44 protein-coding genes and 1 tRNA gene (1 of these 45 running past the window's edge) are annotated in these 57671 nt (G+C 65.5%); 27 read left to right on the top strand and 18 right to left on the bottom strand.

Features of this window, described 5'->3' with window-relative positions; translation table 11 throughout:
• Window positions 1–1147, top strand: the final stretch of a protein-coding gene (locus KF724_06345) for a hypothetical protein (GenBank protein MBX3355300.1). The gene continues 1319 nt to the left of window position 1, outside the view; only the last 1147 of its 2466 coding nucleotides appear in the window; its start codon lies beyond the left edge, outside the window; it ends in the stop codon at window positions 1145–1147.
• Between the two features lie 30 nt (window positions 1148–1177).
• Here the strand turns inward: KF724_06345 and KF724_06340 are convergent, their stop codons facing one another.
• The 4 genes from KF724_06340 to KF724_06325 form a co-directional block, all read right to left on the bottom strand.
• Window positions 1178–5275, bottom strand: coding sequence for a hypothetical protein (locus KF724_06340; GenBank protein MBX3355299.1), 4098 nt, complete (start codon window positions 5273–5275; stop codon window positions 1178–1180).
• A gap of 412 nt (window positions 5276–5687) precedes the next feature.
• The gene (mqnB, locus tag KF724_06335; protein MBX3355298.1) at window positions 5688–6296 is read right to left on the bottom strand and encodes a futalosine hydrolase; all 609 of its coding nucleotides are present in this window, start codon (window positions 6294–6296) and stop codon (window positions 5688–5690) included.
• Window positions 6293–7666: a histidine--tRNA ligase gene (hisS, locus tag KF724_06330; protein ID MBX3355297.1), complete on the bottom strand. Its 1374-nt coding sequence runs from the start codon at window positions 7664–7666 to the stop codon at window positions 6293–6295. Before hisS ends, mqnB begins: the two co-directional genes overlap by 4 nt.
• Before the next feature lie 38 nt (window positions 7667–7704).
• The gene (locus KF724_06325) at window positions 7705–9372 is read right to left on the bottom strand and encodes a methylmalonyl-CoA mutase (protein MBX3355296.1); all 1668 of its coding nucleotides are present in this window, start codon (window positions 9370–9372) and stop codon (window positions 7705–7707) included.
• 247 nt (window positions 9373–9619) lie between these two features.
• On the opposite strand from KF724_06325, the gene KF724_06320 reads away from it, so the two are divergent.
• A complete protein-coding gene (locus tag KF724_06320; GenBank protein MBX3355295.1) occupies window positions 9620–10348 on the top strand; it encodes a hypothetical protein in 729 nt (242 codons plus the stop codon).
• Window positions 10349–10558: 210 nt separating this feature from the next.
• Entirely contained in the window at window positions 10559–11620 is a 1062-nt protein-coding gene (locus tag KF724_06315) for an EamA family transporter (GenBank protein ID MBX3355294.1), read from the top strand.
• On the opposite strand, the gene KF724_06310 is transcribed toward KF724_06315, so the two are convergent.
• On the bottom strand, window positions 11580–15272 hold the full coding sequence (locus tag KF724_06310) for a homocysteine S-methyltransferase family protein (GenBank protein ID MBX3355293.1): 3693 nt from the start codon (window positions 15270–15272) through the stop codon (window positions 11580–11582). The two genes, KF724_06315 and KF724_06310, sit on opposite strands and share 41 nt — an antisense overlap.
• 200 nt (window positions 15273–15472) lie before the next feature.
• Here KF724_06310 and KF724_06305 point away from each other — a divergent pair, with 200 nt between their 5' ends.
• The 16 genes from KF724_06305 (at window position 15473) to KF724_06230 (ending at window position 34941) form a co-directional block, all read left to right on the top strand.
• On the top strand, window positions 15473–16291 hold the full coding sequence (locus tag KF724_06305) for a hypothetical protein (protein MBX3355292.1): 819 nt from the start codon (window positions 15473–15475) through the stop codon (window positions 16289–16291).
• Between the two features lie 80 nt (window positions 16292–16371).
• Window positions 16372–17265, top strand: coding sequence for a hypothetical protein (locus tag KF724_06300; protein MBX3355291.1), 894 nt, complete (start codon window positions 16372–16374; stop codon window positions 17263–17265).
• 71 nt (window positions 17266–17336) lie between these two features.
• Window positions 17337–18869, top strand: a complete 1533-nt coding sequence (locus KF724_06295) for a hypothetical protein (GenBank protein ID MBX3355290.1) — start codon at window positions 17337–17339, stop codon at window positions 18867–18869.
• A 95-nt stretch (window positions 18870–18964) separates the two neighbouring features.
• On the top strand, window positions 18965–19981 hold the full coding sequence (locus KF724_06290; protein MBX3355289.1) for a hypothetical protein: 1017 nt from the start codon (window positions 18965–18967) through the stop codon (window positions 19979–19981).
• Window positions 19981–20949, top strand: coding sequence for an ATP-binding cassette domain-containing protein (locus KF724_06285; GenBank protein MBX3355288.1), 969 nt, complete (start codon window positions 19981–19983; stop codon window positions 20947–20949). Before KF724_06290 ends, KF724_06285 begins: the two co-directional genes overlap by 1 nt.
• Window positions 20939–22261, top strand: a complete 1323-nt coding sequence (locus tag KF724_06280; protein MBX3355287.1) for an ABC transporter permease — start codon at window positions 20939–20941, stop codon at window positions 22259–22261. The genes KF724_06285 and KF724_06280 overlap by 11 nt, the downstream gene beginning before the upstream one ends.
• 27 nt (window positions 22262–22288) lie before the next feature.
• Entirely contained in the window at window positions 22289–23809 is a 1521-nt protein-coding gene (locus KF724_06275) for a hypothetical protein (protein ID MBX3355286.1), read from the top strand.
• Between the two features lie 15 nt (window positions 23810–23824).
• Window positions 23825–24358 (top strand): HIT domain-containing protein, encoded by a 534-nt coding sequence (locus KF724_06270; GenBank protein ID MBX3355285.1) that lies wholly within the window; start codon window positions 23825–23827, stop codon window positions 24356–24358.
• A gap of 101 nt (window positions 24359–24459) precedes the next feature.
• Window positions 24460–24615: a hypothetical protein gene (locus tag KF724_06265; GenBank protein ID MBX3355284.1), complete on the top strand. Its 156-nt coding sequence runs from the start codon at window positions 24460–24462 to the stop codon at window positions 24613–24615.
• Between the two features lie 52 nt (window positions 24616–24667).
• Window positions 24668–24973, top strand: coding sequence for a hypothetical protein (locus tag KF724_06260; protein ID MBX3355283.1), 306 nt, complete (start codon window positions 24668–24670; stop codon window positions 24971–24973).
• A gap of 92 nt (window positions 24974–25065) precedes the next feature.
• A complete protein-coding gene (locus KF724_06255) occupies window positions 25066–26412 on the top strand; it encodes an MFS transporter (GenBank protein MBX3355282.1) in 1347 nt (448 codons plus the stop codon).
• Between the two features lie 123 nt (window positions 26413–26535).
• Window positions 26536–28311 (top strand): 30S ribosomal protein S1, encoded by a 1776-nt coding sequence (locus KF724_06250; protein ID MBX3355281.1) that lies wholly within the window; start codon window positions 26536–26538, stop codon window positions 28309–28311.
• Between the two features lie 234 nt (window positions 28312–28545).
• The gene (locus KF724_06245; protein MBX3355280.1) at window positions 28546–30450 is read left to right on the top strand and encodes a hypothetical protein; all 1905 of its coding nucleotides are present in this window, start codon (window positions 28546–28548) and stop codon (window positions 30448–30450) included.
• 118 nt (window positions 30451–30568) lie between these two features.
• A complete protein-coding gene (locus KF724_06240; GenBank protein ID MBX3355279.1) occupies window positions 30569–31588 on the top strand; it encodes a hypothetical protein in 1020 nt (339 codons plus the stop codon).
• 81 nt (window positions 31589–31669) lie between these two features.
• Entirely contained in the window at window positions 31670–33274 is a 1605-nt protein-coding gene (locus KF724_06235) for an MFS transporter (protein ID MBX3355278.1), read from the top strand.
• Window positions 33271–34941, top strand: coding sequence for a glycosyltransferase family 39 protein (locus KF724_06230; protein MBX3355277.1), 1671 nt, complete (start codon window positions 33271–33273; stop codon window positions 34939–34941). The genes KF724_06235 and KF724_06230 overlap by 4 nt, the downstream gene beginning before the upstream one ends.
• A gap of 204 nt (window positions 34942–35145) precedes the next feature.
• Here the strand turns inward: KF724_06230 and KF724_06225 are convergent, their stop codons facing one another.
• A complete protein-coding gene (locus tag KF724_06225; GenBank protein ID MBX3355276.1) occupies window positions 35146–36687 on the bottom strand; it encodes a HAMP domain-containing protein in 1542 nt (513 codons plus the stop codon).
• 155 nt (window positions 36688–36842) lie between these two features.
• Here KF724_06225 and KF724_06220 point away from each other — a divergent pair, with 155 nt between their 5' ends.
• Window positions 36843–37256 (top strand): hypothetical protein, encoded by a 414-nt coding sequence (locus KF724_06220; protein MBX3355275.1) that lies wholly within the window; start codon window positions 36843–36845, stop codon window positions 37254–37256.
• Between the two features lie 43 nt (window positions 37257–37299).
• Here KF724_06220 and KF724_06215 read toward each other — a convergent pair whose 3' ends face one another.
• Window positions 37300–40173 (bottom strand): DNRLRE domain-containing protein, encoded by a 2874-nt coding sequence (locus KF724_06215; protein ID MBX3355274.1) that lies wholly within the window; start codon window positions 40171–40173, stop codon window positions 37300–37302.
• A 252-nt stretch (window positions 40174–40425) separates the two neighbouring features.
• Here KF724_06215 and KF724_06210 point away from each other — a divergent pair, with 252 nt between their 5' ends.
• Window positions 40426–40668, top strand: a complete 243-nt coding sequence (locus tag KF724_06210) for a hypothetical protein (protein MBX3355273.1) — start codon at window positions 40426–40428, stop codon at window positions 40666–40668.
• A gap of 193 nt (window positions 40669–40861) precedes the next feature.
• Window positions 40862–42796 carry a hypothetical protein gene (locus tag KF724_06205; GenBank protein ID MBX3355272.1) on the top strand — a complete coding sequence of 645 codons (1935 nt, stop codon included), beginning with the start codon at window positions 40862–40864 and terminating at the stop codon, window positions 42794–42796.
• A 17-nt stretch (window positions 42797–42813) separates the two neighbouring features.
• Here the strand turns inward: KF724_06205 and KF724_06200 are convergent, their stop codons facing one another.
• From KF724_06200 to guaA, 5 genes are all read right to left on the bottom strand, one after another.
• Complete coding sequence (locus KF724_06200) at window positions 42814–44277, bottom strand: aldehyde dehydrogenase family protein (GenBank protein MBX3355271.1); 1464 nt, start codon at window positions 44275–44277, stop codon at window positions 42814–42816.
• Window positions 44278–44300: 23 nt separating this feature from the next.
• Window positions 44301–45431 carry an arginine N-succinyltransferase gene (locus KF724_06195; protein MBX3355270.1) on the bottom strand — a complete coding sequence of 377 codons (1131 nt, stop codon included), beginning with the start codon at window positions 45429–45431 and terminating at the stop codon, window positions 44301–44303.
• A gap of 39 nt (window positions 45432–45470) precedes the next feature.
• Window positions 45471–46931: an aminotransferase class III-fold pyridoxal phosphate-dependent enzyme gene (locus KF724_06190; protein ID MBX3355269.1), complete on the bottom strand. Its 1461-nt coding sequence runs from the start codon at window positions 46929–46931 to the stop codon at window positions 45471–45473.
• Entirely contained in the window at window positions 46928–47881 is a 954-nt protein-coding gene (locus tag KF724_06185) for a metallophosphoesterase (GenBank protein MBX3355268.1), read from the bottom strand. Before KF724_06185 ends, KF724_06190 begins: the two co-directional genes overlap by 4 nt.
• 93 nt (window positions 47882–47974) lie before the next feature.
• Entirely contained in the window at window positions 47975–49558 is a 1584-nt protein-coding gene (gene guaA / locus KF724_06180; protein MBX3355267.1) for a glutamine-hydrolyzing GMP synthase, read from the bottom strand.
• A gap of 95 nt (window positions 49559–49653) precedes the next feature.
• On the opposite strand from guaA, the gene KF724_06175 reads away from it, so the two are divergent.
• From KF724_06175 to KF724_06160, 4 genes are all read left to right on the top strand, one after another.
• Complete coding sequence (locus KF724_06175; protein MBX3355266.1) at window positions 49654–50109, top strand: hypothetical protein; 456 nt, start codon at window positions 49654–49656, stop codon at window positions 50107–50109.
• Entirely contained in the window at window positions 50106–50549 is a 444-nt protein-coding gene (locus KF724_06170) for an ATP-binding protein (GenBank protein ID MBX3355265.1), read from the top strand. Before KF724_06175 ends, KF724_06170 begins: the two co-directional genes overlap by 4 nt.
• Before the next feature lie 67 nt (window positions 50550–50616).
• Window positions 50617–50964: an STAS domain-containing protein gene (locus KF724_06165; GenBank protein MBX3355264.1), complete on the top strand. Its 348-nt coding sequence runs from the start codon at window positions 50617–50619 to the stop codon at window positions 50962–50964.
• Between the two features lie 7 nt (window positions 50965–50971).
• Window positions 50972–51805 carry an ABC transporter permease gene (locus KF724_06160; protein MBX3355263.1) on the top strand — a complete coding sequence of 278 codons (834 nt, stop codon included), beginning with the start codon at window positions 50972–50974 and terminating at the stop codon, window positions 51803–51805.
• On the opposite strand, the gene dprA is transcribed toward KF724_06160, so the two are convergent.
• From dprA to mdh, 4 genes are all read right to left on the bottom strand, one after another.
• Entirely contained in the window at window positions 51784–53061 is a 1278-nt protein-coding gene (dprA, locus tag KF724_06155) for a DNA-processing protein DprA (protein ID MBX3355262.1), read from the bottom strand. The genes KF724_06160 and dprA overlap by 22 nt on opposite strands.
• A 106-nt stretch (window positions 53062–53167) precedes the next feature.
• Window positions 53168–53860, bottom strand: a complete 693-nt coding sequence (locus KF724_06150; protein MBX3355261.1) for a hypothetical protein — start codon at window positions 53858–53860, stop codon at window positions 53168–53170.
• 57 nt (window positions 53861–53917) lie between these two features.
• Window positions 53918–54244: a hypothetical protein gene (locus KF724_06145; protein MBX3355260.1), complete on the bottom strand. Its 327-nt coding sequence runs from the start codon at window positions 54242–54244 to the stop codon at window positions 53918–53920.
• Window positions 54245–54295: 51 nt separating this feature from the next.
• Entirely contained in the window at window positions 54296–55264 is a 969-nt protein-coding gene (mdh, locus tag KF724_06140) for a malate dehydrogenase (GenBank protein ID MBX3355259.1), read from the bottom strand.
• Window positions 55265–55330: 66 nt separating this feature from the next.
• On the opposite strand from mdh, the gene KF724_06135 reads away from it, so the two are divergent.
• Entirely contained in the window at window positions 55331–56578 is a 1248-nt protein-coding gene (locus KF724_06135) for a YcaQ family DNA glycosylase (GenBank protein MBX3355258.1), read from the top strand.
• A gap of 63 nt (window positions 56579–56641) precedes the next feature.
• On the opposite strand, the gene KF724_06130 is transcribed toward KF724_06135, so the two are convergent.
• Both KF724_06130 and KF724_06125 read right to left on the bottom strand, forming a co-directional pair.
• A tRNA-Ile gene (locus tag KF724_06130) sits at window positions 56642–56715 on the bottom strand.
• Between the two features lie 58 nt (window positions 56716–56773).
• On the bottom strand, window positions 56774–57671 hold an 898-nt coding region (locus KF724_06125), incomplete at its 5' end, for a hypothetical protein (GenBank protein MBX3355257.1).

Genomic DNA, 57671 nt, shown 5'->3' with positions numbered 1-57671 from the left:
TCTCGACCAGCCCGACTTTGCGGTTGATCATCTGCTTGAGCTGGCCGACAGTTTCCGAAGCGAGTCGCTCGCCGCGTCGGCCGTGGCGCGGGCCGTGATCCTCGCCCGTGCCGCCGACGATGGTCGCCCCGGCTCTGACGCTCGCACGCGCCTCGAGCGCGCCATCGACCTTGCCGTCCGCGCGTTCCCCGATCACCCCGAGCGCGCGTCATACCGCACCGAGGCAGCCATTCTTCGCATCGAAGCCGCAGCCGCTCTCCGGGATGGCCGCCGATCAACACTGGAAGAGGCGGAGCGCGAGCTTTCGTCGATCCGTTCAGCGCTTGCTGCAGAACGCCAAAGTGACGCCGCCAGCGACCACCGCGTGCGGGTCGCGCTGGCACTCTCCCAGTTGGCCATCGCCGCCCTCGATGGTGACGCCGCACTTCGGGCGCTGGCACTCGCGCCGGACCCCGCAGACACGCCCCACGCGAACGCCCGCCTCCTGCTCCAACGCGTTCCTGCGCTGGCGCTTCTCGATCGCCCAATTGCCGACGATCCGCTCATCACCGCCGCCCTCGCTGGCGACATGCGGGCCGCCGTCGAACCGCGGCTCGTTTCGATGGCGACTGCGTCACTCCGCACCTTCGCACCGCCTCTGCCACCGGGTGGTTCTGCCACTGGGGACCCCGTGCGACGCGCGGCCGCGCAGCGTCTTGTTGATTTCATGCGCTCGCAAGGCGAAGTCCCCGACGAGGACCTCTTCGCGGCAGCCGAAGCGCTGCGGGCGACCGGCGCCGCGGGCGCAGCGCTTCCCCTGCTTCAGGAACTGCTCGTGCGAGCGCCCGACCGCGCCGATCTGCTCTTCGCTGAGGCCGAGGTTCTCCTTGCCCTGCCGCGCGAAGCGGCTCAGGAGCAGGCGCGCCTCACCCGAGCGCTTTCGACCTATCAGCGCTTCCTGGCCGGACGCGAGTACTCCACCGATCCGCAAGTTCGTGATGCGCTCTGGTGGCATTGCCAGTGGCGCCAGCTCGAGTGCCTCGATCGCGCGGGCACCGATCGAGCCCGCATCGCAGCGCGGATCGAGCGCCTTCGGGCACTCGATCCGTCGCTGGGCGGTGAACTCTTCTCCGCACGGGTCCGAGCGCTGCTTGAGCGCCCGGAGTGAGCAGGGGCGAGGCCCCGTGCCGTTTCCTCTTTACGGCACGGGCCCCCACGCACCAAGGAGGATCGCGATGTCAATGCCATCGACCACGCCATCGCCATTCAGATCGCCGGGACAACCGGGGCACGGGCCCCATGAGCCGAGCAGAATCGCGAGGTCGGCTCCATCAACGACGCCGTCATCGTTGATGTCGCCAATGGCCCGCACCTTCAGCAGCACACCGCTCGCGCCGATCTGCGGATCGATGAAGAGCGTGAGGGGCAGCGTCGGAACCGATGTTGTTGCAAAGGAGCCCGTCCTGTCGCCCGCGACAAGCACGCCGAAGGTGTCGCTCCACACCGGCACGAATCCGTTGATCAGTTCAACATGGAGCGCGCCACCGAGCGAGGCGAGACCGGAGACGGCCACGCGATCGAACTCGACGCCCGCCTCCAGGCCGCCCAGTTGAATGAGCAGAGCACCGGAGGCGGTTTGCGTGAAGTTGCCGTTGATCGCGAGTTCACCTGCGGATGAGCCCGGGCTCACAAGACCGCCATTCAGGGTCGACGCACTCACGATGCCGTCGCCTGACAGAATGCCGTCGTTGCAGATGATCAACCCGGGAGCGGAGACGAGGCCGTCCACGAGCCGCAGGTTCGCCGACTGCGCCAGGCAGCCGAAGGCGAACGGATCCACCGAGGTGAGGGTGCCGCTCACCTCGATCGTCCCCGCCACCCAGTTGACCAGCGAACCTGAGTGCACTGCCAGGTCCACCACCGAGAGCAGCGCCGAGGCGTCGAAGAGATTGAGAGTGCCACCGGCCTCGATGATCACGGTGTTCACGAAGACCGCGCCATTCAGGCCGATCGTGAGCACGCCTCCGGCCTGGATCGAGAGCGTCTCGATGACCTCGAGCGATGCACCGGTCGCCGAGCTGATCACCAGTTCGCCACCACTCTCGATCGTGACATTCCGAGCGATCGCGCCGAGCGCATCGATGATGACCTGCTTCCGAATGGTCACATCCGACATCTCCGTCGGCACACCCGTACACCAGTTGCCTGCGTTGAACCAGGAGCCGCCGCCGGAGCCGATGAAGCGACCCGTCGCCTCGACGGTGACCGTCGCGGTGCAGGAGCTCTCGTTCCCGGCCGAATCTCGCACCGTGAGCGTCACCGTGTGCGAACCGACATCGGCGCAGGTGAACGCGCTCTTCGAGAGCTCCATGAACGCGATGATGCAGTTGTCGCTGCTGCCATCATCGATGTCATCGGGGGTGATCGTCGCGTTCCCGTTCGCGTCGAGCGTGATCGTGATGTCCTTGCACACGGCGACCGGAGGCTCGGTTTCGAGACCGTAGGCCACCGAAGTCGGCCCGTAGGTGATGTCGATCGTGCAGAGGCGCGGCAGCGGATGCAGCACGCTCGTGAACTCGCCCAGGCGAGCGCCGCCCGATGTGCTGAGGAAGGTGATCGTCTCGCCCAGCGCCGGCGTGAAGCCACCCGCGAAACTCAGCGACGCAAGACCGTTGAGTTCGAGATTGCCCGTGGAGGTCAGACGCACCGGACCGGCAGCGCTGCTGAACACCACCGACAGGGCGCCCGAGGCACCCTGCTCGTAAATGCCTGAGACTGCGAGGTCACTTTGCGCCCCGAGCACCACCGCGCCGTTGTTCGTGAAGGTCCCACCCAGCGGCGATGCGGCAAAGTCGCGGCCACCGGCTAGTTCGAAAGCAGCGCCCGAACCGATCGTGGTCAGTCCACTGACTGCCGGGATGCTCGAGCCCGGTCCATCGAGCACCACTTGCGCACCCGACCCGAGCGTACGGATCGTCGCCGCTGGCCAGACGATCGTGCCTCCACCCGGTCCCGCTGACCATGTTCCGCCCATCAGCGTGTTCGTCCCTCCGTCGTAGTTCGTCACCACTGCCGACTGGATCGACACCGTTCCCGCCACCGCGTGGATCGTGCCTTGGTTCGACAGGTTCGAAAGCGATGAGAGTGTCAGTGTCTGGCCCGCAAGTTCGCCCGAGATCAGACCCTGGTTCACCACCAGCTTCGTGCCGCCGGCCGCGCCGAAGAGTGAACCCACGATCGCAATGCCGCTCCCCCGAACCACGGTGGAAGGCCCCAGCGTCAGGGTCTGCTCTGCGCCAGCCCCCCAGAAGCCGAGCGTTCGATTGTTGAGCCCCGATGTCCCCTGAAGGATCACTTCCGCGTTCAGCGTCGCACTCCCCTCCGCCGCGAGACGGGCGTTGGCCCCAGACACCACCACTTGGCCGTTCACGGTCAGGAAGTCGGCGAAGCGAAGACTCGCGCTCGCCGCCGAAAGCACCATGTCACCGTTCACCGTCACGCCAACCAGCCGATTGCCGCTGTTGGATGACGCCGACAGCATCGCTCCGCGCGTCAACGCGACCGTGCCACCCGTCATCGTTCCGCCATTCAGAGTCCACGATCCAGTCCCCCCATCCAGCGTCAGCGTCGAGGCAGTGTTGTCGAGATTCCCCGTGAAGCTCACCGACCCGCCGTTGTTCACGAAGGTTCCCAGCGATGATGTTGTGAAGTTGCCACCCAGCACCAGCGCAGCTCCGGATTCCACGATTTGAGTACCCGAACTGATCCACGACGCCGACTGGATCGACACCGTTCCCGCCACCGCGTGGATCGTGCCTTCGTTCGACAGGTTCGAAAACGATGAGAGTGTCAGTGTCTGACCCGCAAGTTCGCCCGAGATCAGACCCTGGTTCACCACCAGCTTCGTGCCGCCGGCCGCGCCGAAGAGTGAACCCACGATCGCAATGCCGCTCCCCCGAACCACGGTGGAAGGCCCCAGCGTCAGGGTCTGCGCTGCGCCAGCCCCCCAGAAGCCGAGCGTTCGATTGTTGAGCCCCGATGTCCCCTGAAGGATCACTTCCGCGTTCAGCGTCGCACTCCCCTCCGCCGCGAGACGGGCGTTGGCCCCAGACACCACCACTTGGCCGTTCACGGTCAGGAAGTCGGCGAAGCGAAGACTCGCGCTCGCCGCCGAAAGCACCATGTCACCGTTCACCGTCACGCCAACCAGCCGATTGCCGCTGTTGGATGACGCCGACAGCATCGCTCCGCGCGTCAACGCGACCGTGCCACCCGTCATCGTTCCGCCATTCAGAGTCCACGATCCAGTCCCCCCATCCAGCGTCAGCGTCGAGGCAGTGTTGTCGAGATTCCCCGTGAAGCTCACCGACCCGCCGTTGTTCACGAAGGTTCCCAGCGATGATGTTGTGAAGTTGCCACCCAGCACCAGCGCAGCTCCGGATTCCACGATTTGAGTACCCGAACTGATCCACGACGCCGACTGGATCGACACCGTTCCCGCCACCGCGTGGATCGTGCCTTCGTTCGACAGGTTCGAAAACGATGAGAGTGTCAGTGTCTGACCCGCAAGTTCGCCCGAGATCAGACCCTGGTTCACCACCAGCTTCGTGCCGCCGGCCGCGCCGAAGAGTGAACCCACGATCGCAATGCCGCTCCCCCGAACCACGGTGGAAGGCCCCAGCGTCAGGGTCTGCGCTGCGCCAGCCCCCCAGAAGCCGAGCGTTCGATTGTTGAGCCCCGATGTCCCCTGAAGGATCACTTCCGCGTTCAGCGTCGCACTCCCCTCCGCCGCGAGACGGGCGTTGGCCCCAGACACCACCACTTGGCCGTTCACGGTCAGGAAGTCGGCGAAGCGAAGACTCGCGCTCGCCGCCGAAAGCACCATGTCACCGTTCACCGTCACGCCAACCAGCCGATTGCCGCTGTTGGATGACGCCGTGAGCGGATTCGCGAAAGTCCATGTTCCCCCCTGCATCGTGCCGCCGTTCATCGCGATGGTGCCCGTCACATTGGCCACGGTGCTCAGGATCAGCGTGCCCCCGTTCAAGTTCAGCGTCTCGGCGCACTCGAGGCTGTTGATCGTGGCCGTGCCCGTTGTGAAGTTCACGCTGATCGCCGCGGGGACATCGATCACGACATCATCGGTCGCTCCGGGAACGCCGACGGGGAGCCAGTTGTTCGCGTCGTGCCACGAGCTGTTGCCAGCATTGCCCGTCCAGGTCCTGGTGGCGGCCAGCGCCGAACTCCCGACCGCGAGTGCGATGACGGACGCCAGCATCGCATGCGAAGACCACACGCTCCGAACTGCATCGCCGCCACGATGACTTTGCATTGACTTTGACATGTTCGCTTCCATTTCTGACCGCTCGGTCCCGTCCAGCCACGATCTGCTGTCAACCGGCTCGGAGCCTTCCCATCCCATGCTCCGTTGCGTGGGACCGGCTCCAAGCGACAGCTTGCACCTGGATCAAGCGCAATCCGCTGGACAATTCCCTTGAGATTGATGAGAGGCCCTGTCCCTGAATTCGTCAGGGCCACCCCCAGAGAAACTTGAGCAAGCGCTCAATCATCAGCGCGGGCGGCTGCCGGGGTTTCGCGCTGGATGCTGGCGCCAAGTGAAGGAGCCCCCGCTGCTGATGTCCACGACGAGCGCGGCGCGGAGTGTCGGGCCGAGGTCACAGGCCGAACTGCCCATCGACCGCACTCGCTCAGCCCATCGGTCGGAGCTGGCCGAGCGCGGCGCACCCCGCGCGCAGATCCCATGCTTGCCGCGAGCGCTCGCCGGTGGTGTTCGAGATCGCCCGAATCTCAATGGCGGGTACGCCAAGCCGAAGCGCCGCGTGCACCACGGCGGCACCTTCCATCGCTTCGGCAATCGCGCCGCAGCGCGAGGCGACCAGCGCTGCCGCGTCATCGGTCCCGGAGCATGTGGCGACCGTCGCGATCACGCCGCGCCGCGCCCCGGATGGCGCCATCGCGCCGAGGCGATCATCAACGGGCACTCGATTCCCCTCAAATGGCCCGATGGGGAACCCGATGGAGGACATCGTCGCGAAGCCGTCGGGGGTCACGATGCCCTCTTCAAAGTAGATGCACGCCTCGGCGACGACGAGATCGCCAGGCGTCAATCCCGACCCAGGCAGTGCGCCCGCCACTCCGGCGCTGAGCACTGCGTCAAACGGTCCATGTCGAAGGAGCGCCTCGGTCGTGGCCGCCGCCGCATTCACCCGGCCGATCCCAGCGACGATGACCGAAGGGAAGTGCGCTCGCAGCGCGTCGGCCTCGCGCTCGACCGACACGACCGCGAGCACGCTCACGCTGGCTCATCCTCATCGTTCGTCGCAGCAGCGCTGCGCTCGGCACTGATCACGGAAGCCAGCTCACCAAGCGTTGCCGTGCGCTGCGAGCCCGAATCGAGGTTCTTCACCGTCACCGCGCCCTCGGCGAGTTCGGCGCCGAGGATGACCGCCACCCTGGCGCGCTGCTTCGCGGCCTCGGCGAGAAGCTTCCCGACATTGCGCGTGGACTTGTAACTCCGCCGCACATGGAGCCCCGCGCGGCGAAGCTCTGTGGCGAGCGCCGGCAGGCGCTCCTCGCCTTCAGGTGACGCCGCGATCAGGAAGGCAGCTGGCCGCGGAAGGAGCGCCGCGCCATCAGAAGGCAGGAGCCCGCGATCTCGGAGCATCAGCGAGAGCACCACATCGCCCATGCCGAAGCCGATGGCCGGCATCGACGGACCGCCGAAGAGTTCCACCAGCCCGTCGTAGCGACCGCCCCCCGCCACCGCGCGCTCGGCGCCATGCGTGTCGTGAATCTCAAAGACCGTGCCGGTGTAGTAGGCGAGACCGCGCACGATGCCGAGGTCGAAGTCACACCACTCCGCCACGCCTGATGCACCGAGCGCTGCTGCGAGCGCCCGCAGCGGATCGAGCGCCGCCGGGGCGACCCCCGAGCACTCGCGCATCACGCTCTCGAAGAACGCCGGTGCTTCGGGCACTGGGATCGCACGGCCCGCAATGGCATCGAGCCGCGCCAGTGATTCCATATCGAGCCCGATCGCCGCAGCCTGCGCCGCAAACTCCGAACCCGGCACCTTGCCCCTTCGGTCGAGCAACTCGAACGCCTGTGCCGCCCGCTCGGGAGCGACGCCGAGCGCGGCGAGCACCGCCGCGACCGCGTGACGATCGCTCACCCGGCAGCGCACCTCCTTCGGCGAAAGCCCGAGCAACTCGAGCGCGTGGAGCGCCACCGCCATCACCTCGACATCGGCGCCGGCGCCTTCCAGTCCGACGAGATCGACATTCCACTGAATGAACTCGCGCAGTCGCCCTCGCTGAGGGCGCTCCGCTCGGAAGTGCTGCGGAATGGCGAACCACTTGACCGGCACCGGCAGCGCCCCTGCGCGAGCCGCGATCATGCGCGCGAGCGTCGGCGTGAACTCCGGCCGAAGCGCGTAGTCGCTCTCGCCCCCGCTCCGTCGAAAGGAGAAGAGCTCGCTCACGATGCCCGGGCCGCTCTTGGCGGTGTAGAGCTCCAAGTGTTCGAAGGTGGGGCCCTCGATCTCATCGAAACCATGCAGAACGCTTGCGCGGCGCCACACCCCCTCGAGATGGCGCCGCAGCGCCATCTCGGCAGGATAGAAGTCGCGCGTGCCCTTCGGGGCCTGATACTTCGACGATGCGCTCATGGGGCGGCGAGTCTAGGCGTGGCCGCCGCGCCCCTGCTTCACCACTCCGGACCACCGCTGTAGCGGCCGTAGACATCGGCCATCGCCTGCACCATCTCGCCGAGCGTGCAGCGGGCATGGGCTCCCTTGACGAGCGCCGGCATCACATTGCGACCCTCGCGAGCCGACTCGCGAATGGCATCGAGGGCTCCGGCCGCCTCGTCGGCGCTCCTCTCCCGCCGCAACTTGGCCAGGCGGGCATTCTGCTCGTCTTCGACCGCATGCGGAATCTGAAGGATCTCCATCGCCGCATCTTCGTTCCCCTCGGTGTAGGCGTTCACGCCGACGATGATGCGATCGCCCGCTTCCATCTCCTGGCCGAACCGATAGCTCGCCTCGGCGATCGAGCGCCGGAAGTAGCCGCGATGAATGCCCTCAATGACGCCGCCCATCTCGTCGATCTCGCGGATCATCGCATTCGCGTCCTGCTCCATGCGATCGGTGAGCGACTCGACGAACCAGCTCCCACCAAGCGGATCGACGGTGCGCTGAACGCCCGTTTCATGCGCCAGGATCTGCTGGGTCCGCAGCGCGACACGCACGGCCGTTTCCGTGGGCAGGCCAAGAGTCTCATCCATCGAATCCGTGTGCAGACTCTGGCACCCACCGAGCACGCCGGCCATCGCCTGGAAGGCGACGCGCACGATGTTGTTCAAGGGCTGCTGCTCGGTGAGCGAGCACCCTGCGGTCTGGACATGGGTGCGCATGAGCCATGAGCGCTGATTCTTCGCGCCGAAACGATCCCGCATCGCGAGCGCCCAGATGCGCCGCGCCGCGCGGAGCTTGCAGATCTCCTCGAAGAACTCATTGTGGCTGTTGAAGAAGAAGGAGAGACGCGGCGCGAAAGTATCGACCGGCAGGCCGCGAGCGATGCACGCCTCGACATACTCCATGCCGTCGCGCAGCGTGAAGGCGAGCTCCTGGGTCGCGGTGCTGCCCGCCTCGCGAATGTGGTAGCCGGAGATCGACACGGAGTTCCACTTCGGCAGATGCTGAGAAGCGAACTCGATGGTGTCGACGACCAGCTTGAGGCTCGCCTCGGGTGGATAGATGAACTCGTTCTGGCTGTGGAACTCCTTCAGAATGTCGTTCTGAAGCGTTCCGCCGAGCGAGGACCACGGGATTCCGCGCTCCTCCGCCATGGCCAGGTACATCGCCCAGATGACTGCGGCGGGACCGTTGATGGTCTGGCTCACCGTCACCTCTCCGATCGGAATGTCGGCATAGAGGCGATGCATGTCCTCGATCGACGCCACAGCGACTCCGCAGCGACCCACTTCGCCAACGCTCAGCGGATCGTCGCTGTCGCGCCCCATGAGCGTGGGAAGGTCGAACGCCGTCGAGAGGCCCGTGTTGGCCTTCGTGCCCTTCGCGTTCTCGAGCAGATACTTGAAGCGGCGATTGGTGTCGTCAGCACTCCCGAATCCGGCGAACTGGCGCATCGTCCAGAGGCGGTCGCGGTACATCGTGCGGTGAATGCCGCGCGTGAATGGGAACGCTCCAGGTTCACCGATCCGCTCCGACGGCGCGGCGACATTCTTCGCCGAAGTCGTCGAGACCGTCGACGGCCCGTAGATGGCGTCCAGCTCGTAGCCGGAGATGGTCACCGCTTCCGGATCGAGCGGACGAGAGGAGTGGGCCGTGCGAGGGTCGTGAATGCTGGTCATGGTCGATGATTCGATGGTGCAGATGAGACGACTTCAAGATGCGCGGTTTTTGCGGGCATCGCCGCAGCCGCGTTTGACTTCGGGCAAGAGTCAGATAACCAAACACGAAGGAGCACCGCGCTCCCGATGAAGAAGCGTAGCAAAGAGGGCACTGGACTTGAATCCGCGGTGCCACCAGTTACCATCCCCACCGCAGGCATCATCGGGATAGGGGACCCATTTCGGTTCTCATGCAGAGAGGGAAAAGATGACTTTGAATCACTCGATCGCCCGTTCGCTCGGGCTTGCGGCCGTTCTCGTCGCTTCGTCGGCCGCCATGGCATCGACCGAAACGGCGCCATCGCTTTCCTTCGACCTCAAGGTCGGCTCGACCTCGGCGAGTTGGTCGGACAACTTCGGAGTGGCTGTCGCGGACTCCAAGTTCTTCTCCTACGCCGGTTCGAAGAACACCTCGAAGGGAAGCTTCGAGTACTCGATCATGGCCGACCCTGACCCGGTCCTCGGCTTTGACTTCAGCTTCTGGAACACCTCAGACGAGACGCAGGTGTTCAGCGTTCTGGTCACGCTGCCAGTGGTTCCGTGGGCGAACGCCACCACCATGGGTGCGTCGATCGGCGGTTCGGTGACGGACGCCAATGGTGATGGCATCGGCACCCTTTCGTCGGTCGGAACTGACTCGGTGTTCACCGGCTGGATCGACGGCGCCCTGTGGATGCCGCTGCTCAAGGCCATCTCCGTCGATGTGCCATTCACCGGTGGAACCTCGATCATCAGCGATGTTGATGGTCTCCCCGGCCCGAGCAAGCCCGGCCCCTTCGGTGTCGCGAACACCATGTCGATCGCGCTTGAGTTCCAGTTGACTCCGGGCGATCGCGCTTCGTTCACTGGCGTCTTCATCGTCGAGTACATCCCCGCTCCCAGCGCGCTGGTCGTGCTGGCAGGTGGCACGGTGATCGGTCGCCGTCGTCGCAACTGACGCGAGCGGATCCATGCGGTCGAACCGGGGGTTCAGCCCTCGGCACAAGACCCGGAACAATCTGAACGCGACGCTTCAAACATCGTCACTCTCTGAACGCCGGTCCCCATGGGCCGGCGTTCTTCTTTGCAGACACACGCCCCGCGAAGCTGAAGGACCCGCACAACGGAGTGCATCCCACTCCGCACACAGCGAGAATGCAGAGTGACCGTGCAGAGCAAGGCCCACCGAGTGCAGCTCGTTGCCGCCTTCTCGGCCGTCTATCTCATCTGGGGCTCGACTTACCTGGGCATGAAGATCGCCATCGAGGCGATTCCGCCCCTTCCGATGGGCGCAGTGCGCTTCACCACCGCGGGCGTGCTGCTCATCCTGGTGCTGGTGGTCGCGGGGCGCGTCGATCTCGCATGGCTGCGCTCTCTTCGATACTGGCGCTCCGCCGCGCTGACAGGAACGCTGATGCTGGTCGGCGCGAATGCGCTGTTGGCCTGGAGCCTTCACTGGATTCCGTCGGGGACCGCGGCGCTCGTGGTCGCGTGCACACCCGTCTGGCTGGTGCTTCTTGATTGGCTGCAGACGCGTCGCGGAGCCCCGGGGTGGCGCATCGTGGTCGGATTGATCTTCGGTGCGGCGGGTGTCGCGGCGCTCGCGGGCGTGGGCTCGGGCGCCATGGCAGGTGGTTCCCTCTCTCAAGAGAGCTTCGGCATCCTCGTCGCCACCGGGAGCACGCTCTGCTGGGCGCTGGGTTCGATCCTCGGTCGCCGGACACCGCAGCCGAAGGACCTGCTTGTCGGCGCCGGGATGCAGATGATCGCGGGCGGCCTGGTGATGAGCGCGCTCACCCTGCTGCTCTCGCCGTGGTGGCCCGTCGAGTGGAGCGCGGCGGGCGCAAGGCAATGGAGCGCGATTGCGTACCTCACCATCGCCGGAAGCATGGTGGGGTTCACCGCCTATGTCTGGCTCCTTCAGAACACGAGCGCCGCAAGGGTCTCGACCTATGCCTATGTGAACCCGCTGGTGGCCGTCGCGCTTGGTTGGCTGGTGCTCTCGGAGACTCCCTCCACGCGCGTGCTGATCGCGGCGCCGGTCATCCTTGCCGGGGTCATTCTCCTCCAGTGGCCCGTTCGATCGCGCGGCGCCGCCACGGTCGCGGTCAAGCCGGGACACTCGGCAAACGCTGATCGGCGGGAACGCGACTCGACCACCGGTGAGCAAGAGCGCACAACCGTCGTCGTCACACCGCGAAGTACTTCGCCTGGGGGTGATGCACGATGATCGCGCTCGTCGACTGCTCCGGCACGATCTGCCAGTTCTCCGTCAGCGTGCAGCCGATGCGCTCCGGCCGCAGCAATCGGAAGAGCTTCTCCTGATCGCTCATGTCCGGACACGCGGGGTAGCCGAAGCTGTAGCGACTGCCGCGATAGTGCTGCGTGAAGAGGCGCTCCACACGCGGGTCGTCGTCGCCGCCGATCCCCAGTTCGCTTCGCATGCGCTTGTGCCAGAGTTCGGCCAGCGCCTCGGTGCACTCGACGCCCATGCCGTGCATGTAGAGGTACTCGGTGTATTCGTTGCGCTCGAAGAGCTGCCTGGCGCGGTGACTCACCTCGATGCCCATCGTGACGCAATGGAAGCCGATCACATCGCGCTCGCCACTCTCGACCGAGCGGAAGAAGTCACTGATGCAGAGCCGCTCCCGGCCAGACTGCCGCGGGAAGCGGAAGGTCTCACGCACCTGCGCGGGATTCTCGGGGTCGTAGATGAGCAGCTCGTCGCCGCGCGACTGGCACTCGAAGTAGCCGTAGGCGACTGCGGGGCGGAGAATTCTCTCCTCGCGGCAGAGCACCTGAAGGCGCGCGAAGATCGCGTCGGCCTGATCCTCGATGAGGCGCTCATAGGACGCTTCATCCATCGCCCCCTTCTTGAAGCCCCACTGACCGCGATAGAGCGCGACCTTGTTGACGAAGGGATAGATCTGCCGGAGGTCGATGTCCTCGACGATTCGATCGCCGAGGAATGGCGGCTTCGGAAGGGAGTGCGTCGAGGTCACGCGTGGCGAAGGTGCGTCTTCAGCGCGACGAGGCGCGCCCGATGAAGCGCCGCCCGCGGGAGTGGCACCGCTCGCGCCGCCGCCCTGGGCGCGAGAAGTCGCGCTGGTCGGGGTCACTCCTGCTGGCGTCGCTCCGGTGGCGCCAGAGGCAGTCGCAGTGGCCACTGCGCCACCGACGGCGCCATCAGCGCGGCTCTCGAGGCGCTGACCGACGCGGGCATCGACCTCCGCTCTCTTCTGGAGGCGCGCTTCGACTTCGGCGTCAATCCGGCTCAACTCACCCGACGCAAGCGCATCACAGACGGCAAGCCCCTCGAAGGCGTCCTTGCCGTAGTACACAGGTCCCTTGTAGATCTTCCGAAGGTGACTCTCGGCGTAGTGGCGCGTCAGCGCCGCGCCGCCCAGCATGACCGGAACGGTGACCCCGATGGCATTCAGCTCATGGAGGTTCTGCTCCATGACGGTGACGCTCTTCACCAGCAGTCCGCTCATGCCGATCACATCGGCCCCGGTGCGCCGCCACGCCTCCACGATCTGCTGGAGCGACTGCTTGATGCCGATGTTGTGCACCTCGTAGCCGTTGTTTGAGAGAATGATGTCGACCAGGTTCTTGCCGATGTCATGGACATCGCCGGCGACCGTGGCCAGCACCACCTTCGCCCGCGCCTGGCCGGTTTCGCTCTTCTCCATGAATGGCTGGAGCAGTGCGACCGACTTCTTCATGACCGACGCGCTCTGAAGCACGAACGGGAGTTGCATGCGCCCTGACGCGAAGAGCTCACCCACCGTCTTCATGCCCGCCAGCAGATGATCATTGATGATCGCCAGCGGCGCATACTTCGAGCGCGCTTCTTCCAGCGTTCGCTCGAGGTTGCGGTCGTCGCCATCCACGATGTGGCGCTGAAGGCGCTCCTCGAGCGGGAGTTCATCGAGCCCGCGCTTGGCGACCGTCGCTTCGGCGCCATCGGGGAAGAGCGAAATGAAGTGCAGCAGCGGATCGAAGTCGGCGGCCTTGCCTTCGGGGCGCCGCTCACCGCGGGCATCGAAGATGAGCCAGCGAGCGGCCTCCCAGTGCTCAGGATCGATGCGATCTCTCGGCTGGATGCGACTCGCGTGCACGATCGCCGCGGTCAGGCCGCGCTCGAGCGCTTCTGCAAGGAAGACGCTGTTCAGCACCGCCCGCGCCGGCGGCTTCAGTCCGAAGCTGACATTGGAGAGCCCGAGCAGGATGCCGCACTTGGGGAAGCGGCGCGAGATCCGCTCGATCCCGTCGAGGGTCTCAAGGGCAAGGCGACGGTCCTCCTCGTTGCCGGTGGCGATCGTGAAGGTCAGCGGGTCGAAGAGGAGATCCTGCTCGTCGAGCCCCCACTTCCGCGTGAAGAGGTCGTGCATCCGCTCGGCGATCGCGAGCTTGCGATCGGCACTCTTGGCCATGCCCGCGACGGGATCCTCGTCGATGGTGAGCGCCACGCAGGCGGCGCCATAGCGCTTGAGCAGCGGGCAGATCTCGTCGAAGCGCTTCTCGCCATCCTCCAGGTTGATCGAGTTGACGACGCACTTTCCGCCGGCGCGCTGAAGCCCTGCCTCGATGACATCGGCCTGTGTCGAGTCGAGCATGAGCGGCGCATTCACCTGACGCACCAGTCGCGACGACACTTCGCTCATGTCGCGGACACCATCCCGCCCCACGAAGTCGACACAGAGGTCGAGGAGTTGTGAGCCGTCGCGAATCTCCTCCTTGGCCATGCCGAGCAGGCCGTCCCACTCTTCGGCGTCGAGCATCCTCTTGAACGCACGGCTGCCGTTGGCGTTGGTGCGCTCGGCGACGATGAGGAAGGAGTTCTCCTGCCGGAACTCGACCATGCTGTAGAGACTGCTGCACCCCGGCGGAAGCGGCACGAGCGTGCGCGGTTCGCGCACGCGACCGTCGATCACCTCGGAGAGTGCGCGGATGTGGCCCGGCGTGGTGCCGCAGCATCCGCCCACCACATTCACCCGGAACTCCTCCATGAAGCGCCTCATGGCCGCGGCAAAAGCCCCTGCCGCAAGCGGATACTCCGTGCGCCCTTCAACGAGGATTGGCAGACCGGCGTTCGGGATGACACTGATCGCTCGAGACCAGTGCTTCGAGAGATAGGCGATGTGCTCGGCCATCTCGACCGGCCCCGTGGCGCAGTTGAGCCCGAGCGACGCGATGGGAAAGGGCGCAAGCGCATTCAGCACCGCGCCAATGTCGGAGCCGAGCAGCATCGTCCCTGTGGTCTCGACCGTGACGGAGACCATGATGGGCACCTCCTCAGGTGAGCGCTTCGCATCGGCGAGCGCATCAAGGCACGCGTTGACCGCGCACTTCACCTGAAGCAGGTCCTGGCAGGTCTCGATGATGAAGCAGTCGACGCCGCCTTCGAGAAGGGCCGCCGCCTGCTCTCGATAGCTGGCGAGCATGGTGGGCCAATCCGTGTTTCCCAGTGTGATGAGCTTCGTGCCGGGCCCCATGCTGCCAGCGACAAACCGCGGCTTCTCGGGCGTGGAGAAGCGATCACACGCGGCGCGGGCCACGAGCGCCGCCTGACGATTGAGCTCCGGAACCCAGCCGACAAGTTCCTGATCGAACTCCGCCGCGACGAGACGATTCGCACCGAAGGTGTTGGTCTCGACGACATCAGCCCCCGCTGCAAGGAACGACTCGTGGATCGACTGAATCAGCGCGGGGCGCGATCGCACGAGAATGTCCGTGCAGTTGTCCCGGCCGAGATAGTCCGACACGCCACAGTCGGGACACGCGTGGACGGAAGTTCCCATGGCGCCGTCGAAGAGCAGCACCCGACGGGCAAGCGCGTCTGCGAATCGCAACGAGGGACGAGCAGTTCCTGGGGTCACGGAGAGAAGCGTAGCGTGGGATCGGCAGCCTTTCAACCGTTCATCCGGATGAACGGATGGTTGAGAACCTTGCCGCGCCCGCACCGTCGGCGCCACCGGAACCACGACCGCAATCCCCGCTCGCCACGACTCGGATCGAATCCGATTCATCAAGTGTCCGCCAACTCTGGCGCGACGGAGGCGAGTTGCTGGAGGAACCCATGCGTTGCTTGAACACCCCTGTTTGCCTTGCCGCCGCATCCACGCTCGCGCTGAGCGTGTCGTTGCTGGCTGGTGATGACCCCGGCTCGTCAACTGATCCCACGCAGGTCACCCCTGCCGCCAAGGAGGTCATCGACCGCGCCATCAATGCCATGGGCGGAGCGGCGCTCTTTGATGCCGTCCAGAGCGTCTCCTTCGACTGCGAGATGGAGAACGCGCAGGGCACCATGCTCATGACGGTCATGGCCCGCAATGGCGCCGGGACCATCATGAATCAGTCACTCATCCCGCCTGGCGGTGGCGAGCCGGTCAACCACCGCGTTTTGACCGCCACCATGAACGCCGGATGGGCGCGCGATGTTGAGTCCGGCGGTGTCCGATTGATGCCCTCGGGCGTGGCTGCAAGCATCGCCCGCGCGGGCGATCAGTGGAACTTCCTGCGCACTGCCATGGGCCAGTTCCGTATGGTCGATCACGACGGGCCAGCCATGTTCGCGGGACGGGAGTGCACGCGGGTGCGCTGCTCCGATCCGCGCACGGCGGGACTCCAGACGCTCACCCTCTACTTCGACGATGAAACCGGCTTGCCGCTCGGCCAGGAGACTGCGACAGCCGCTGGCTCGCTGATCAGCGGCATCGCGCGAATCGACGAGTGGCAGACCGTCGACGGCATGATGATCCCGAAGCGCATCGCCGTGGAGGGACAGACGGGCACAAGCACGCTGACCTTCACTCGCGTGGAGTTCAACGGCGTGCCCGCGTCAGCGTTCGACATGCCCGAGGATGTGGCCACCCTGCTCGTGGCGAGCGCGGGCTGACCCGTTCGCACGGCAATCACGCGGCGGCGCGGCGAGATCGCTCGTCGCGCCTCCGCTTCTTGAGGACTGGAGGTCCCACCATGACACCATCGACTGTCACCCGAAACTCGCGCTTCACGCACACTCGATGGCTTGGTGTGACCGCCTTGGCTGCCGTGACCGTGACCATGGCCGGAACTCAAGGTGCCTCGGGCAACTCGAGGGATCGATCAGGCGACAATGGCGGCACGAACGGGACGGGCACTCAGTTGATCGAGCCGATCGACCGAATCGACAGGAGGCTCTTCTCCGTCACCACCACGCCGACGGCGCTCACCCGGCAGTGGATGAACAGCGTGCTGACCGCCACTGGGAGTCCGCAGAAGCATTCGAATCTCTCGCGCTTCGAGTTCACCTGCGTGGTCACCGGCTCCTTCGGCACAATGACACTCGAGGTGGCCTCGCGCAACACCGGTAGTGTCTTCTTCTCCCAGGAGATAGAGAGCACGAATCGCTTCGACCCGATCCGTCTCCTCAAGTTTGAGATCCTCGACACCTCGGGCCGAGTGACTGCCTCCGATGGTGATCAGCCGATGACGATTCCGCTGCCAGCTGAGGTCATGAGCGCCCTTCGGCGCGCCGGGGATATCTGGAGCCCGATGCTCACCATGCTCGGTCAGTTCGAGCAGGTCCAGAGCGTCTCCACCCAGGTCATCGGTCTGCGGACTTACACCGTTCTCACCATGAGCCAGCCAAAGCTCCCTGGCATGACCGAAGGCCGGATCTTCATCGATACCACCACAGGCCTGCCCGCGATGGTGGATACGACCGTGCTTCGTGACATTCCCATTTCTGGTCGGTACACCATCACGGCATGGCAGACGATTTCAGGAATGCAGATCCCCTTGACCATGATCCTCGACGGGCCGGATGGTCGGAGCAACCTGACCTTCACCCATATGGCGCTCTACGACACCAACGGCAACCCGCTGTAGGGGCTGCGCAGTCGACCAAGGGCGTCACTCTGGATTGCCTTCGGGGGCTCGCGACGATCATCGCCGCGCTGATGCTCTCGGCGCTCGGTCTCCTGACGACCGGATGCGCTTCGACATCCGAGAGTGGGCACGCGATCAGTTCAACTGACTCCGCATCGACAGCAAGCGCGAGACCCGGTGACGAGGCGATTTCAAACGAGATTGCGCTGGCCACCTTCGATGCCGTCTGGAAGCGCATCAGCGAAACCGACTTCGATCCCGACCACGGCGGTGTGAACTGGGTGGCCGTTCGCGAGGAGCTGCGACCGAAGGCGAACGCGGCCACGACTCAGACCGAGCTTCGTCGAGTGCTCCACGACATGGTGGGTCGACTCAATCGCTCCCACTTCGCGGTCATTCCCGGCGAAGTGGCGCAACCTCGCCGCGCCTCGACGCGCGACTCCAGCGCGGGCCGCGCATCGTCACCATCGCCCGGGCCCGCCGCATCGGCCACCACGACCTCGCCGTCGTCGGGGGACGCGAGTGCCCCGTCGCCTGCTGACGATCGCCGCGACGCCCAAACCCCCTCGCCAGACGGCTCCGTCGACGGCGGCCGTGATGACGCGACTTTCGGACTCTCCCTGCGGTCGATTGAATCCCAGGTCGTCGTCTTTGATGTGGCCGAGGGTTCAAGCGCTGCCAAGGCGGGTGTCGAGCGAGGCTGGATCGTGCGTCGAATCGGGGACGACGACCCGGAGCCCACCCTTGCGCTGGTCGCTCAATCGAGCGGCCCGATGGCGCGCATGGCGGCCGAGGCGTACGCCGCGAGCCTCGACGCAGGTCCGCCGGGAGTCGTGCGCATGATCTTCGAGGACAACAAGGGAGTGGAGCGCACGCTCGACCTCGAGCGACGCGACTCCAACACCCGCTATGTGAAGGTCGGCGCCCTTCCCCCCATGGTGGTGTCCATGAAGAGCGGTTGGGTCGATGAGGAGACACTCGCACGAGCCGGCGCATCGGGCGCTCGCGTTGGCCTGATCCGGTTCAGCGTCTGGGTCCCTGAGGTGGGACCAATGGTCGATGAAGCCGTCGATGCCCTGCGCGACGCCGATGGCATCATCATCGACTTGCGGGGCAACCCGGGTGGATTCGTCGGCATGGTCATGGGCACCGGCGGACACTTCGTGACCGAGCCGATCGGAATCGGAACCATGATCAGCCGGGAGAGTGAACTCAACTTCCGCCTCAATCCGCGTCGCGCAACGCGCGACGGGCGTGCCGTGTCGCCCATCACTGCGCCACTTGCGATCCTTCTCGATCCGGGCTCCGCCAGCACCAGCGAGATTTTTGCCGGCGGACTTCAGGACATCGGTCGGGCGCGCATCTTCGGCGAAGCCAGCGCCGGCGCAGCGCTCCCCGCCCAGCTCTACCTGCTTCCCAACGGGGATGTGCTTCTCCATGCGTTTGCCGACTTCCGAGTGCCCTCGGGAGGCACCCTCGAAGGCGGCGGGGTGCGCCCCGATGAACCCCGCGTCCTGACGCGATCTTCACTTCAAGCCGAGGGCGATCCCGTGCTTGCCGATGCACTTCGCTGGATCCGCAGCTCCACCCCGGCGGTACGATGAGCAACACTCGCGGGCGTCGCGGCCTGCGCCAACGCCGCGTGGCCATCGAAGGTTCACCATCGGTCGATCGCGAACACTGACGAGAAAGGTCCCCCATGTTGCGCTCCTCTTCGTCTCGCTCCGGATCTCGGCTGCATTGCTGGTCGGTCGCCGCCTTGGCTGCACTTGCAGGTGGCGCCCCGTGTCTTGCCCAGGGTCAGCCCACTGCACCGAAGCCGCCCGCACCGCGTGGCGCACCAACGGTGCCGGAGCTCCCGCAAGCGCCACAGCTTCCGCAGGCTCCGCAGGCGCCGGCCATGCCGCGCATGCCGGGTGCGACCGGCCCCAAGGTCACGCCGGTCGATGACGCGCCCACTCCGGAAGCGCTGTGGGCGAAGTTCATCGATGCCATCGGCGGCGAGGAGGCGATTCAGCGCAGCGGCTCGCGCCGCACGAAGGGGCGTTTCGAAGTTCCCATGGCTCAGATCAAGGGATCCATGGAGACGATCTCCAAGGCGCCCGATCTCATGGTGATGACCATCGACCTCGGTCCCGCCGGTGTGACTCGCCAAGGCTTCGATGGGACCTATGGCTGGACCGTCGATCAAGCCATGGGCGAGCGTCTGCTCGAAGGCGAGGAGCTCGATGATCTGCGCCGCAGCGGTGACATCACCGGCAGCGCCGACTTTGTGAAGCGCGCGTCGAAGGCCACCACGCTGGGCAAGGCTGACTTCCGAGGCCGCGAGACCTGGGTGGTGGAACTCGAAGGTCTCTTCACCAACCCTGCGACCTTCTATCTCGATTCGAACGACGGTCTCATTCGCGGCCTTCGCATGACCTCGAAGACGGCGATGGGTTCCATCCCCGTCGAGATCGAAGTCACCGACTACAAGCCATTGGGCAAGGAGCTGATCGCCACGCGGAACATCTCGAGACTGATGGGCATGGAGGTGATCATGACCACGGACGAGGTCATCACCGAGGAGATCCCCGCGAGCGAGTTCGAGCCGCCTGCGGCCATCAAGGCGCTCATTGAGGCGAAGAAGCAGGGTGCTGGCGCTCCCGCCGGCGGGAACACCCCAGCAGCGCCGCCAAGCGGCACCCCCAAGGGCAACGGCGGCGTCGCGCCTTGATGACCGCGCCCGCGATCAGCATCTCCGGAGTCCGCAAGCAGTTCCGCGAGACCATCGCGGTGCGCGACCTTGATCTGCGCATCGATCGCGGCACTCTGTGCGGTTTCCTCGGCCCCAACGGCGCGGGCAAGAGCACGACGATCCGGATGATCATGTCGATCATCCACCCCGATTCCGGCCGCGTGGAGGTGCTGGGTGGTTCGGCGCTCGACGCGAAGGACCGTATCGGCTACCTGCCGGAGGAGCGCGGGGTGTATCGCAAGATGCGGGTCTCCGAGTTCCTCCGTTACATGGGGCGGCTGAAGGGCCTCACCCGTCAGGACGCCGATCATCGTGCGGCGGCGTGGCTCGCGCGCCTTGAACTGGCCGAGGTGCTCCCCCGCCGCTGCGAGGAACTCAGCAAGGGCATGCAGCAGAAGGTGCAGTTCGTGGCCGCGGTCATTCACTCGCCTGAGCTGCTGATCCTCGATGAGCCCTTTTCCGGTCTCGATCCGGTGAATGCGCGACTGATGGCCTCGGTCGTTCGCGACATCAGCGCCTCGGGGGCCACCATCCTCTTCTCCACACACCAGATGTCCCACGCGGAGCAGCTCTGCAATCGAGTGGTGCTCATCAATCACGGGCTGAAGATCCTCGACGCCACGCACGATGAGATTGCCGCGCGTTTCGACCCGAGAACCATCGTGCTCGAACCGCTGCCCGGTGCAGCCATGAACGGCCGAATGCAGGCGATCGAGCAGGACATCCGCCGAATCGACGGCGTTCACGATCTCACATGGAGCGAAAGCGGCCGTCGCGCGGAGCTGGCCCTGGCTCCGAACGCCGACTCGCAGGCGATCATGTCGCGAGCGCTGGCCCTGCTGCCGTTGCGCTCGATCGAGGTGGCTCGTGTCTCGCTCGACGATGTCTTCGTGCAGTTGGTGGGCGGCGGACCCCGACCTTCAGAGGGAGGCGAAGGTGGCGATTGACCCCGGACCGCGCGCATGGCCGAAGATCGCCGCTGTCGCGTGGCGCGAGTTCCGCTACACGGCGCTGACCAAGGCCTTCATCTTCGGGGCCATTGGAGTTCCCGCCTTCATGGTGGTGTTGGTGATGGCCCTGCCCATGGTCATGAAGAGCACCACGACCGTGGTCCGGGGCACGGTGACGATCATCGATCCAACCGGCGAAGTGGCCCCGCATCTTGAGCGTCTGCTCGCGCGCGAAGCCGCCGAGAGTTCGGAAGGCTCTCGACGCGATGACATTGGTGGCGGGCCGCTCGAGCTCACGCTGGTCAGGGAGAGTGATGCCGCGAATTTGGAGACCCTGATCGGCTCGCTTGGAGACGACGGTTCGGTCGCCGTGGTGCGCGTTCCCGACGGGCTCCTCGAAGATCCGTCGTCGTCGAAGAGCACATGGGAACTCGATCTGGTGGTGCAGAACGCAACGCCGTGGCATGTCACGCAGCGGCTCGAGCGCATGAGTCGAAGCGCTGCTGTCGAGGCGCGCCTCGCGCACCTGGGCATCGATGCCACGCAGATGCGGGCGCTCATGCAGCCGCCGCGCATCACCTCGCAGCGCGTCAGCCCGCAGGGCGGACTCAAGAAGGAAGATGTCTTCTCGCGGCTCATGCTCCCTGTCGGGTTCATGATGCTGCTCTGGATCTGCGTCTTCACCAGCGGGCAGTACCTCCTCACCACGACCATCGAGGAGAAGAGCTCGCGCGTGATGGAGGTTCTGCTCTCCGCCGTCAGCCCGATGCAGCTCCTGACAGGAAAGCTCCTGGGACAGGCGATGGTGAGCATGGTGATGCTGGGCATGTACACCGGCGCCGGCGTATCAATGCTGGTCTTCCTCGCGATGGCCGACCTCGTGCAGCCGATCCAGTACCTCTGGCTCCTGCTCTACTTCGCCATGGCGTACTTCATGGTCGCCACCATGATGGTCGCCGTCGGCAGCGCCGTAAGCGACCTCCGCGAGGCGCAGGCGCTCATCACGCCGGTGATGCTGATCCTGATGGTGCCGCTCTTCCTCTGGCTTCCGATCTCAACTGCGCCCAATGGCGGATTCGCCACCGCCGCGAGCTTCATTCCGCCGGCCATACCATTCGTCATGATCCTGAGGCTTGCTTCGACGAGCGAACCGGTCCCCATGTGGCAGATCGCGCTGAGTCTCGTGGCTGGCTTTGCCAGCGTCATGGTCATGCTCTGGGCGGCCGCGAGGATCTTCCGCGTGGGCATCCTGATGCAGGGCAAGCCGCCCACGCCGCGTGAGCTCCTGCGCTGGACCCTGGTGCGCTGAACGGCCCACTGGAGCGCCGTTGCGTTCATGCTCCCCGCACCCATCACCTTGCTGCTCTGGAACACCGGCACGCTGCTGGTGATCGGTGCTCTGGTCTGGGTGATCACATGGGCGCTCTTCTTTGATCGTCACTGGAAGCGTCCGCGCTGCCCTTCATGCTGGCATGACATGAGCGGCGCCACTTCGCTCCGCTGCTCCGAGTGCGGCCATGTCGCCGCAAACGAGCGAAGGCTCCACCGCCGCCGTCGCCACTGGTGGCTTGCACTTCTCGCGTTCGCGGCGCTCCTTTCGCTCACTTTCTACCTGCGCTCGGAGTGGAGTCGTCGCGGCTGGGGGGAGATGGTCCCCGACCGGGTGGCGGTGGCGCTCCTGCCGTGGATCTCCATGAGTGGTTTCAGCGGCGACATTCACCTTGAGCTCTCCGATCGAGTTGCTCGCGGACACCTTTCAGTGCCGAATGCGATGCGCCTGCTCGAACGAGTCGCCGAAGGCGACGAGGCGGCACGGCCGGGTTCCGTCGCCTGGTATGAGAAGTATGGCCGACTCCTCGATCGCTGGGTCAATAGCGGTCGAGCCGCGATGGTCCTGTCGCACGGCTCCGTTGAGCCATTCGCCGAGATCGAGAAGCGCCTTGAGCGCCTTCCGCCGGTGCTGGCCATCATCCCGCCTGGCGGATGGATTCCCGGTCTGCCCGTACCGATGGAACTCATGGTGCAGCGGTCTATCGGAGGACTTCCGAAGAAGCGCCTGGTGATCGAAGGACACACGCTCTCCCCTGTCTCAGGTGCTCCGCGAGCGCCGATGGATCGTCCCATCGAACTCATGAGCGAGCAGCCCTTCGTCGTGCGGATTCCCTTCCTGATGGACCCGCTGCCCGAGGGTACGAACTTCGGCGAGGTCACCGTGCGCGTCGAGGAAGGGATCGGCCAAGGCGAGTGGGTACCGCTCATCTCACTCGAACTGCCGGTTTCGGTGCGGGTGCTTCCTCGGTGGCCCCTGCCGCCGAACACGCCCGATGATCCCGCAGAGTTCCAGGGGCGTCGATCGCCGGAACTCGATCAGGCCGTCGCGACCTTCGTCTCGCCCGGTCTGGTCCGCTGGGAAAGGGGCGATCGCCGATTCGCGATGCGCTTCGATCCGATGCACCTGCTCACCTCGGGCTTTGAAGACATCGCCGTGGGTGGCGTCGCCGAGATCCTCGAAGATGGCGTCGTCCGTCGGCGTCTGCTGGTCTGGTGGAGCGGCGCTCGCGGACTTCGTTTCGAGCCGCCCGAGGAGGACGCGGAGGCGCTTGAGCGGGCCAACGCCGAAGATGGTCGTTGGACGCTTCGATTCCGCGGCCTGCGTTCGGTGGCGCTGCGAGCATCACTCGGTCCCGGCGGAACCAATCGAACGGCATGGTGGGATGGCGAAGTCACCGTTCCGCTGCGCGTTCAGGATGTCGCCTTCGAGTCGATCCCGCGCATGTGGTCGATCGGATCAACTCCGATCGGTGATGACCCGGCGGCCCAGGAGCCATCGGACACCACAGCCGCGCCGCTGCGCTGATCTACACTCCGCCCCATGCACAGCAATCTCTGGGCGCCATGGCGAATGGCGTACCTTCGCGATCTCGAGGCACGCAGTGCGCCGCTGGCGCCAGATCGCGGCGTTGAGAAGTCTCCCGCCAATTTCTTCGCGTCCTACTGGGCGGCACCTGCGGAGGATGAACGCAACCTGGTGGTGCATCGCAACGCCCACGGGATGATTCTTCTCAACCGCTTTCCCTACGCCAACGGTCACCTGCTGGTGGCGCTGGGTGATGCCCGCCCCACGCTTTCGCAGTACAGCGCCGATCAGCGTCGCGAGTTCTGGGCGCTGGTTGACCTCGCGGCCGCCACGGTGGAGAGCCTTCTTCGACCGCAGGGCATGAACATCGGACTGAATGTCGGGCGAGCGGCCGGCGCGGGAGTGCCCGAACATGTGCATGCCCATGTCGTGCCGCGCTGGGCGGGCGACACGAACTTCATGTGCGTCATCGGTGAAGTGCGCTTGATACCAGAAGACCTCGAAGCGACGGCACGGAGTTTTCGCAGCGCGTTCTCCCGATCGGCATGATGTCGCGGATAGAATCCACCGACACGACTTCAGGCCCCGCTGGGTGGAAATCGGCGATGCGCTCGAACCGATGCGAACCCCCAGGGACCGCCACACTTTCAATGCCCGCGACCCAGATCATGCCTCCCGCGTCAGCGGCGTGGAAGATCGACATCGAGGGCGGCGGCCCCACCTTGACGCGGGGTTCGGGCAACTCCTCCGACCTCGGCGGCTCGCCCGCCGGGGAGAACACCCAGTGGGGCCTGCGGCCGTGTTGACCGCGCCGGGCTGCGGGAGTACCTTCCCGCCTCGTACCAGGAAGGACCCACCATGCATCGAAGCGTTCGCATTCGTTCCAGCTCCTGCCTCGCCGCTCTCTCTCTTGCGCTGCTCGGCGCCTCGCTTGCGGGCTGCTACGACCCGAACAATGTGAGCTTCGATTACATCAAGGGCAACCTGAGCCCCGAGATGGATGGTCTCTCGGAAACCTCCTATGACATCCAGCGGAGCCTGGCTGTCAACCAGGACCAGACCCTTCGGATGTTCTGGCGCGATCTTGGTGTGATCTGGCTGATGGATCAGCCGAGCATGCTGAGCCCCTACTATGTGATCTCGACCAACGGCCAGCCCCGCTGACCGTCGGCTGAGCGAGCGCAGCAGTTCAACAAGGTCCTCTCTGCCCTTCGTGGGGTGATGAGACCGTTGACGGCGCTACGCTTCCTTCTTCAATGTGGTACCCCGGCTCGCTCCCCATCCGTGCACGCCCTGCGTTCACGCGAGAGCTGCTGAGCTGGTCGCTCCTTCCCTTCCTGCTCGGCGCCATCGAGGGCGGCACGATCAGCATCGTGGTGCAGAAGGCGTTCGCCGACGCGCCGGGCGTTTCGCCGATGGCGCTCAACCTGGCGCTCGTCTTCGTCATCGCCACACCGGAGTTTGCGAACTTCACATCATTCGCGTGGGCAGCCGCGGCGCATGGACGCAGGAAGGTGCCCTTCATCTCCATGCTTCAGCGGGCGACGGCACTCCTGCTGCTGGCGATGGCGCTCCTGCCCACCACGGCGGCGGGGCTGATGGCCCTCTGCGTGCTCTACCTCTGCGCCCGCACGCTCTGGACGGGCGTGATCACGCTACGGGCCGCGGTGTGGCGCGGAAACTACGACAAGAGCCTCCGGGCCAAGGTCGCGGGGCGAATGACGACCGTGCAGAGCATCGTGCTCGCGCTGAGCGGTCTGCTCATCGGTCGTGCGATGGATTACGACGCGCGCGCGTTCCATCTGCTCTTCCCGCTGCTGGCCGTGGCGGGCCTCTTCGGGAATGCCCTCTATCGCGGCGTGCGACTTCGTGGTGAGCCGAAGCTGCTTGCGACGGAGCGGGCGGAGTCGACGCATCGGCCCACGCTGAATCCGATGAGCGTCGTGCGCATCCTTCGCGAGGATCGCGCCTATCGAACCTTCATGCTGTGGATGTTCATCTTCGGCATTGGAAACCTGATGGCGATGTTCCCGCTCACCAAGGCCTTCGAAGGTGCCTCGTACTTTGAAGGCATTCTCGTGCGCACCGCCATTCCCTATGTCGTCATGCCGCTGGCGATTCCATTCTGGGCAAGGCTTCTGTCGCGACGCCATGTCATCGAGTTCCGCGCGATTCACGCATGGACCTTCGTCGCCGCCACGCTCACCCTGACGGCCGCGAGTCTCATGGACAGTCTCGCCATCTACTACCTCGCTTCCGTCTTCCTCGGCATTGGGTTCGCCGGAGGCTCGCTTGCGTGGAACATCGGGCACAGCGACTTCGCGCCGCCGGAGCGCGATGCCGCCTACATGAGCGTGCATGTCACCCTCAACGGATTGCGCGGGCTCATGAGTCCCTTCATCGCGTGGGGGCTCTGGTCTTGGCTCGCTCCCCTTGACCTTGAGCCGGGTGTCTTCCTGCTCTGCAGCGTGGTCAACATCATCGGCGCCCTCGGTTTCGTCACGATGGCCCTCGATCGTCGTCGGCGAAGCCGGCCCGTGGCCGTGCCGGTGGCCGAAGCCCCCGCTGCGGCCGATGAGTCGATGTCCCCATCGAGGCGCTGACTTTCCCCGGCGATTCGCTACACTCGCCGATCCCGCTTCTCCCGGTCATGCGATCGGGCGGGTCGTCTCCCAGTCGTTCAGGCACGGTGCCCGAGCGACGCAACCACGCACACCCTTTCATTCATGGTCGATTACAACCTCATTGAAGACCTCCAGGTGGACCTCTCGATTGCCGAGCGCATGGTCCACGAAGCCCTTGGCCGCGACTTCGAAGCCGCGGGCGTCACCTCGATCGTCAAGGGCGATCTCAAGAACTTCGAACCCGGTTCCATTCTCAAGGGTCGTGTCGTCGGTCTCTCCGGCGACTTCGTCATCATCGATGTGGGCCTCAAGAGCGAGGGCCAGGTTGAGAAGAGCGAGTTCGAGGGCTCTGGCGGCGTCACGCTCGGTGACGAAGTCGAAGTCCTTCTCGAGAGCCTCGAGGACAACGACGGCTCCGTCACCCTGTCCAAGCGCAAGGCCGATCGCATCCGCGGCTGGGAGCAGATTCTCCAGACCCGCAAGGAGGGCGATGTCGTCGAGGGCAAGGCCCTCCGCAAGATCAAGGGAGGCCTTCTCGTCGACATCGGTGTGCCGGTCTTCCTGCCCGCGTCGCAGGTCGATGTTCGTCGCCCCGGTGACATCGGCGACTACCTCGGTCGCACCATTCGCGCGTCGATCCTGAAGATCGACACCGAGCGACAGAACATCGTCATCAGCCGCCGCAAGCTCATCGAAGAGGAGCGCGACGAGGCGAAGCGCAAGCTTCTTTCGCAGGTCAACGAGGGCGATGTCGTCAAGGGCACCGTCACGAACATCGCCGACTTCGGCGCGTTCGTCGACCTCGGCGGTCTCGACGGCCTGCTGCATATCACCGACATGAGCTGGGGCCGTGTGAATCACCCCAGTGAAATCGTGCGCATCGGCGATGAGATCGAGGTCAAGATCCTCAACATCGATCGCGAGAAGGAGAAGATCGCGCTGGGTCTCAAGCAGAAGGAGACCAGCCCCTGGGAGGAGATCGAGAAGAAGTACCCCGTCGGCTGCCGTGTTCGCGGCACCGTCGTGAACCTGATGAGCTACGGCGCCTTCGTCCGCCTGGAAGAGGGCATCGAAGGCCTGGTGCATGTCAGCGAGATGAGCTGGACGCGGCGCATCAACCACCCCTCCGAGCTGGTGCAGCCCAACGATGAGATCGATGTCGTCGTCCTTGACATTGACAAGGACAAGCTGGAGATCTCGCTCGGCATGAAGCAGACCGAGGTCAACCCATGGGAGCTCGTCGGCCAGAAGTACCCGCCGGGCACCATCATCGAAGGCAAGGTGCGCAACCTCGCCAACTACGGCGCGTTCATCGAGATCGAGCCGGGCATCGACGGCCTGCTCCATGTCTCGGACATTTCGTGGACCAAGAAGGTGGCGCACCCGAACGAGCTCTACAAGAAGGGCGACCTCGTCAAGTGCGTCGTCATCGATGTCGACCAGGAGAAGCAGCGCGTCGGCCTTGGCGTGAAGCAACTCACCGAGGATCCGTGGATCGAGGCGATCCCCAGCGCGTACCGCCCCGGCATGATCGTGAAGGGCAAGATCACGAAGATCACCAACTTCGGTGTCTTCGTGGAACTCGAGGAGGGCCTCGAGGGTCTGCTCCACATCAGCGAGCTCTCCGATCAGAAGGTCGAGAACCCGCAGGATGTCGTCAAGCCCGGCCAGGAGGTCGATGTCAAGATTCTCCGCGTCGACACCGAGGAGCGCAAGATTGGTCTCAGCCTGAAGCGGGCCCAGTGGGGCTCGGCGCAGGCAGCCAGCGAGGCCGGCGAGCGTCCCGTCGATCGGGAAGACTTCGGCCGCAGTTCCAAGGCCACCCGCGGCGGCATGGACGACCACGGCTCGATGGGTTCGCACAAGATCAAGGTCTGATCGAGCACCGCTCGACGAGATGCTGCGAATCGGTCCGATCGGCGCGGGACACCGCGTCGATCGGGCCGCTCAGCAGAGTGCCGCAAAACAGAGCGCCGCCAGCATGATGTAGCGCCGATGGTGGCGTCTGACACGGAGGATGTCAGCGAGTCGACTCATGGGTCGAAGGGACTTCTCTCGAGGACTTTCACAAGGTGCGGCCCCGCGGCCGCGTCACGCGAACGGTACTCAATCATGACCGCGAAATCGCGACTGTCCAGCCCGCGAGCTGTGATCCAGGCGTTGGCCTGTGCGCTTTGGATGGTCTGCACGCCCCATTCGGCGCTCTCGGAACCACCTTCACTGGAGGAGGCCATCGGCGCATGGATCGAGGCCCGCGCGTGGATCGACTCGATGGAGGCGCCCGTGCGACCATCGGTCGCTCCCGATCCGGGTGCGCGGCGAGCCCCGGGTGGAGCACGCCCCGAAGGTGGAGCCGTTGCCGAGCCTGCCGACCATGGTGCGACGGCCGTGGTCATTCGACTCCGCGGTCGAGTGGTCGGAACCGGCATCGACTTCGGACCTCCCGGCGACCAGCTCCGGCGGGCCGTGGCACAAGCGCTGGAGCGAGTGCTCCGAGACGACATGGTGCACCTGATTCCGCGCGAAGATCGCGGCGAACTCGGCCGCATGCTTGCGCTTGAGCTTGAGATTGCGTCGGCCCCCGAGCCGATGCCAGGACGAGGCCTCGGCCAGATCACCACCCGATACCAACCCGCGCTCGATGCGATTGCATTGCGGCGCGGCGATCGGTGGGTGTGGTCGATGCCCTCCGTCGCGCAAGCCTCGAACACCGCCAATGATGTTGTGCGCTCCTGCGTCGCGCTTCTTCAGGAGCTCGGTGTCGATGCCCGCGATCTGCCCGCCCGCGAACTTCCCGAGTCGATGGCGTTCTATCGCGCCGCCACCCGACGACTCGCCCAGCGGCAACCCGCCGACGCGCCCTTCGAAGTGATCCGCGGTCGGGAGGTCATTCCGGTCAGCGCGCTCGGCCCCGTTGGCCGCATCGCCTTCGCCGAGGCCATGGCCCAGTTCCTCAGCGCACATGTCGCTCGACCATCACCTGATGCGCCGCCCGAGACGCGCCAGCTCGGGCAGCTTGGTCTGCGCGGTGACTATCGCCCCCACCTCGACTTTCACCGCACGCTCGTGGCCCCGCCGCGCGATCAGGGAGTCGCGGCATGGGCGCTCGCGCTCTTCGCCACCATGCCCGAGGCCTCGTCCGACGCGCGAGGTCGCTCCATCGCCACGGCGAGGGAGTTGCTGACGGCGCTCGAAAGCGTCTCTGATGTCGAGCTGGACCCGGTCGAGTCACCAGCCGCCGTCGCCTTCGCGCTGATGGCCGATGAGTTGCTGCGCGGTGCCTCCGAACAGCCCTCTCCGATGACCGACGCATTTCGGGATCGTCTGCGAGACGCCCTGCGCGCCCGACTGCGCGAGGACGCCGGGGCCGATGGATCGAAGGCGATGGAGCTCGCGGCCGCGGCGCTACTCGAGTCGCGCGGCGCGGGCGTGATTCCGACCGAGGAACTGAACTCACTTCTTGATTCAGCGTGGGCGCCGGGAGAGGCTGGCGCCATCGTCGGCAATCTGCCCTGGCTCCTGATGGCGGAGCGCGCTCTTGGTGCCTTCAGGAATCCGGAGCGCGGAGCTCGAATCCTCGATCGCGTGGCGCCGATCCGGCTGGCCCTGCTGCGATCACAACTCGGCGTCGGCGGACCCGAGGAGGGCGCCCCCGACCTCGCCGGTGGCTTCGCGCTCTCAAGCGCCACTGGAACCTATGCCAATGCCCAATCCGCGCGACCAACGCTGGCGCTCGCGATCATGCTGGGAGAGCCCCTGCTCGATGGCGATCTCGCGCTTGATGACGCCATGAGAAGCCAACTCATGGCCCTTCGATTCCTCCGCCAGCTTGCCGTTGATGAGCGATCGAGCTACGCGTTCCGGGACCGATCCCGAGTCACCGGGGGGCTGACTGAGTCGCTCTGGGACAGCACCCAACCGATGGCCGCCACGGCCACGGCCCTTGCGGCGGTTGTCGAATCAGAGCGGGCCCTGCGGGCTGCCGCGTCCAGATCGAGGCCATCGTCCGGAAAATGATGGCAACCGAGCGCGCTCTTCCAGCGGAGAGTCCCCGTAGAATTGACGATGTCAGGGGTGGTCGCCTTGCGGCGCCACCGATTCGGCTGGTCCATCCGCCTCTTTGAAGGGGTCCCCAATGCGCTCACGGCGAACGACCGCTCTCACGCTGGCCACCCCAATGGTCGCCCTTTTCATCACGACGGGCGATGCACTCGCGCAGAAGCTCTCGGATCGCCTCGCCGCGGTCGCCGAACAGCGGGCCCGCGACGAGGCGGTCAACACGAGCAAGCCGCGGCTCCTTGGTGCCCTGCTCTACACCGACATCACCGTCGACTTCCAGCGGCGCACGGCGCGCGAGGCGATCGACTATCTCAAGACCGTGCTGAATGTCCCGATCGTGGCTCGCTACAACACCGATCGGAATGCGACGGGCGGCATCGACCCCGAGCAGGAGATCGATCTCGAATTCACGGGTCCGGCGCTGACTGTGCTGGAGCGGCTTCTCGAGATCTTCGAACAGGATGCGGGGCCCTGCACCTGGCAGCTTCGCAACGGCTACATCGAAGTCGGCACCAAGGATCGCCTCATGCGCTCCATGGAAGTTCGACTCTATCCGGTGCGTGATCTGCTCATTGAAGTGCCATACTTCGACAATGCGCCCGACTTCAACCTGAACCAGAGCATCACCCAGGGCGGCGGCGGGGGCGGTGGTGGCGGCTTCGGCGGCGGTGGTGGGGGAGGCGGATTTGGTGGTGGTGGTGGTGGTGGCAGCGGAGGAGGCGGCGGCCCGCCCATCGGAAACCCCGGCGAGCGCCCGCCGGCCATTCCCATCCAGGAGCGCGCGGACGAACTCGTTGAAATCATCGTGAGCACGGTCGAACCCGAGCGATGGGTTCAGACCGGAGGCGAGTGCAGCATTCGCTTCTACAACGATGTGCTCATCGTCAACGCGCCTGACTTTGTCCATCGACAGCTCGGCGGGTACCCATTCGCCGCCGCGCCTCGCGTGCAGGTCGATCGGCCCCGATATGTCACCTTCACGGCTCCGATCTCGGTCGTGCAGAATGTGAAGTTCACCACCGCGCAGACCCAAGGCGCGGCGGGAGGCGGTGGCGGCTCGGGCGGGAGTGGTGGCTCTGGCGGCGGAAGCCCCTGAGTTCAAGACCTGAATCACACCAGTTGTCGCGCGGTGGGCATTGCTCGCAGATCTTCGCCTCGAGGGCGGTAGCATCCGCCCGTGCCGCAGCCCGCGTCCGAAGTCACGCCCTCCGTGCGCCGCAGCCTGAACGCCTGCACGGGTGATGGCGCGACCTACAGCTTCATGGTCGGGTCGGGGGAGACCTACTTCGCGGCGTTCGTGCTTGCCCTCGGTGCGAGCGACGAGGCGGGTGGCCTCATCAGTTCCATTCCGCTCCTGATGGGGGCGATTCTTCAGCTCGCTGCACCGCGAATGGCGGAGAAGGTTGGCTCGCCGCGGCGCTGGGTGGCGATCTGCGCCGTGGTCCAGTTCCTGAGCTTCGTACCGATGGTCATCGGCGCGTTGACCGGTGGCATTCCAGTGCCGATGGTCTTCGCATGCATCTCGCTCTATTGGGCCGCGGCGCTCGGTGCCGGGCCGACATGGAGCACCTGGGTGGCGACCATCTTCCCGGCGCGCTTGCGGGCTCGCTACTTCGCGCTGCGGAATCGACTCTGCCAGATCGTGCAACTGGGTGGGATCATCGGTGCGGGGCTGATCCTGGCCCGATTCGAGCATGTTCGGAGTGCACCCGTGACCGATCACGCGGCGCAAGCGGCGAGTGTGAGCGAGGTCCCCGAGGTGACGGCGGTCATCGACGCCGCTGGCGCAGGCAGCGTTACCGAGGCCCCGATGGCCGTCGATGTCGCGAGCGTCTCCGAGGGAGCCGCCGCAATGTCGGGGAGCGACCTGCTCCTGCCCGGCTTCGCACTCATCATGGCAATCGCGGCCCTCTCGCGACTCTCGAGCGTGCTCTTCCTCCGTGCCCAGCACGACGCTCCCGAAATCACGCGACGCAACGAGGTGATCAGCGTGAAGTCGACGCTCGCGCGGATCGTCCGCGGCCGTGAATTGCGACTCATCCAGTACCTCCTCATTGCGCAATTCACGGTGCAGATCAGCGCCCCGTACTTCAATCCTTACATGCTCCGCTCGCTCTCGCTCTCCAAGAGCGAGTACCTGCTCATGGTCGCCACGCTCTTTGCCTCAAAGAGTCTCTTCCTTCCGCTGCACGGCCACTTTGCGCGGCGCTTCGGGGCGCGCCGGCTGTTGATGGTGTCCGGCGTGGGAATCGTGGGGCTCAGCGCCGCATGGGTCGTGTCGCCCAGCCTCTGGTATCTGGTTCCATTGCAGGCGCTCAACGGCTGCGTCTGGGGCGCATGGGAACTGGCCACCTTCCTGCTCATGCTTGAAATGATTCCCGACCGTGAGCGCACTGGTGTCCTGACCGTCTTCAATCTCCTGAACTGCACGGCCATGGTGATCGGATCGCTTGCTGGCGCGCTGCTGCTCTCATCGATGGGTGCCGGGCGGGAGGCGTATCTCACGCTCTTCCTGCTTTCGAGCCTTCTCCGCCTGGCGGCGCTGCCAGCGCTTTGGGCGATCGGTCGCGAACGACGGCCGCCTTCCCAGGCGCTCACGGTTGCGGCGCAGGAGGCGGCAGGGCGATCGGCGCCTGGAAGCCAGGGCCGAGCGGCGCTCCCAGCGTTCTCTGGGCCCGCCAAGTCACCCTCGACGCCCACTCGCAGATCGCGGCCACCGAAGAAGGGGGCGCCCGGCGCGCGAGGCGCGCTTCGCCGCTTCTGGAGGCGAGGCGGCTCATGAGAGAGCGCAGCGTCTGGCGCTGGTGGGGCTCGGTCCTGTTGGTGGCGGTCGGACTGCTGCTGCTCGCCAGCCTTCCGACGGCGGCGCTTGCCGACTTCTTCTCGCATCCCGAGCATCCGTGGCGCCAGGGGCCCAATCATGTCGGCGCTCTCTGGCTCCGCATCGCGGCGGTCGCGACGGCCATCATGTGGGTGGCGGGCGCGCTCCTCCTTCTTCGCTGGCGCAGCGATGCCGATCGCGAACCCGGTCAACCGGTGTCAAGGATCGAAGTCGGTTCGGTCGCATTGATCGCGCTGCTCGGTCTGCTGGTGCGCATTCCATTCCTGGGGCACGGGCTCTGGTTCGATGAACTCGCCGCAATCGGAGATTTCACCAAGCATGGGCCGGGGCCGATCCTCGGGGCGTGGTTCACACCGAGCAACCATGTCCTGCAATCCCTGCTGACCTGGATGTCGGCGCAAGCCTTCGGTGCCGACGAGTCGTCGCTGCGCGCGCCATCGTGGGTGGCGGGCACGCTGGCGATCGTGTGGATGCACGCGCTCGGTCGTCGCGTCGGCGGCGTGCGGCTGGGTTACGCGGCGGCGCTGGTGATGGCGCTGATGCCCGTCGCTGTCCTCGAAACGACCGAGGCGCGCGGCTATGGGCTGGTCATCTTCTTCACGACCGTCGCATGCTGGGCGTTCCTGCGCGGCATGCAGGACGGCGAGCCCTGGACCTGGGTTGTCATGGCCTTCGCCGGCGCAGCGGCCACATGGAGCCACTTCGTGGCCGCGCTCGTCATGGTCGGCTTCGCACTCGTCGTGGTCGCCGTGTGGTTCAGCCGTCGGCGGGAACCCCTGCTTCGAATGCGAGCGCAATCCGCCATGGTCGGCATCGTGATGTCGGGCGCCATGGCCATCACCATGCTCGCGCCCCTCCTGCCTGATGTGATCGCCGGCCGAGCGCTCTTTGCGGCAACTGACGGCGACACGCCTTCGCTTCAGTCAGAGGAGGGCCTTCGCCTCATCCTGATGCTCGGTGGAACATGGGCGGCCGCGCTGCCGCCCTTACCTGCGGCGCTCCCCGGTTTGCTCATCATGGTGATCGGCCTGTGGAGTGCGCGGCGGACGCCGTGGGCGCGCTTCGCGCTGCTGGCGTCGATGGCGGGCTTTCCCCTGCTCATTCTGCTCGCCCTCGGCGGGAGTTGGACCTATGCCCGCTTCGCGTCCTTTGTCGTTCCGGGCGTGGCGCTTGCGCTCGCACTCGGCGTCATGACGCTGATCCGATTTCAACGCCAACTTGGTGTGATGGCGATCGCCATGCTGGTGGCCAGCGCCCTCGTGGAGTTGGCGCTCCTGCCGCCGCGACAGCCGCTGCGAGATGCGTGGGAAGAGGTTGCTTCGCGCAAGGGGCCCGGCGAGATCGGCATCGATCTCGGCCTGCGCGGGAACATCAGCTCCTTCTACGCCCCCCCCAACATGCCGGTCGCCCCATCTGGAGTTCTCGGCTCGGATCTTGTCGTGCGCCTCGCCGAGCCGCGCGCGCGCTGGGTGGTGGTGACCTACCCCGATTTCCTTCCGCCGCAGCGCTGGCGGGAACTTCGCGACGCTGGATTCGAACAGGATCGAGCGTGGCCGGGCTGGATCGACTGGGGGCGCGGCCGCGTGGAACTCTGGGTCCGAAAGTAACGGGCCATCTCAGGATCCTCGACACCTCGGACCGGCGAGGCGGGGGTTCCTGACATAGCCTCATCGAGGCTTCGTGGCGCCTGTCCAGCGGCGCGGCTCTTGAACGATGGCCAGGAGTTCGGAGCGGCGTGGCGACGACGGTGCGACCACTGGGCGCCGCTTTCCACTCGCCACCCATGACGAGGGCTCGCTTCGAACCAGCTTCTACCCATCGCCCATCAGCGGCGGAAGCTCTCGGCCTCGGAACTCGAAGGAGAGCTCGACGAAGAAGGTCGATCCCTGCCCCGGCTCGCTCGAAAGTCCCACCGCCGCATTCAGCATGTGCGCGAGCTCGCGGCAGATGGCGAGACCCAGTCCCGTGCCCGAGTGCTGGCGCGTCTTGCTCGCATCGACCTGGCGGAACTTCTCAAAGATGGTCTCCTGCATGTCCTGAGGAACACCGGGACCGCGATCATGCACGGTGATTCGAACGCCGGCGGCACCGTCGGAGCGGACCACGCGTTCGGCGCCGAGCGTGACTTCCGAACCATCGGGGGAGAACTTGATGGCGTTCGAGAGGAAGTTGTAGAGGATCTGCTGGAGCTTGCCGGGGTCGGTCTCGATGGTCGGCAGCCCCGCAGGCACGCGCACCTGGACATCGATGCGGCGCGCCGCCGCCTGGGGACGCATGATCGTCACGATGCCCTCGACGAGATCGGCGACGCTCGTCGGCTCGATCACGACTTCCATGCGACCCGCTTCGATCTTCGCCATGCTGAGGAGCTCGTTGATCATGTCGAGCAGCGAGCGACCGCTCGAGAGAATGTGGCTGATGTAGCGGCGTCGCTTCGGGTCGGCAACAGGATCGTTGCGGGCGAGCTCGTCGAGCAACTCCGCGAACCCGATGATCGAGTTCAGGGGCGTTCGGAGTTCGTGGCTCACATTGGCGAGAAACTCGCTCTTCAGACGGTTTGACTCGTAGAGTCCGACATTTGCCTCGGAGAGCTCGCTGAGCTTCAGGTCGAGATTCTCGTTGATCGCGCGGAGCTGTTTCTGAGCCTGCTCGAACTGATCGAGCATGGCATTGAATGACTCGCCCAGTCGCTGGTACTCATCGGCCGATCGAATGCCGCTTCGGGCGCCGATCTCGCCTTTGCGCACGCGCTCGACGGTGTCGCGCAGTCGGCGAACTGGGCGCAGCAGGTCGCGGCGGACGAGCAACGCGTAGATGGAGCCGAGCGCCAGCACAGCCAATCCAGCGGCCACGCCCGTCCACAGTCGCTTGGCCCGGACCAGCGCTTCGAGGTCGTTCGCCGGCCGATCAATGACGATCAGCGCCTCGATCGGATCATCGGGGGGGAATGGAAGCGACGGTGGCCGCAGGTCCACGACCTCGCCCTCGGCGAGGGCCTTGGCGATGCTCCGCCGGACCGCGCGAACATACCGCTGGACGAGGCGGCCATCGACGGGCACATCGATCAGCAGTTCGAAGGTCTCCCCATCGCGCTTCAGACGCTCGAAGACTTCAAGGAGCGGAGACGCGCCCTCGGCGAGGGCCGTGGAGGTGACCAGACGGAGTGAGTCATCGCTCGTCGCACGAACCTCACCGTAGCGCTGCACCTGACGGCGGAAGTCCTCGCGGCGGATCTCTCGAGCCACCTGCCGCAGGGCCACCCATGGAACCGCGACCGCGCCACCCACGATGCCGATCGATGCGATCGTGAAGACGACGATGGTGCGGTTCACCAATGAGATGCGTCGCGCCACGAGAGGAGAATAGCGGGCCCTCCCGCGCGGCTGCCCTGGCTCGCACCGCCGCCCGCGCGTTCGGCGCTTCGAAGCCGCTCGGGGCCACGGCAGTGCAGCGCGTGACCAGCCAGCGCTCGACAGCGATGGCTCGTGCAGGTCGCTAGGCTTGCGCCATGCATCGCCCCGGCTGCGATCCGGATCACATGCTGCCGACTGACTTTCTCTGCGACTTCTGCGAGCGTTCCTGGCAGGAGACCCTCCCGTTCATCGAGGGTCACCATGGGAGTTGCATCTGCGGCGAGTGCCTTCGTGCCGCTAATCAAGCGGTTCAGTCGATCGCGCGAGATGGACCTGTGCCGGCACCGGCTCCTGAGCGGACCGGAGTCACGGCGCACGCGGCATCGGGTTCACCGGCGCCTCTAGCCGGTCACGCCACTCGCCACGAGACCGCCTGCACCATGTGCCTTGAAGTGCGCGACGAGCCCGGCTTCGCGAGTGCACGCCGCGCCGCGTGGATTTGCCGCCGTTGCATTGATCAGGGCGTCCGCGTGCTCTCCAAGGATCGCTCCGCGAACTGGCAGCCGTAAGAGACGCCCACGGCTCCAACGCTGAATGGAATCCGAGTCCGGGTCAGCCCGTCCAACCTCCCAGCAGAATGGCGAGATCGGCTCCGTTCACATCACCATCGCGGTTGATGTCAGCCGTGCAGTCGGCACACGCGCCCCACTGCCCCAGGAGAATGGCAAGATCCACCCCGTTGACGAAGCCATCGACATTGAGATCTCCCGGGTGAACGACCTTGAACTGTCGCATCATCTCGTGATCCTCGTGCTCCAGGATGTGGCAGTGATACGGGAAGAGACCGAGGTACTGATCGAAGTGGACGATGACTCGCGTGAAGTAGCCGGGCCATGCGTCAACGGTGTCCTTCCAGCCCATCTCGTTCGGTGCGGGTGGTATGAGCGGCCCGGTCGGCTCGCCCGAGACGGGATCGATCGCCTGACGATTCAGGACCTGCGTTGGCTCGAGATGCATGTGCATCGGGTGGCTGACACCCGAGTCGTTGCGCCAGGTCCAGATCTCCGTGGTGCCCATCACCGGGAACTCCGTGATCTCACCCCAGTGACGCCCGTCGATCATCCACATGCCTTCGTGATGTCCGGGGCACTTCGATCCTGGCATGACGGCGAGGTCGAGCACACGCTCACGCACGGCTGACCCCGGATCGATGCGCGGAACCGGCACCAGGAAGCCTGGCAGCGGCGCCGTGTGGCCCCTCTCAGGGCCAACGATGAACTTCATCACATTGGGAACAACGCCCACGCCGGGGAAGCCCGGATAGGGCGCCGGCGCAGAGTTCAGCAACACCACTTCCGTACCGCTGTCATAGGACGCGAAGTCGAAGATCATGTCGGCTCGCTCGCCGGGCAGGATGGTGACCTCGGAGAGCTGAACCGGCGCTTCGAGCAGACCGAGGTCTGAACCGATCTGCCAAAAGGGCGATCGATCGGAGAGTGCCAGCGTGTAGGCCCGGCTCGTGCTGCCGTTGAGCAGTCGGAAGCGATACTTGCCTCGCTTCACCTCGAGATACGGCCACACCTTGCCGTTGACGAGAATCGTGTTGCCGAAGAAGTGCCCTTGCCAGTGCTCCGGATAATCGATCGAACCATCCGCACGGAACGAGCGATCCTGGATCGCCATGGGAATCTCGAATTCGCCTGACGGAAGACCGAGGGCGCTCTCCTCCGCATCGCGGAGCAGGTAAAAGCCGGCCATACCCATGACCACATTCAATCGCGTGATTCCCAGCGCATGGTCGTGATACCACAGCGTGGCCGCGGGCTGATCGTTCGGGTAGTGGTAGAGCGGCGACTGTGATCCGGGCGGGAACGCATACTCGGGATATCCATCGCTGTCGTGGGCAACCTTGCCGCCATGGAGGTGCACCACCGCCACTGGAACCTCGCCCGTCATGTCGGGACCATGAAGACAGGTGTCCACGGCGAGCGCATGGGTCGATCGCAGCTGACCCGTCTCCCAGGCCCGGAGATCGTTCTTCCAGATGACGGTCACCGGCTCGCCTCGGAAGGCTTCGATGGTCGGACCCGGGTACGAGCCCGCGTACCCCCAGACGCGGGTGGGCGGAAGCGAAGGATGCAGTTGCTGCATCTGCTCTGTCATCGCAATCTCGTAATGCGCTGCGCCTCCGGGAACTCCACTCACCGGCGTCGCGACCCCGGGGCGGGGCAGCTCCACGAGGAAGGGTTCGAGCACCACGGCACAGGCGACGCTGGCGCACTCGCTTCCCGCGCCGTGGAACACGCCACCCGCCATCATGCAGTCATGCTCGGTGGTCGACTCACATCCTCCATCGGAGAAGCAGCATGCTCCGGTAGGCGATGGTGGCATGTAGGTCACTGTCAGCTTCGGTCGTGTGGCGACCGCTGCGCCCTGGCGACTCTGGAATCGCTTGGTGTTTGAGCTGCTGCCCTCATCGCCGAAGAGAATCCAGCCATGGTTGGTGTCGGGCATGTCAACCCAATGTTGAACATCCGCAACCACGGCGGCGCCTGACCAGGTGTAGCTCGAGTTGCTTGCGGCGATGACCGTCGACGCACTGGCGGCTCCGACGAAGTCGCCACCTGGCGAGGACCAGAAGGTCGTCGCGAAGAAGCGGTGCAACCAGGTCGCATCGCCCACCGTAGCCGCCGCTCCACTGGACTCGTTGCCGCCAGCCTGAGAGGTCCCCTCTCCCCACGAGGCGAGGAGCCGGTGAGCGGTCACAGCCGTGGCCGCACCCTGAGACTGGTTGCAGAAGAGCGTCATGGCGGCTGACTGGACCGTCGCTCCAGCAGGGATCGAAGAAGTGTCGAATCGAACCACCGGCCGCCTCTTCGCGCCGTTGTTCTGATTGCCTGCGTAGAGGTACTGTCCGAGCGCATTGCTGACGGACCCCGTGGCCGACTCATACAGGATGTTGTCTTGCGACGCCTGAAACTCGACGGTCATCGGCTGCGCGGCACACAGGGCCGCGGCGCAGGCGCTCCCAACTCCCTGGAACGCTCCCCCTGCGGCGATGCAGGCAGCCTCGGTCAGAAGATCGCATGTTCCATTGGCAAGGCAGCACGCGCCGAACGGGGCATCGAGGACCGTGACGATGCCGGCCATTCCTCCCGCGGTGCCATCTCCGTTGTCGAAACCGTGAGGAATGCAGTAGTAGTGAAAGACGCCTGCATGCGTGAAGGTGTGGGAGAAGGTCGGACTGCTTGAACTGATCGGCGCGTTCCACACTTCCACGCTGCCGACGACCGAGGTGGTCGTGTGATTGCCCTGGAGATGCACCCAGCGCACGGTGTCACCCACAGCGATCACCGGATCCACCACCGGCCCGCCGGGTGGATTGATGCTGAACTCGAGGTTGTAGACATAGACATCAACGGTCGCCGCAGCGGCGCTTCCGACCAGCACCGCGGCCGCGACGAAGGAAGGCACTCGCAGGTTCACGACGCAGATCTCCCGATCACTCGAAGACGAACAACATGACACCTCTCGCCATGAGAGAGTCACGCAGGTCACGCCGAACGGGGGCCGCACATGACCCCGTCTCCAAGGTACTGGTGCGTCGATGCCCGTCAAGAGCAGCACCATGCAATCGGAGACTGAAGAACACGACTCCGAAATCGGAGTGCGATCCTGCTCCAACTCGCCCGAGGATCTTCGTTTGGGTGACTCCCCTCGGGACGAGGGAGAACAATGATGAAGCGAGTGACCACGAGGTCCGCTTTGCCCCGCACCCTTGGCGCGACTGCCGCGACGCTCGTTGCTCTCAGGATCATGGCGGGGTGCGATCTCGCGAACCGTCAGACGAGCGCGCTCTCGGCGACCGCACTGCCGAGTGACTCGTTCCTGGGGGCGGGCGGAGCCATGCATCAGGACATCGGCGCGTGGGCACCCGATGCCTCGCTCCCCGGTCGCGGCAGGCGCCCGCTCGAAGTCTGACTCCGGAATCTCGAGGGGTTCGGCGGGGAGTCTGCGCTTTCAATCCTGAGATCCTTCAGGTGGGTGTTCCCCTGAAGCGCCGTGAGGTCGGAGCGAGAGCCGCCCGATCTTGGGATTCAAGGTGCGCGTCAACACGCCATCAGGCCCGCACCCAGGATCCGATCGATGTGAAGAGAGAAGAGGCGATCTACCAATGTCCCGCCGTCCCATCACCGTCTGCCGTGCGAAGCTTGCGTCCCTTGCCCTCGCCACTGTCGTGGCGACTGCCATTGCGCCCCGAGCGGAGTCGAGCGTCGTCGAGTCGCTCTACCTTCCCGGCGGAGTCGGCATCAAGTACCGCATCAAATTCATGCCTGACCTTGACCAGCGGCGCTCACCCTCCGGCAACACTCCTGGGCTGCCCGCCAACGGTGCCATGTACTGCGTTCCGACCGGGGCGGTGAATCTCTTCGCCTATGCCGCCAACAACGGCTTCCCGAACACCCCTCCAGGCCCCGGGTTCTGGCAGTCGAACCTCCGATACAACGACGCGACCTCGGCGATTCAAACACTGGGTGCGCTCATGAACACCAGTCCCACCGGTGGCACCGGGGGCACGGGCTGGGTCAACGGAGCATCGGTGTGGCTCAGCAGCTCGCCGATTCTCTCTTGGCAGCACAAGTGGCTTCAGCCGTCATACTGGCCGACCGTGGAGAAGATGGGTGCGGTTGCCTGCTCCGGCTGGATTGTTGAGTTTGCGTATGGCCGATACACCCAGATCGGCGTGATCAACGGCGTGCCGCTTCTCAATCGCACCGGGGGCCACGCGGTCACCCTGACGGGGATCGAGAAGTGGGGCACCACACGGCAGATTCAATACCGCGATCCCGCCGACGACCCCGCCAACGCCACGCAGTCCGCATTCAAGAATGTCGTGGCCAACTACACGAACATGGTTGTCTACATTCGACCCGACGAGGGTGCCGACTTCCTCGCCCTTGTCAGCGTTCTGAACCATCCCTCAGGGGACGGCCTGTATCGGATCGTTGACTCGTTCTTCGCCGTGCGTCCGCTGCTCGGCATCACATTCTTCCCCTCGTTCGGAGGTCTGCCGGGCCTGGTGCAGTCCATCGACCTCTCCTTCGCCGGTTCTCCAAGCCCGATCGGGGGGACGCTCTCCATTCCCGCTGACATGGATGTGCGCGCCCTCGACTTCCACCCTGATTTCAACGCCGCTCTGCTGCTCACCATCGCTCCCAATGGAACTCGATCGATGCAGCGGCTCGACCTGTTTGATGGTGCACTCGCCGCCTTCGGCGACGGTGCCTCGCTCGACCCGCGGAGCATGGCGGTCGGTCGCCGGGGCGACATCTATGTGAGCGACGGAGACAAGCTCTATCGACTCAACGATGAGGGCGCCCTGATCAGCTCCACCTCGAACAGCCCTCCCGTGTCAGCCTTGGCCTACGACGACACATTGGACGCCGTGACCATCCTCTCGATTCCGCAGCGCCGAATCGTCCGGTTCGATCGAACCCTCGGCAACCAGCTTTCGAGCATCATCGTGCCTCAGAACATTCCCATGGCCGGCGATGGCTCCGTGAGTGTGAATCCAGAGACTGGTCGGGCGTGGTTCTTCACCTCGGCGAGCAACTCCCTCTTCAGCGTGCTGCTGAACCCGGACAGCGGGCAGATCTTCGTTGAGTCGATTCCGCTCGGGTCCTGCATCCCGTCATCGGTCATCGCGGATCGCGGAGAGCGCCTGTGGATCGCCTGCGACGGCTCCGTGCGCGAGTACGCGAAGGTCAACGGCGTATGGGGTCTGGATGGAGATTCACCGATCCAGGGCAAGCCCTGCGGCAAGCGGCTTGGAATGTTGACCAAGCGCTCCAATGTTGTCCCGGCGCTTCACAACGGCCCGGGCTTCGTGAACATTCATCCTGACACCCTGGTGCCTCTCGGCATGACGGTGCTCGACTGTGACGCCGACCTGAATAATGACGGCATGGTGAATGGCGCCGATCTGAGCATTCTCCTTGGCTCATGGGGCGTCGTCGGCCCGGGCTCACCACTCGATCTCGATGGGAGTGGCGTGGTGAACGGCGCCGACATCTCACTGCTGCTCGGCCTGTGGGGCCCCTGCCCCTGAGGCCACGAGACGGATCATCAGCGCCTTGGCGGAGCTTCGATCATGGACGCCTTGGGAAACGCGCAGTAGTCCACGCTGAATGCACCGGCGGGTCGGAGGTTCCCACTCCGACCCAGGCCCCCAAAGGGAAGCTTGCCGCTCGCACCGGCCGTCCCGCAGTTCCAGTTCACGAGGCCGCTGCGAATGGACTCACGGCACTCGTTCCAGGCGCGCTCATCGGCGGTGAACACCGACGCCGCCAGGCCAAAGTCCGTTGCATTGGCCTGAGCGATCATCGCCTCGAGTGAGTCGACCGCAGCCACCTGAACCACGGGACCGAAGCACTCGCAATCGGTCGCACGGTCGAAGCGTTCGACCTCGATCACACCCGGCGTCACAAACCACCCCGGAGCGTCGAGCGCCTCAGGACGCAAGTGCACACGACTCCCGCGCCGCTCATGCTCGGCAACGAATGCGAACACCGCATCGCGCGCCGCACGGCTGACCAGCGGGCCCATGAAGGGCGCAGGCGAGGCATCTCCGGGCCCCGCAGTGCACCGCGCTGCGGCGCGCACCAGCGCCTCGATGAATCGTGGCGCCACTGATCGATGCACGATGATCCGCCTGGTGCAGGTGCAGCGTTGCCCAGTGGTGATGAACGCCGCGCGCATGCACTCCAGCACGGCGTGATCGAAGAGCGAGCCTCCGCCTGCGCCGAATCCATCGCCCGCTGACGCGACATCGGGAAGGACGAGCGCGGGGTTGCTCCCCCCGAGTTCGAGTGCCACGATGCGGCCCGGTCGATCGAGATTCGCTTCGAGAATGGCGCGCCCCACGGGCCAGCTTCCGGTGAAGAGGATCCCGTCGATGTCGGGATGGGCGACAAGGGCTCGCGCAACTGCCGAGGCCCCCTGCACGACTTCGAACACGCCTTCGGGGAAGCCCGCCTGCCGCGCCATCTCACCGAGCATGGCACCGACTCCGGGCGTGCGATCGCTTGGCTTGAAGATGACGCAGTTGCCCAAGAGCAGCGCCGGCACCCAGTGCCCATTGGGCAGATGCGCCGGGAAGTTGAATGGCCCCACGACCGCCATGACGCCATAGGGTCGGAAGCGACACTCACCGCGACGGCCAGCCGGAACCTCGACCGTGAAGTCGCGCACCCGCGAGCGAGAGCCTTCCGCCAGCGTGACAACCACCTTCTCGCCAAGAAGCTTCGCCTCGGCGCGACTCTCGTCCAGCGTCTTACCCATCTCGCGCGTGATCAACTGCGCGAGCTCCTCGGCGCGCGACGCAGTCACCTCGCGCCAGCATTCGAGAAGCGCCACGCGCTCCGATTCGGGTCGTCGCGCCCATGCGGGAGCCGCCTTGCGAGCCCGCCGGACGGCAGCATCGAGCACTTCGATCGTCGCCTCCCCGCGCCAGACGATCTCGTCGGGGCGGGCCGGATTGCGCGACTCGATCACTTCGTGCACAGCGGGCCTCCCGAGCGCAGGATCCACGCGATGCAGAGATCCTTCATGCGTCACTTCCGAGGGGGTGTGGCCACTTCGGCCGGAGATTCGCGAAGCTCGCTCAGCGCCGAGAGCGAGCTGGCGGAGGTCTTGCGCCGCTTGCTGCGCCCATCACTCGATGCATCGAGGGGCGTCACGCCGATGGCGTTGCCCTTGCGGGCTCCAAGCGCTTCCGCCGCCGCCTCGGGCAGCAGCACCGACTCACCCTCCATGCGGATCGGCGAGCGCAGCGCGCGATAGCCATGCTCCTTCGAACGGAAGCTGACGAACGCCTCGGCGCCGCCGTGCGCCACATCGGCGGCACCGCCGAAGGCCAGCGAGCGCGTGGCCTTGACCAACGGGATTTCATCGGTCTTCGCCTCGAGGTACGGACCGCCGTCGAAGGGATCGACACATCCGTTGAACTCGAAGCTCTGGCGCTCGAGCATCGCCTTCGCGGCGACGGTCTCCTCGCCCACCTTGCCGATGAGCGCCCGCGCCTCCGCCGGCAGAATCGAGACATGCATCTCGTCGCGCGGCCAGAGGGCAGTCATGAACTCCTTGCTGTGCTGGCAGAAGAGGTCCGCCTCGTGATAGCTCAAGTTGATGAAGCGCCGCCCGAGGTACTCCCAGAGGAGCGTGCGACTGTCCGTCGACAGCGGTCCCATCAGTTCCGCCAGCATTCGATCGGCGAATTGATCGCGGTGCAGCCCCACATAATGCAGGCGAATCAGCGAGAGCAGTGAACCCAGCCGTTCACGGTGGCCTCGATAGCCCGGGGCGAGAATAAGACCCCCCACTTCACTCGGCCCGCTCTCATCGCTTCCGAACTGCACGGTGGTGTGGACCGAGCCCTGCTGAAGGTCCTCGCTGAAGTAGGAGCGGCGCCGCACCTTGAGAAAGACATGGGGCCACCCCGGCCAACTGATGCAACTGATGACCGCCGAGGTCCCGATGACGGCACCCGTCTCGGTGTCCTCGAGCACAAAGAGGAATTGACGCTCGTGCGGATCCTTCGCCTGGCCCGCGAAGCTCCTGCGGCTACGGGCGATCTTGGCACCGATGATGTCCTTGTCCGCCGGCAGATTGATGAAGTGGACCATCTTGGCCAGCTTCAAGAGCGTCGGCAGGTCATCGATGACGGCCTGTCGGACAATGAACATGACGGCAGTGTACGGGGGCGGACGCCTTCCCGTCGCGCGTCAGGAGCGCGCGAGTGAGCGCTCGAGAATCTCGAAGACCGGATCGAACTGCTCCGGGCGGAAGACTCCGATCGGCGGCAGGAATCGCAGGTGATAGGGACCGTGGCCGCAGCCAAGGGTGATGACACCATCTTCGAAGAGATGCTTGAGCAGCGTGTTGATCCGGTCCTTGTCACCACCGAACGGCGTGAGTCGCATCATCCCGCCGATCCCACCAACAACGCGCGAAGAGGTCCGTCCGAAGGCGAGTCGAACCGGAGGGAACCACTCCGGGTGCTTCGCCACCAGCGCCTCGGCTCGTTCTCTGAAAGCCGCATGCAGCTTCGCGATTCGACCGTCGGGCCCGTAGTACCCGCCGTCACGCAGCCGCTGAAGCACGCGAAGTCCGACATGAAACGCACTCGTCGCCGCGGTGAAAGTCCCCGCCAGCAGGCCAGGCTTCGGATTCATCTCCGCCGTGTAGAGGCAGGCGCACGCCTGTGACATCTTGCCGATCGTCACCACATCGGCGTATGAACCGAGGTCGAGTGTCTGAAAGGCGAACATGCTGGTGGTTCTGCCGAAGGACTGCACCTCGTCGAACCAGATGGGAATGCCTCGCTCGCGGCAGAGATCGAGGAGCGGCACGAAGAACTCGCGCGGCGCCACATTGAAGCCCCCTTCCCCCTGGATCAGTTCCATCACGAAGCAGGAGTGCTGGCGCGGATAGCGATCGAGGGTCTGCCGAAGATGCCACAAGGCGATCTCGGTCGACCGCGGGCCGAGATCCGGATCGTAGAAGGGCATGTAGTCGACCTGCACATTGAGCGCCACGCCCTGGCGATAGTTGGGGCCGTCGCCGATCTGCGCCATGGTCGTCGATCGTCCCATGAAGCAGTCGGCGAAGGCGATCACGCGCGGCGCCGCATGGGTCTTCTGCTGACAGACCTTGAGCGCGGCCTCATTCACCATGCAGCCTGAGTTGCTCACGAAGCAGTGCTTGATGGCGCTTGAGCGCGACGCTTCGGAAACCAGCAACTCCGCGAAGGCGGTGCTGTCGGCGTTGAACTGGAGATGACCCTGCATCACGGTGTCCGAGAGCGCGGCGATGAGCGCCGCTTCGACCATCTCTGGATCACCATGACCGAACATGTGCACGCCGATGCCGCCGATCATGTCCCACTTCACACTGCCGTCGGCCAGCTCAACAAGGGCACCATGGCCGAGCCCCGTACCAAGATAGGGATAGAAGGCTGGCCTTCCCTTCACTTCGGCGGTGCGGTGCAGCCACTCATCGAGCGTCACGCGGCGCTCGGCGCTCGGTGCGCGGGCCCCAACGATCTTCGCCTGCGCGCTCCTGAGTTCCGCGAGGATTCGCGAGACCGCGTCGCGGACCACCGGGTTCGAGGCCAGTGCCGGCTCGATCAGGGATGCAGCTTCAGAAGCACCAGAAGGCCTGGCCATGGTCGCGGGAGTCGTCATGGGAGCATCGTATGCGTCGCGGTGTTGACGGGGACCCAGTGGAGCCGCGCCGGATCGAGGTGCTGCTCGCCCTCCCAGCGATAGGCGACGAGCCATCCGCCTCGGGCTACGGACCAGTCGAGGCATGCGAGGTTCGGCGCAAGAAGCGTCGGACGCGACTCGCCCGACATCCAGTAGTGGCCGAAGAAGAGCGGCGGCGCCGACGCGGGGTAGTACGGAAGGTCGCGCCGCTCACCCTGCGGCACCTCGACGCTCGGCACCATCGGCGACGGTGGAAAGACCACCTCGTCGTAGGTCCATGCCTTGGGTGACTCAAACCACCGCGCCCGGATGACCCGACGGGGATGACCTTCGCTGTCCTGAAGGACCACGCCTGCGGGAAGCCTGATTTCAGGGCCCTTCAAGATCATCTCCATGGCGTCGAATTCGGGAGTCCCCTCTTCGTGCAGGCGCCGCACGGCGTCGTCAGTCATGCCGCCTTCCTCGGCCAGCACCTCACGCACGCATGCGATCGAGGGCTCATCCCAGCACGCGTGGACGACCCGCACGCCTCCAAGATCAAGCCAAAGCGGAAGCGTCCGGAACCACTCGATCGCCTCCACGCGCTCGCTTGCTGAGAGCTGCGAGAGCGTCGCCTCATGCAGACGGCGATTGCGCTCCGTGTGAGGACGACAGAACCCACCTTCCGCGTCGAGCCGCGGCGTGGCGTATGCCAGCGCGTTGATCTCATGGTTTCCGATGACCGCCCGCGCGCTCCCCGCATCGACCATGCGGCGCACCGTGTCGATGGTCGCGCGGATCTCCGGACCGCGATCGACGAAGTCTCCGAGGAAGATTGCCGTTCGCTCCGGATGGCGCCACGCACCGCCGCGAAGTGCATACCCAAGCTTCGTGAGCAGGGCGTGCAGCGTGGCCGCGTGGCCGTGGATGTCGCCGATCAGGTCATACATGGATCATCGCGCGGAAGTCGCGCGTCTCTCTGGGCGGCCGGGCGAGCGCCGAGGCCGATACGCCTCGGCCGATCTTCGCCCGTCTCGGCGCCGCTACTCCCATTCAATCGTCGCCGGTGGCTTCGACGAAATGTCGTAGACGACGCGGTTGACGCCCTTCACTTCGTTGATGATGCGGCTCGAAATGGTCGCGAGCACTTCATGAGGAAGGCGACACCAATCCGCCGTCATGAAGTCCTGCGACTCGACCGCGCGTAGCGCGATGACGGAGTCATAGGTGCGACCATCGCCCATCACGCCGACCGTGCGAACGGGCAGCAGTACCGCGAAGACCTGACTGGTCACGCGATAGAGGTTCGCGGCGTGAATTTCATCGAGCAGGATCTGGTCGCAGTCGCGAAGAAGATCGAGCCCCTCGCGGGTCACCGCACCGATGATGCGCACGGCGAGGCCAGGTCCCGGGAACGGATGGCGCCAGACGAGCTGCGACGGAAGGCCGAGGACTTCACCCAGCGCACGGACCTCGTCCTTGAAGAGATCGCGAAGCGGCTCCACCAGCTCGAAGCCGAGATCCTTCGGGAGACCTCCGACATTGTGGTGCAGCTTGATGTTCGCGGCCGTGCCCGCGTGACTCTGGCCGCTCTCGATGCGGTCGGGATAGAGCGTGCCCTGCGCGAGGAATCGCGGGGAGCCACCCACCTCCCGCGCCGCCGCGCGGAAGACCTCGATGAAGCGATGGCCGATGCGCCGGCGCTTCTCCTGCGGATCAACAACGCCTTCGAGATCGGCGAGGAAGTCGCGCGACGCGTCGATCACGCGCAGATCGATGTCGAAGTGATCGCGAAAGGTCGTCTCCACCAGCGCCCGTTCGTTCTTCCGAAGCAGACCGTTGTCGACGAAGATGCAGGTGAGTTGCCGACCGATGGCGCGAGAGAGGAGCGCCGCCACCACGCTTGAATCGACGCCTCCTGAGAGGCCGCAGATGACGCGCTCCTTGCCCACTTGCGCCTGCACACGCTCGCACTCCGCCTCCATGAAGTCGCGCATTGCCCAGGTGCCACGGCAACCGCAGATCTCATAGAGGAAGTTTCGCAGGATGTCGACACCATGAGGCGTGTGCGTCACCTCCGGATGAAACTGCACTCCGATGAAGGGCTTCGAGAGATGGGCGACCGCGGCATGCGGGCAAGTCGGCGTTGACGCGAGCACGCGGAACTCGGTCGCCAGGTCACTCACCTGATCGCCATGGCTCGCCCAGACGATCGTCTGTGACGGAATGCCCTTGAAGAGCCCCGTGCTGTCGAGAATGTCGAGTTTGGCACGGCCATACTCGCGCGCTGCGGCGGGCTCGACGCGACTGCCGAGCAGCCTGCACGCGAGTTGCATGCCGTAGCAGATGCCCAGCACCGGGATGCCCAACTCGAAGAGACGATCGTCGCACTTCGGGGCGCCCTTCTCAAAGACGCTCGCGGGACCACCGGAGAGAATGATGCCGCAGGGTTCATGCTCCCGCAGGCGCTCGATGGGCGTGTCGGGAGCAAGCAACAGGCTGAAGGCGCCCGCTTCGCGCACGCGCCGGCAGATCAACTGGGAATACTGGCTCCCGAAATCGAGGACGAGCACCGTCTCTGGTTTCGAACTTCGCGCAGGCGCCGCCGAGGTCTTCGTCTCGACAATGGGCTGGGCGGCGCGGAGGGTCACGGAAGATCGTCATGGTAGGCGAAGGAGCGGCGATGGAGACTGCTGCACGGCAGCGGTGATAGGCTGATTCCGTGCAGGAGACGCACGCCGGCCCCCCGCCCCTGACCACCGCTCCCGCAGGAACACGCGCGCTGGCCAGGAGCCGAGCCGATCGTGTCGGCGTCATCTCCAGGGTTGCCACAGCGGTGCTGCTCCTTGGTGGTGCAGCATCCTGTGCGCCCGGAACCTTCGAAGGCACGATCAACAGCGCCGCCACCGGACCGCGCGTGGCGGCCCTCGCGCGCATCAAGGCCGACGGCGATCGTGCGCAGATCCCGGAAGTTGTCGAGTGCCTCACCAGTCATGATCCCGTGGTTCGTCATGCGGCGATTCAGACGCTCTACTCCCTGACCGGAGAAACGCTCGATTACCGGCCCGATGATCCACCTCTGAAGCGTCAACGGGCCGTTGACCGATGGGTGAAGTGGTGCCGAGCCGAGGGAATGGTGCTGGCTGAAGTTCGATCCAACGGAGTGCAACTCGAATGACCCCGTGCCCTGATCTGTCGGTGCAACTGCTGAGTCGCCCCGGGCTCCTCGCGCCGGTTCGCAGCATGGTCGTGTCGCTGGCCGAGAGAACAGGCTTTGACGAGGTCATGTGCAGTCACATTCAGCTTGCTGTCGATGAAGCGCTCGCGAATGTCCTTCGTCATGGATATGGCGGCCGGGAGGATTGCCGGATCTGGGTGCACCTCTGGGAGTTGCATGATCCTGCGGGCCTTCGCATCGTCATCGAGGACCTCGCGCGCCAGGTGGATCCCGAGACGATTCGAGGCCGCGAACTCGATGAGGTTCGACCTGGCGGCCTCGGAGTTCATCTCATGCAGAGCTTGATGGATGTCGTTCGGTTCGAGCGGCGCCACGAAGGTGGAATGCGCCTCACTCTCGAGAAGATCCTGCGCGACGAGCCTGCGGAAAGCCCCGTCTGACCGAGCGATGTTCCTCGCTGTTTGCAGAAGTCCGGTGAGCGGCTTACGATCCGACCAAGGTTTCAGCGTGGCCAAGCAGGACACCATTCAGATCACCGTGGAAGAGATCCCCGACGGCGTCGTCCTGTCGCCCCAGGGTGAAGTTGATCTCGCCCGAAGTCCGTCGATGCGAAGCCAGATCGCGACCGCCATGAAGCGATCTCCCAAGCGCATCGTGATCGACCTCTCCGGGGTTCCGTACATGGACAGCTCCGGTGTCGCCACACTGGTCGAGGCGCTTCAGGGGTCGCGGCGCAACGGTGGTCGTCTGCTGCTGTGCAGTCTGACGACACGGGTGAAGAGCATTCTCGAGATTTCGCGGCTCGATACGGTCTTCACCATCGTGCCCGATCGTGCTGCCGCGTTGAGCGCCTGAGCCACCGATGTCCGACGATCGCCCGCCACCCGCGCTGCCCATCCGGATGCTGGACACATGGGCCGGCCTGTGGCTTGGTGCTGCGCGGATCGTGGGAGAGCTGGCGCTGCTCCTCGTCGAGACCTCCAAGTGGATGTTCTGGACCATCTTCCTTCGAAGGGCGAGGTTCGGCCTCCGTGGCGCCATCGCCCAGCTCATTCGTGTGGGTGTGCGGAGCATTGGCATCGTCATGCTCGTCTCGGGCGCGATCGGAGTGATCCTCGCGCTTCAGACGGAGCCGAGCCTCGCTCAGTTCGGACAGACGGACAAGGTGGCGAACCTGATCGGTGTTGCGGTCTTCCGCGAGCTTGGTCCGCTGATCGCGGCGATCGTGCTCGTCGGCTATGCCGGCGCGAGCATCGCCGCCGAGCTCGGCACGATGGTCGTGGGCGAAGAGATCGAGGCGCTCGAGGCGATGGCCCTCAATCCCGTACGCGTGCTGGTGATGCCGCGTGTGGTTGCGACGACGATCGCGCTGATCCTGCTCGCGGTCATCAGCAACCTGAGCGCCGTCATCATGGGCGGTGTGATGGGTGTCTTCGGCCTCGGCATCCCGTACGAGATCTACAAGAACAACACCATCACCCAGGTCACCAACACCGACTTCTTCACTGGGCTTGTGAAGGCGGGTGTCTTCGGACTGATCATTGGTCTGATCGCCTGCAACAACGGCCTGCGCGTGAGCGGCGGGGCCGCGGGCGTGGGTCGTGCGACGACTGACACCGTGGTCCAGAGCGTGGTGACGGTCGTCATCGCCGACCTCATGTTCACGGCAATCTTCTACGCGGTTGGCTGGACCTGATCGCTGCTCTGCGGCGACGGGGGCGACTCCGGGTGGCGAGGCGCTTCAAGTGTGGGCGACGGCGGTAAGGGAAGGGCCGACACCGCGGCGCAATTGACTGGACCAGTTGCACCATCACGCGCTCCATCGCTACGCAGCGCCTCAAGAGTAAGTGCGGCCAGCGCTTCCTCGGGCGACACCCCTGACTGGGCGCAGCGACGCTCGACCTCGCGAGCCGTGCCACCCGCGCTCACCCGTCGAGCCGCCGATCGCCATCGCGGCGCGGGGTCATTGGTGCGAATCTCCGGCACCGTTGAATGCCCGCTCGCGGCAGCATTGGGCATCGCATCGAGCGCAGCGCGCATCAGCGGAAGCGTTGACCGCAGATCTTCAAGAACCTCCTCGGCCGAGACCACGAGCGCCGCCGAGCCACTGCGAATGAGCCGGTGGCACCCCGCCGACACTCGGCTTCCGACAGGCCCCGGCACGGCCATGACCATGCGCCCGAGATCATCCACTGCCAGCCTTGCGGTGATGTTTGCGCCTGATTCAACGGCGGCCTCGATGACCAGCACGCCGAGCGCGAGCCCCGCGATGATCCGGTTCCGCCTCGGGAAGTGACCGGGGCGCGCCTCCATCTCCATGGGAAACTCACTGATGAGTGCCCCATCCCCTTCGAGCATGCGATCGAAGAGGCGCTCATGCTCTGCGGGATAGGGCCGCGCGAGGCCGCCTCCCATGACGGCGATGGTTCGCCCACCAACCCGGAGCGCGGCTTGGTGCGCGGCGGCATCGATGCCGCGTGCGCCGCCACTCACAATGACCAGCCCACGGTCGGCGAGTTCGCACGCGAGCCGGCCCGCGGAGTCAATGCCATAGGCCGTTGCAGCCCGGCTTCCAACGACCGCGAGCGACCATGCGTCCCCGTTGTCCAGCCGTCCCCGGACGAAGAGGCCCGGCGGCGGATCGGGAATGAGCCTGAGAAGGGCCGGATAGTCAGGGTCGTCCATCTGAACGACCCCTGCACCCACCCGCTCCATGGCGGCCCGTTCCCGGTCAGGATCGGCCTTCAGAAGCCCGGCGTGGACGGCCGCCGCCATTCCCGCGAGACGAGGCTCGTCGGCCAGCGCCGCGGCGATCTCCGACCGCGACGCCCGGACAACCGCCTCCCACGATCCAAGCACGCTCCTGAGCACCATCGCCGTCCTGGAGCCGACCCCCGGCGCGACCATCACGCGAAGCAGTGGCTCTGAAACCTCCCCCGGGCCGCGCGGCATACGAGGACCTTACCCGGGGACCGGCTGCACTCCGCTCAGTCGTTCCCCTTCTTCTCGACGATCGCAGCGGCCGCCACCACGAAGACTTGCGTCACCCAGGGCCGATTCAGGTCGCGAACGGCTTACCCGAATCGGTTTCGTTGCCGCCCTCGGAGTCGCAGTCGCCCTCGGAGTCCTCGTCGAGTGCCGCCTCGGAGTCATCGCAAGCACCATCCTCGCCATGGGAATCGGATGACTCGTCATCCTCCTCGGCATCGATGCTCTCGTCGGCCCACGCCTCCTTCTCATCGCGCTCGCTCGAACCCCGCGTCGCTCGCTGAGAACGACGGTCGCTGCCGGTCCCGATCAGCAGGCCCATGAAGACGAGGAACCCACCCGCGCCAATCGACCAGAGGCGCTTCCGTCCATCGGTCCACTGGGCCAGCAGAGTGTCCGGTGGCGGCGAAGCCCTGAAGGGTTCGACCTCAACCGTGGCTTCAATCCACTCGGGCACGCTGGCGTTCACCGTCGACGCCATGAGCAGCGGCGTCTCGCCCTGCGGGATGAGGTTAAGCTGGCTTGCGGCAAGGCGCTTCAGAAGCGCCGGGTCCCGATCGTCCAAATCCCCAAGGAACCCCTCGTACGCCCCGAGAATCGCGAAGTTGCTTCTCTCGGCATGCTGCAACTCTTCAAGCTGCACCCGGAGTTCATGGAGCTGCCGCTCCGAGGGGATGACCGCCGCCGCCAGCACCAAGGCAAGACCCGCCAGCACGAAGAGCCAGCCGGGGTCGACTCGAAAGAGCGGGCGGGAGCGTTCCACTGGGAGAAGAATCGGCGTGCCGTGGCGGCCGGGACCAAGATTTCAAGCGGGCGACCGTCAGCTTCGCGCGTCAAGCGCACCATCGATCAGGTCGAGCACGCGGCGCAGGTTGGAGCGGCTTTCCGGGGCGCCCCAGAGCACATCGTAGTCGATCCGCCAGTTGCAGCGGCGGAACTGGGTGTTCTGGCTGAACCACGGCGCGTTCGTCAGGACGAGCGTGCAGCCATCGAACACACAGTCGACAAATGCGTTACCCGCCAAGTGGACCGTCTGGGCCGTGAAGGTCCTCTTCTCGTGCCGAGTGAGTGCGAGCTGCGGCTGCTGCGGATTGGGTTGCTGGCCGGGGGGCGGCGGTGTGGCGCCGGGAGGTCCTTGGTCGCTCATGCGTGCTCCGATCCTGTGGTCCGAGTGAGATTCGGGACGAGTCGCGCTCGATCAGGCGAGCTCGGGGAAGATGCGGCGGACGGTGGCGACGAGATCTTTCACATGGCTGATGGACTCATCCATCAGCTTGCGCTCGTCGGCATCGAGGTTGATCTCGACGACCTTCTCCATGCCCTTCGAACCGAGAATGCAAGGCACGCCGACGAAGTAGCCCTGACCGGGCTGGTTCGGGGCGACGCCGAACTCCTTCTCGCAGTAGGCCGCGCAGGGCAGGATGCGCTTCTTGTCTCGAATGATGGCCTCCGCCATCTGAATCGTGCCGCTTGCGGGCGCGTAGTACGCGCTCGTGCCCATGAGCTGCACAATCTCGCCGCCGCCAACCTTCGCGCGCTGCACGCAACGATCGATCGTTTCCTTGGGCAGGAGCTGCTCGAGCGGAATGCCGTGCACGCTCGTCAGGCGCGGAAGCGGAACCATGTCATCGCCGTGACCGCCCAGAAGGAGCGCTTGGATGTCCTCGACGGAGCAGCCGATCTCCATGGCAATGAAGGCGCGGAAGCGAGCCACATCGAGGCAGCCCGCCTGACCGAGGATGCGATGCGTCGGGAAACCGCTCGCCTTCCACGCGGTGTAGACCATCGCGTCGAGCGGATTGCTGACGACAATCATGATCGAGTCGGGAGCGTGGGTCGCGACCTGCTCCGCCACGCTGCGCACGATCTTGACATTGGTCTGGATGAGATCGTCGCGGCTCATGCCCGGCTTGCGGGGCAGACCTGCGGTGACGATCACGACATCGCTGCCGGCGGTGTCCTTGTAGTCGGCGGTGCCGATGACCCGGCTGTCGAACTCCTCGATGGGTCCGCACTGGACGAGGTCGAGCGCCTTGCCCTTGGCCACGCCTTCGCGCTCGGGCACATCGAGAAGGACGATGTCTCCCAGTTCCTTGGCAGCCGCCCAGTGGGCGCAGGTGGCTCCAACATTTCCGGCTCCGATGATGCTGATCTTGGCGCGTCGCATGGTCGTTCGTGGTGGTTTCTGGTGCGAGAAGTCCCGTGTCGGGAAAGTCGGGCATGATACAGGGCCATGCGGCTTCCCGAGACGCTTCCTGCAGCCGTGGCGCGGCGCGTGCTGCTCACCCGTCAGGGGCTTGCGCCGTGGAAGGATTCCGGGCCGTCGGCGACCTCGCCGCGATTCCGTCGCTCGACGCCGCGCGAGGTCGCATCGCTCATCGAATCGCTCGGCTATGTGCAGATCGATTCGATCAATGTGGTCGATCGAGCGCACCACCTCATTCTCGGCACTCGCCTCGAGGGCTTTCGACCCGCGCACCTTCAGAGCGCACTCGAAGAGCACCGTGCGCTCTTTGAGCACTGGACCCATGATGCGTGCGCCATCCCGATCCGATGGTATCCGCACTGGTCCCATCGCTTCGAGCGCTACAAGCGCAAGGACCGGGCTCACGCGTGGTGGCAGGCGAGGTTCGGACGCGAGCCGGCGCGAGTGCTCTCGCGCGTGCTCGCGCGGGTGCGAGCCGAAGGAGCGCTACGCGCGAGGGACTTCCAGCCCCCCGATCGCCGTCGATCGGAGCCGGGCGGCTGGTGGAATTGGCATCCGGAGAAGGCGGCGCTTGAACACTTGTGGCGCAGCGGCCGCCTCGCGGTCGCCGGGCGACAGCGTTTTGAGAAGGTCTACGACCTGCCCGAGCGCGTCGTGCCGGCGGAGCACGCCGAGTCGAAGTCGAGCGCGGCGGAGCATCTCGAGTGGGCGTGTCGAAGCGCGCTCGAGCGCCTCGGGATCGCGACCGAGCGCGAGATCGCCCATTTCTGGGCCGCTGTTCCGCTCGAAGAGGCGCGGCGCTGGGTGCGCGCGGCGATCAAGCGAGGCGAGCTCGATGAGGTTCTCGTCGAGCGCGCCGATGGTGGCCCCGCGACGCGATGCGTGGTCACGGCGGGCTGGCAGGCAGCGCCCGAGTTCAGGGCATCACCGGCCGAGGCCGATCGAATCATGGTTCTCGCGCCATTTGATCCCGTCATTCGAGATCGAGCACGGCTTGAGCGACTCTTCGGCTTCGAGTACCGCTTCGAAGCCTTCACACCTGCGGCGCGGCGGATCTATGGCTACTACACCATGCCGCTCCTCGAAGGAGATCGCTTCGTCGGGCGCATCGACCCCAAGTTCGATCGACGCGCCGGCGTCCTTGAGATCAGGGGGCCATGGTGGGAACCGGGGATCAGGGCTGACCGCGCCCGCCGCCAGCGCCTGCACGCGGCGTTTGATCGACTGGCCGCTCAACTCGGCGCGGCTTCGTGGAACCTGGTGCCAATGGCATGATGCGCAGGCCACCGCGGCGCACTTGCGTGCGCGACCCGGCATTCCGCGGCAACCTCATTCAAATGGGCCAGAGAGGACTCGAACCTCCGACCTCGCCCTTATCAGGGGCGTGCTCTAGCCAGCTGAGCTACTAGCCCGAAGAGGGAGAGAGTGTAGCCGACCGACGCCCCACCCGCCACCTCTCGCGCATGCCCGTCAGCGATCCCCGAGGATCACAAAGCCCCTGAGGACCGCGTCGGATGCGACCTCGACGCGCGCTCGATCGGGGTCCCACCCCCACTCAGGACGAGACACCGGACCGAAGGCTTCCCACTCCTGGCTGCGGATGATGGCCTGATTGAGCTTGGCCCGCGCACATTCGAGACGCTCAAAATCGCCCTGACTCCAGCTTCGCGGCATGCGACGCAGCGTTGCCTCAAGCCTCGCCTCAAGCGCGACTCGAGCCGTTCGCAGCTCCTGCGGCGAAACTTCATCACGATGGGCGCTTCGCACGAGTTCGACGAGTTCAATCGCCGCCGCCTCGATCGCGTTGATCGGCGTCGCCGCACGCGGTGGCAATGCGGCCTGCGGTGGCAACACGCCTCGCGGCGGCAGCGCGGCTCGCGGCGCAGAGGTCGCGTGATCGAAGGCGGCGTGCCCGGCGAGCTGCGGGGACGGTGCCGATGGAAGCGCGTGAGCGGGAGCCGGAGCGGGTCGCTCGGCGGTTTCCAACAACGCGCGCTCCGCCGACGCTCGCTCAACCGAAGCGGGCTGCCCCGATGCGCGTTCCACCAGGGCACGCCCACTCGACGCGCGATCCACCAGAGCGCACTCACCCGTGGCTTCGAGCCGATCAAGCAGCGGCAGCGCCACAGCGATCGGAAGCGATGGCATCGTCGCTGCACCGGCGCCGATCACAATCGCGCCAGCGGCAGTCGTCGCCAAGGCCCCGCAGCGCAGCGCGAATCGACCTGCGCTGCCCGCGCCAAATCCCATCCGAGTCTCCGTTCCTGCGAGCCGTCGCTCCGAGTAAGCCGTCATGAGCCTGCCTCCGCGCATCGTGCAACCGACCGAGTGTCGGATGCCTGATGCGAGGGAGAAGGTTCGATTCGGT

It is taken from the genome of Phycisphaeraceae bacterium (genome assembly GCA_019636735.1).
GTDB lineage: Bacteria > Planctomycetota > Phycisphaerae > Phycisphaerales > SM1A02 > VGXK01.
Note: the sequence above shows the minus strand (reverse complement) of the source record. Positions and strands in the feature narration are given on the sequence as shown.

What these genes read in the sequence shown, in the direction of transcription:
- KF724_06320 (MBX3355295.1), top strand. Translation starts at nt 9,620, where the DNA reads ATGACTTTGAATCACTCGATCGCCCGTTCGCTCGGGCTTGCGGCCGTT.
- KF724_06160 (MBX3355263.1), top strand. Translation starts at nt 50,972, where the DNA reads ATGTCCGACGATCGCCCGCCACCCGCGCTGCCCATCCGGATGCTGGAC.
- KF724_06190 (MBX3355269.1), bottom strand. Translation starts at nt 46,931, where the DNA reads ATGACGACTCCCGCGACCATGGCCAGGCCTTCTGGTGCTTCTGAAGCT.
- KF724_06195 (MBX3355270.1), bottom strand. Translation starts at nt 45,431, where the DNA reads ATGTTCATTGTCCGACAGGCCGTCATCGATGACCTGCCGACGCTCTTG.
- KF724_06265 (MBX3355284.1), top strand. Translation starts at nt 24,460, where the DNA reads ATGCCCGCGACCCAGATCATGCCTCCCGCGTCAGCGGCGTGGAAGATC.
- KF724_06245 (MBX3355280.1), top strand. Translation starts at nt 28,546, where the DNA reads ATGACCGCGAAATCGCGACTGTCCAGCCCGCGAGCTGTGATCCAGGCG.
- KF724_06275 (MBX3355286.1), top strand. Translation starts at nt 22,289, where the DNA reads ATGCTCCCCGCACCCATCACCTTGCTGCTCTGGAACACCGGCACGCTG.
- KF724_06290 (MBX3355289.1), top strand. Translation starts at nt 18,965, where the DNA reads ATGTTGCGCTCCTCTTCGTCTCGCTCCGGATCTCGGCTGCATTGCTGG.
- KF724_06285 (MBX3355288.1), top strand. Translation starts at nt 19,981, where the DNA reads ATGACCGCGCCCGCGATCAGCATCTCCGGAGTCCGCAAGCAGTTCCGC.
- KF724_06325 (MBX3355296.1), bottom strand. Translation starts at nt 9,372, where the DNA reads ATGACCAGCATTCACGACCCTCGCACGGCCCACTCCTCTCGTCCGCTC.
- KF724_06295 (MBX3355290.1), top strand. Translation starts at nt 17,337, where the DNA reads ATGCTCTCGGCGCTCGGTCTCCTGACGACCGGATGCGCTTCGACATCC.
- KF724_06145 (MBX3355260.1), bottom strand. Translation starts at nt 54,244, where the DNA reads ATGAGCGACCAAGGACCTCCCGGCGCCACACCGCCGCCCCCCGGCCAG.
- KF724_06210 (MBX3355273.1), top strand. Translation starts at nt 40,426, where the DNA reads ATGAAGCGAGTGACCACGAGGTCCGCTTTGCCCCGCACCCTTGGCGCG.
- KF724_06255 (MBX3355282.1), top strand. Translation starts at nt 25,066, where the DNA reads ATGTGGTACCCCGGCTCGCTCCCCATCCGTGCACGCCCTGCGTTCACG.
- KF724_06135 (MBX3355258.1), top strand. Translation starts at nt 55,331, where the DNA reads ATGCGGCTTCCCGAGACGCTTCCTGCAGCCGTGGCGCGGCGCGTGCTG.
- KF724_06260 (MBX3355283.1), top strand. Translation starts at nt 24,668, where the DNA reads ATGCATCGAAGCGTTCGCATTCGTTCCAGCTCCTGCCTCGCCGCTCTC.
- KF724_06205 (MBX3355272.1), top strand. Translation starts at nt 40,862, where the DNA reads ATGTCCCGCCGTCCCATCACCGTCTGCCGTGCGAAGCTTGCGTCCCTT.
- KF724_06270 (MBX3355285.1), top strand. Translation starts at nt 23,825, where the DNA reads ATGCACAGCAATCTCTGGGCGCCATGGCGAATGGCGTACCTTCGCGAT.
- KF724_06240 (MBX3355279.1), top strand. Translation starts at nt 30,569, where the DNA reads ATGCGCTCACGGCGAACGACCGCTCTCACGCTGGCCACCCCAATGGTC.
- KF724_06300 (MBX3355291.1), top strand. Translation starts at nt 16,372, where the DNA reads ATGACACCATCGACTGTCACCCGAAACTCGCGCTTCACGCACACTCGA.
- hisS (MBX3355297.1), bottom strand. Translation starts at nt 7,666, where the DNA reads ATGAGCGCATCGTCGAAGTATCAGGCCCCGAAGGGCACGCGCGACTTC.
- KF724_06170 (MBX3355265.1), top strand. Translation starts at nt 50,106, where the DNA reads ATGACCCCGTGCCCTGATCTGTCGGTGCAACTGCTGAGTCGCCCCGGG.
- KF724_06305 (MBX3355292.1), top strand. Translation starts at nt 15,473, where the DNA reads ATGCGTTGCTTGAACACCCCTGTTTGCCTTGCCGCCGCATCCACGCTC.
- mdh (MBX3355259.1), bottom strand. Translation starts at nt 55,264, where the DNA reads ATGCGACGCGCCAAGATCAGCATCATCGGAGCCGGAAATGTTGGAGCC.
- KF724_06250 (MBX3355281.1), top strand. Translation starts at nt 26,536, where the DNA reads ATGGTCGATTACAACCTCATTGAAGACCTCCAGGTGGACCTCTCGATT.
- dprA (MBX3355262.1), bottom strand. Translation starts at nt 53,061, where the DNA reads ATGCCGCGCGGCCCGGGGGAGGTTTCAGAGCCACTGCTTCGCGTGATG.
- KF724_06230 (MBX3355277.1), top strand. Translation starts at nt 33,271, where the DNA reads ATGAGAGAGCGCAGCGTCTGGCGCTGGTGGGGCTCGGTCCTGTTGGTG.
- KF724_06220 (MBX3355275.1), top strand. Translation starts at nt 36,843, where the DNA reads ATGCATCGCCCCGGCTGCGATCCGGATCACATGCTGCCGACTGACTTT.
- KF724_06185 (MBX3355268.1), bottom strand. Translation starts at nt 47,881, where the DNA reads ATGTATGACCTGATCGGCGACATCCACGGCCACGCGGCCACGCTGCAC.